The organism is Demequina lignilytica (assembly GCF_030418375.1).
Classification (GTDB): domain Bacteria; phylum Actinomycetota; class Actinomycetes; order Actinomycetales; family Demequinaceae; genus Demequina; species Demequina lignilytica.
In genome coordinates, this window is sequence record NZ_JAUHPZ010000001.1 from 399,087 (window position 1) to 456,757 (window position 57,671).

45 protein-coding genes (2 of these 45 cut by a window edge) are annotated in these 57,671 nt (G+C 72.3%); 20 read left to right on the forward strand and 25 right to left on the reverse strand.

Annotated elements, in window-relative coordinates; all coding sequences use genetic code 11:
- A protein-coding gene (locus QQX13_RS01830) for a branched-chain amino acid ABC transporter permease (protein ID WP_301152267.1) crosses the window boundary here: on the forward strand, positions 1-713 show its 3' portion. 343 nt of this gene lie to the left of the window's left edge; only the last 713 of its 1,056 coding nucleotides appear in the window; the start codon falls outside the window, past its left edge; it ends in the stop codon at positions 711-713.
- Positions 714-739: 26 nt separating this feature from the next.
- Here the strand turns inward: QQX13_RS01830 and QQX13_RS01835 are convergent, their stop codons facing one another.
- Complete coding sequence (locus QQX13_RS01835; RefSeq protein WP_301152269.1) at positions 740-1,360, reverse strand: TetR/AcrR family transcriptional regulator; 621 nt, start codon at positions 1,358-1,360, stop codon at positions 740-742.
- Positions 1,361-1,489: 129 nt separating this feature from the next.
- Here QQX13_RS01835 and QQX13_RS01840 point away from each other — a divergent pair, with 129 nt between their 5' ends.
- Entirely contained in the window at positions 1,490-2,989 is a 1,500-nt protein-coding gene (locus QQX13_RS01840; protein ID WP_301152271.1) for an aldehyde dehydrogenase family protein, read from the forward strand.
- 27 nt (positions 2,990-3,016) lie between these two features.
- Here QQX13_RS01840 and QQX13_RS01845 read toward each other — a convergent pair whose 3' ends face one another.
- Positions 3,017-4,219, reverse strand: coding sequence for a TetR/AcrR family transcriptional regulator (locus QQX13_RS01845; RefSeq protein ID WP_301152273.1), 1,203 nt, complete (start codon positions 4,217-4,219; stop codon positions 3,017-3,019).
- Positions 4,220-4,392: 173 nt separating this feature from the next.
- Between QQX13_RS01845 and QQX13_RS01850 the strand changes: the two genes are divergently transcribed.
- Both QQX13_RS01850 and QQX13_RS01855 read left to right on the forward strand, forming a co-directional pair.
- On the forward strand, positions 4,393-5,967 hold the full coding sequence (locus QQX13_RS01850; protein ID WP_301152274.1) for an AMP-binding protein: 1,575 nt from the start codon (positions 4,393-4,395) through the stop codon (positions 5,965-5,967).
- Between the two features lie 11 nt (positions 5,968-5,978).
- On the forward strand, positions 5,979-6,443 hold the full coding sequence (locus QQX13_RS01855) for an acyl-CoA thioesterase (RefSeq protein WP_301152275.1): 465 nt from the start codon (positions 5,979-5,981) through the stop codon (positions 6,441-6,443).
- Between the two features lie 8 nt (positions 6,444-6,451).
- Here QQX13_RS01855 and QQX13_RS01860 read toward each other — a convergent pair whose 3' ends face one another.
- The 3 genes from QQX13_RS01860 to QQX13_RS01870 form a co-directional block, all read right to left on the reverse strand.
- A complete protein-coding gene (locus QQX13_RS01860) occupies positions 6,452-7,531 on the reverse strand; it encodes a T6SS phospholipase effector Tle1-like catalytic domain-containing protein (RefSeq protein ID WP_301152277.1) in 1,080 nt (359 codons plus the stop codon).
- Positions 7,532-7,592: 61 nt separating this feature from the next.
- Positions 7,593-8,579: a zinc-binding dehydrogenase gene (locus tag QQX13_RS01865; protein WP_301152279.1), complete on the reverse strand. Its 987-nt coding sequence runs from the start codon at positions 8,577-8,579 to the stop codon at positions 7,593-7,595.
- Between the two features lie 67 nt (positions 8,580-8,646).
- A complete protein-coding gene (locus tag QQX13_RS01870) occupies positions 8,647-9,255 on the reverse strand; it encodes a GTP cyclohydrolase II (protein ID WP_436968550.1) in 609 nt (202 codons plus the stop codon).
- Between the two features lie 389 nt (positions 9,256-9,644).
- Here QQX13_RS01870 and QQX13_RS01875 point away from each other — a divergent pair, with 389 nt between their 5' ends.
- The 3 genes from QQX13_RS01875 to QQX13_RS01885 are packed head-to-tail and all read left to right on the forward strand — an operon-like array spanning position 9,645 to position 13,273.
- On the forward strand, positions 9,645-11,309 hold the full coding sequence (locus QQX13_RS01875) for a glycoside hydrolase family 13 protein (RefSeq protein ID WP_301152281.1): 1,665 nt from the start codon (positions 9,645-9,647) through the stop codon (positions 11,307-11,309).
- Positions 11,310-11,349: 40 nt separating this feature from the next.
- Complete coding sequence (locus QQX13_RS01880) at positions 11,350-12,381, forward strand: LacI family DNA-binding transcriptional regulator (protein ID WP_301152282.1); 1,032 nt, start codon at positions 11,350-11,352, stop codon at positions 12,379-12,381.
- Positions 12,374-13,273, forward strand: a complete 900-nt coding sequence (locus tag QQX13_RS01885; protein WP_301144470.1) for a carbohydrate kinase family protein — start codon at positions 12,374-12,376, stop codon at positions 13,271-13,273. Before QQX13_RS01880 ends, QQX13_RS01885 begins: the two co-directional genes overlap by 8 nt.
- Positions 13,274-13,301: 28 nt before the next feature.
- On the opposite strand, the gene QQX13_RS01890 is transcribed toward QQX13_RS01885, so the two are convergent.
- From QQX13_RS01890 to glnA, 3 genes are read right to left on the reverse strand one after another with little or no spacing between them, the layout of a single operon-like run.
- Complete coding sequence (locus QQX13_RS01890) at positions 13,302-14,189, reverse strand: hypothetical protein (RefSeq protein ID WP_301152283.1); 888 nt, start codon at positions 14,187-14,189, stop codon at positions 13,302-13,304.
- A complete protein-coding gene (locus tag QQX13_RS01895) occupies positions 14,186-17,185 on the reverse strand; it encodes a bifunctional [glutamine synthetase] adenylyltransferase/[glutamine synthetase]-adenylyl-L-tyrosine phosphorylase (RefSeq protein WP_301152284.1) in 3,000 nt (999 codons plus the stop codon). The genes QQX13_RS01890 and QQX13_RS01895 overlap by 4 nt, the downstream gene beginning before the upstream one ends.
- Before the next feature lie 31 nt (positions 17,186-17,216).
- Complete coding sequence (gene glnA, locus QQX13_RS01900; protein ID WP_301144473.1) at positions 17,217-18,551, reverse strand: type I glutamate--ammonia ligase; 1,335 nt, start codon at positions 18,549-18,551, stop codon at positions 17,217-17,219.
- Between the two features lie 74 nt (positions 18,552-18,625).
- Here glnA and QQX13_RS01905 point away from each other — a divergent pair, with 74 nt between their 5' ends.
- The 3 genes from QQX13_RS01905 to QQX13_RS01915 all read left to right on the forward strand — a co-directional run bounded on the left by QQX13_RS01905 (position 18,626) and on the right by QQX13_RS01915 (position 22,172).
- Entirely contained in the window at positions 18,626-20,272 is a 1,647-nt protein-coding gene (locus tag QQX13_RS01905) for an NAD+ synthase (protein ID WP_301152285.1), read from the forward strand.
- Between the two features lie 236 nt (positions 20,273-20,508).
- Positions 20,509-21,318 (forward strand): 3-methyl-2-oxobutanoate hydroxymethyltransferase, encoded by an 810-nt coding sequence (panB, locus tag QQX13_RS01910; RefSeq protein WP_301152286.1) that lies wholly within the window; start codon positions 20,509-20,511, stop codon positions 21,316-21,318.
- A 2-nt stretch (positions 21,319-21,320) separates the two neighbouring features.
- Positions 21,321-22,172: an NAD-dependent epimerase/dehydratase family protein gene (locus tag QQX13_RS01915; RefSeq protein WP_301152287.1), complete on the forward strand. Its 852-nt coding sequence runs from the start codon at positions 21,321-21,323 to the stop codon at positions 22,170-22,172.
- 27 nt (positions 22,173-22,199) lie between these two features.
- Here QQX13_RS01915 and QQX13_RS01920 read toward each other — a convergent pair whose 3' ends face one another.
- Together QQX13_RS01920 and QQX13_RS01925 are read right to left on the reverse strand one after the other, a co-directional pair.
- A complete protein-coding gene (locus QQX13_RS01920) occupies positions 22,200-22,523 on the reverse strand; it encodes a hypothetical protein (protein ID WP_301152288.1) in 324 nt (107 codons plus the stop codon).
- A gap of 169 nt (positions 22,524-22,692) precedes the next feature.
- The gene (locus QQX13_RS01925) at positions 22,693-22,896 is read right to left on the reverse strand and encodes a hypothetical protein (protein ID WP_301144478.1); all 204 of its coding nucleotides are present in this window, start codon (positions 22,894-22,896) and stop codon (positions 22,693-22,695) included.
- Between the two features lie 31 nt (positions 22,897-22,927).
- On the opposite strand from QQX13_RS01925, the gene map reads away from it, so the two are divergent.
- From map to QQX13_RS01945, 4 genes are read left to right on the forward strand one after another with little or no spacing between them, the layout of a single operon-like run.
- On the forward strand, positions 22,928-23,809 hold the full coding sequence (map, locus tag QQX13_RS01930; RefSeq protein WP_301144479.1) for a type I methionyl aminopeptidase: 882 nt from the start codon (positions 22,928-22,930) through the stop codon (positions 23,807-23,809).
- Positions 23,806-24,645 carry a polyphosphate--glucose phosphotransferase gene (gene ppgK / locus QQX13_RS01935; protein ID WP_301152290.1) on the forward strand — a complete coding sequence of 280 codons (840 nt, stop codon included), beginning with the start codon at positions 23,806-23,808 and terminating at the stop codon, positions 24,643-24,645. The genes map and ppgK overlap by 4 nt, the downstream gene beginning before the upstream one ends.
- A complete protein-coding gene (locus tag QQX13_RS01940; RefSeq protein ID WP_301144481.1) occupies positions 24,642-25,226 on the forward strand; it encodes a GNAT family N-acetyltransferase in 585 nt (194 codons plus the stop codon). Before ppgK ends, QQX13_RS01940 begins: the two co-directional genes overlap by 4 nt.
- Before the next feature lie 51 nt (positions 25,227-25,277).
- On the forward strand, positions 25,278-26,492 hold the full coding sequence (locus tag QQX13_RS01945; protein WP_301152291.1) for an ROK family protein: 1,215 nt from the start codon (positions 25,278-25,280) through the stop codon (positions 26,490-26,492).
- Positions 26,493-26,586: 94 nt separating this feature from the next.
- Here QQX13_RS01945 and QQX13_RS01950 read toward each other — a convergent pair whose 3' ends face one another.
- The 4 genes from QQX13_RS01950 to QQX13_RS01965 all read right to left on the reverse strand — a co-directional run bounded on the left by QQX13_RS01950 (position 26,587) and on the right by QQX13_RS01965 (position 32,217).
- Positions 26,587-28,737, reverse strand: coding sequence for a hypothetical protein (locus tag QQX13_RS01950; protein WP_301152293.1), 2,151 nt, complete (start codon positions 28,735-28,737; stop codon positions 26,587-26,589).
- A gap of 314 nt (positions 28,738-29,051) precedes the next feature.
- Positions 29,052-30,032: a GmrSD restriction endonuclease domain-containing protein gene (locus QQX13_RS01955; protein WP_301152294.1), complete on the reverse strand. Its 981-nt coding sequence runs from the start codon at positions 30,030-30,032 to the stop codon at positions 29,052-29,054.
- An 88-nt stretch (positions 30,033-30,120) separates the two neighbouring features.
- Positions 30,121-30,729, reverse strand: a complete 609-nt coding sequence (locus tag QQX13_RS01960; RefSeq protein ID WP_301152295.1) for a PadR family transcriptional regulator — start codon at positions 30,727-30,729, stop codon at positions 30,121-30,123.
- Positions 30,730-30,831: 102 nt separating this feature from the next.
- Positions 30,832-32,217 carry an O-antigen ligase family protein gene (locus tag QQX13_RS01965; protein WP_301152296.1) on the reverse strand — a complete coding sequence of 462 codons (1,386 nt, stop codon included), beginning with the start codon at positions 32,215-32,217 and terminating at the stop codon, positions 30,832-30,834.
- Between the two features lie 198 nt (positions 32,218-32,415).
- On the opposite strand from QQX13_RS01965, the gene QQX13_RS01970 reads away from it, so the two are divergent.
- Together QQX13_RS01970 and QQX13_RS01975 are read left to right on the forward strand one after the other, a co-directional pair.
- A complete protein-coding gene (locus QQX13_RS01970) occupies positions 32,416-33,291 on the forward strand; it encodes an oxygenase MpaB family protein (protein WP_301152297.1) in 876 nt (291 codons plus the stop codon).
- 28 nt (positions 33,292-33,319) lie between these two features.
- Complete coding sequence (locus QQX13_RS01975) at positions 33,320-33,583, forward strand: hypothetical protein (RefSeq protein WP_301152299.1); 264 nt, start codon at positions 33,320-33,322, stop codon at positions 33,581-33,583.
- 13 nt (positions 33,584-33,596) lie between these two features.
- Here the strand turns inward: QQX13_RS01975 and QQX13_RS01980 are convergent, their stop codons facing one another.
- Positions 33,597-34,598 (reverse strand): bile acid:sodium symporter family protein, encoded by a 1,002-nt coding sequence (locus QQX13_RS01980; RefSeq protein ID WP_301152300.1) that lies wholly within the window; start codon positions 34,596-34,598, stop codon positions 33,597-33,599.
- A gap of 54 nt (positions 34,599-34,652) precedes the next feature.
- Complete coding sequence (locus QQX13_RS01985) at positions 34,653-35,930, reverse strand: LCP family protein (protein WP_301144489.1); 1,278 nt, start codon at positions 35,928-35,930, stop codon at positions 34,653-34,655.
- A 123-nt stretch (positions 35,931-36,053) separates the two neighbouring features.
- Between QQX13_RS01985 and QQX13_RS01990 the strand changes: the two genes are divergently transcribed.
- Together QQX13_RS01990 and QQX13_RS01995 are read left to right on the forward strand one after the other, a co-directional pair.
- Positions 36,054-36,743, forward strand: a complete 690-nt coding sequence (locus QQX13_RS01990; RefSeq protein ID WP_436968542.1) for a GTP pyrophosphokinase — start codon at positions 36,054-36,056, stop codon at positions 36,741-36,743.
- Positions 36,744-36,916: 173 nt separating this feature from the next.
- Positions 36,917-38,422, forward strand: a complete 1,506-nt coding sequence (locus QQX13_RS01995; RefSeq protein WP_301152301.1) for an FAD-dependent oxidoreductase — start codon at positions 36,917-36,919, stop codon at positions 38,420-38,422.
- Between the two features lies 1 nt (position 38,423).
- Here QQX13_RS01995 and QQX13_RS02000 read toward each other — a convergent pair whose 3' ends face one another.
- The 5 genes from QQX13_RS02000 to QQX13_RS02020 all read right to left on the reverse strand — a co-directional run bounded on the left by QQX13_RS02000 (position 38,424) and on the right by QQX13_RS02020 (position 51,062).
- Positions 38,424-39,221 (reverse strand): LLM class F420-dependent oxidoreductase, encoded by a 798-nt coding sequence (locus tag QQX13_RS02000; protein WP_301152302.1) that lies wholly within the window; start codon positions 39,219-39,221, stop codon positions 38,424-38,426.
- Between the two features lie 28 nt (positions 39,222-39,249).
- Positions 39,250-40,302 (reverse strand): magnesium and cobalt transport protein CorA, encoded by a 1,053-nt coding sequence (locus QQX13_RS02005; protein WP_301152303.1) that lies wholly within the window; start codon positions 40,300-40,302, stop codon positions 39,250-39,252.
- Positions 40,303-40,436: 134 nt separating this feature from the next.
- Positions 40,437-48,314 (reverse strand): Ig-like domain-containing protein, encoded by a 7,878-nt coding sequence (locus QQX13_RS02010; RefSeq protein WP_301152304.1) that lies wholly within the window; start codon positions 48,312-48,314, stop codon positions 40,437-40,439.
- A 193-nt stretch (positions 48,315-48,507) separates the two neighbouring features.
- Positions 48,508-49,548 (reverse strand): LacI family DNA-binding transcriptional regulator, encoded by a 1,041-nt coding sequence (locus QQX13_RS02015; RefSeq protein ID WP_301152306.1) that lies wholly within the window; start codon positions 49,546-49,548, stop codon positions 48,508-48,510.
- Between the two features lie 71 nt (positions 49,549-49,619).
- The gene (locus QQX13_RS02020) at positions 49,620-51,062 is read right to left on the reverse strand and encodes a Gfo/Idh/MocA family oxidoreductase (RefSeq protein WP_436968551.1); all 1,443 of its coding nucleotides are present in this window, start codon (positions 51,060-51,062) and stop codon (positions 49,620-49,622) included.
- A gap of 250 nt (positions 51,063-51,312) precedes the next feature.
- Here QQX13_RS02020 and QQX13_RS02025 point away from each other — a divergent pair, with 250 nt between their 5' ends.
- Both QQX13_RS02025 and QQX13_RS02030 read left to right on the forward strand, forming a co-directional pair.
- Positions 51,313-52,290, forward strand: coding sequence for a LacI family DNA-binding transcriptional regulator (locus QQX13_RS02025; RefSeq protein WP_301120533.1), 978 nt, complete (start codon positions 51,313-51,315; stop codon positions 52,288-52,290).
- Between the two features lie 16 nt (positions 52,291-52,306).
- The gene (locus tag QQX13_RS02030; protein WP_301120531.1) at positions 52,307-53,890 is read left to right on the forward strand and encodes a UxaA family hydrolase; all 1,584 of its coding nucleotides are present in this window, start codon (positions 52,307-52,309) and stop codon (positions 53,888-53,890) included.
- A 117-nt stretch (positions 53,891-54,007) separates the two neighbouring features.
- Here QQX13_RS02030 and QQX13_RS02035 read toward each other — a convergent pair whose 3' ends face one another.
- The 4 genes in view from QQX13_RS02035 to manD are tightly spaced (at most 25 nt apart) and all read right to left on the reverse strand, a layout consistent with a single transcriptional unit that may run on beyond the window.
- Entirely contained in the window at positions 54,008-55,111 is a 1,104-nt protein-coding gene (locus QQX13_RS02035; protein WP_301120529.1) for a sugar kinase, read from the reverse strand.
- A 25-nt stretch (positions 55,112-55,136) separates the two neighbouring features.
- Positions 55,137-55,808 (reverse strand): bifunctional 4-hydroxy-2-oxoglutarate aldolase/2-dehydro-3-deoxy-phosphogluconate aldolase, encoded by a 672-nt coding sequence (eda, locus tag QQX13_RS02040; RefSeq protein ID WP_301152308.1) that lies wholly within the window; start codon positions 55,806-55,808, stop codon positions 55,137-55,139.
- The gene (locus QQX13_RS02045) at positions 55,805-57,172 is read right to left on the reverse strand and encodes a mannitol dehydrogenase family protein (RefSeq protein ID WP_301152309.1); all 1,368 of its coding nucleotides are present in this window, start codon (positions 57,170-57,172) and stop codon (positions 55,805-55,807) included. The genes eda and QQX13_RS02045 overlap by 4 nt, the downstream gene beginning before the upstream one ends.
- 14 nt (positions 57,173-57,186) lie before the next feature.
- Positions 57,187-57,671 carry the 3' portion of a D-mannonate dehydratase ManD gene (manD, locus tag QQX13_RS02050; RefSeq protein ID WP_436968552.1) on the reverse strand. 727 nt of this gene lie beyond the right edge of the window, so the window shows 485 of its 1,212 coding nt (coding positions 728-1,212); its start codon lies off the right edge, out of view; its stop codon occupies positions 57,187-57,189.

Below are 57,671 nucleotides of genomic sequence, written 5' to 3' on the forward strand. Positions count from 1 at the left end.
CCCTCGCGATCGCCGCCGCGCTGCCCTTCCTCGTGGGGTACGTGCTGGGCCTGCCGGCGCTGAGGCTGCACGGGCTCCAGCTCGGCCTGGTCACGTTGGCGATGGCCATGGCCACGCCCGCGGCGATCCGCGCGCTCGAGCCCCTCACGCACGGCAGCCGCGGCATCGCGATCGACGGCGACCCGCCCGCCTGGATCCCGCTCGCCCACGACCAGTGGGTGTACTACCTCGCGCTCGCGGCGGCCACGATCGGCTACGTGGTGACGCGAAGGCTCGCGCGCGGGCGGCTGGGCCGGTCCTTCGTGGCGGTCCGCGACGCCGAGATCGTGGCCGAGACCCTCGGCGTGGACGTCTGGCGGACCAAGACCCGCCTGTTCGCGGCGTCGGCCGCCTATGCCGGGGTGGCCGGAGGGCTCTACGCCATGCTTCTCGAGTTCGTCGGCCCGGAGAACTTCAACCTCACCCTGTCGATCTCGTTCATCACGCTGATCGTCGTCGGCGGGCTTGCGACCGTGCCGGGCGCCGTGCTCGGGGCGCTGTTCGTGCAGTACGTCCCCACCCTCACGTCGAGCATCAGCCCGGCGGCCACGGGAGCGGCCTACGGCGCGGTGCTGATCGCGTTCGCCTTCTTCCTGCCCTACGGCCTGGTGGGCCTGGTCCGCGCGGCGCTCGGCCGGCTCGTGGCCCGTCTGCCCGGGCGTCGCGGCACGTAGCGGGGTCGCGCCGCGTCCGGACGGCTTCAGGCGACGCCGGCGCCGGTGCGCACCATCGCCTGCGCGGTCGCGACCAGCTCGTCGAGCGAGCGGGTCCGCGGGTTCCACCACTCGACCACCCAGTTCATCGCGCCCAGCAGCAGGAGCCGGAACATGTTGATGTCGAGGTCCGCCCGCACCTCCCCCGCCTGCTGCGCCTCGGCGAAGAGCTCGCGCCACAGCCGGCTGTAGAGGGCCTCCTCGGCCGCGGGCCGGATGCGCAGCTGCTCCGGCACGTGGCCGGCGTTGCGGATGGAGGCGGTCGCGTAGTGCGAGAGCTGCAGCTCGAACCGCAGGTGCGCGTCGACGGCCACCATGAGCCGGTCCATGCACGACGTGTCCTCGGGAAGCGCCGCGAGCACCTCCGCGAGGTGGAGGCGGACGCGGTTCGCACCGACCCACATGACCTCCTCGACCAGCTCGTCGCGGGAGGAGAAGTAGTAGTAGATCGCGGGCGCCTGGACCCCGGCCACCTGCGCGACGTCGGACAGCCGGGTGCCCGCGTAGCCCTTCCGGGAGAGCACCTCGGCGGCGGCGTCGAGGATGCGCTGGCGCGTCTGCGCCGACTTCGACGTCGCGGAGGACGCCACGGCCTCGGTGCTGTTCATACCTGGGATTCTAACCCATATTAGATTCCAGGTTGCGGAACGACGCGGCCCGTCCTAGCATGTGAAGCGCGATTCACTTAATCGTGCCACCTGCAGGTTGCTGCTCAATGGAGAGTAGGAGATCCGGCGATGACCCTGATGGACCAGCCCATCCGAAGCGCCCAGCTGACCACCCGCAACCCGATCGACGGCGAGGCCGTCGCCACCTATCCGGTCGCCGGCCCACCCGAGGTGGCCGCCGCGATCGCCCGCGCGCGCTCGGGCGCCGACTGGTGGCGAGACCTCGGGTTCGGCGCCAGGCGCGCGCACCTGCTGGCCTGGAAGTCGGCGATCGCGCTCCGGGCGGACGAGCTCGCGGACGTGATCTCGGCGGAGACCGGCAAGCCCCATGGCGACGCCGTGCTCGAGGTGATGCTCACGCTCGGCCACCTGGACTGGGCCGCCAAGAACGCCGAGCACGTGCTCCGGCGCCGCAAGGTCAAGTCGGGCCTGGTGAACTACAACCAGCACGCGACGGTCGGCTACGAGCCCTACGGGGTCGTGGGCGTGATCGGACCGTGGAACTACCCGTTCTACACGCCGATGGGCTCCATCTCGTATGCGCTGGCGGCGGGCAACGCCGTGGTGTTCAAGCCCAGCGAGCTCACGCCGGGCGCCGCCGTGTGGATCGCCGAGCGCTGGGACGAGGCGGTCGGGCACGACGTCCTCATCGCCGTGACCGGCGACCGCGAGACCGGCGCGGCGCTGGTGGCCGCCGACATCGACAAGATCGCCTTCACCGGGTCGACCGCGACCGCCAAGAAGGTGATGGCGGCCGCCGCCGAGCGGCTGGTGCCGATCGTCGCGGAATGCGGCGGCAAGGACGCCGTGCTCGTGGCCGCCGACGCGGACCTCGACGCCGCGGCCGACTTCGTCGTGTTCGGAGGCATGGGCAACGCCGGCCAGACGTGCGCCGGCGTGGAGCGCGTGTACGCGGTCGACTCCATCAAGGACGCGCTGGTCGCCAAGGTGGTCGAGCGAGCGCAGCGACTGCGCACCGGCGGCGACGACGCCCAGTACGGACCCATGACCCTGCCGGCCCAGGCGGACGTGGTCCGCGCCCACGTCGACGATGCGCTGCGGACAGGCACCGCCGCGCTCGGCGGCCCGGAGAGCATCCAGGGCCGGACGATCGCGCCGATCGTCATCACGGACGTGGACGAGTCCTCGGACGCCGTGCAGCACGAGACTTTCGGGCCGCTCGTGGTCATCAACCCCGTGGCGTCGCTCGACGAGGCCGTCGCTCGCGCGAACGCGACCTCGTACGGCCTCACCGCCGCGATCTTCACGCGCGACACCCGCGCCGCCGACCGGGCCGCGGGCCGCCTGCGCACCGGGGTGGTGTCGATCAACTCCGTGCTCGGCTTCGCGGGCGTCGCGGCGCTCCCGTTCGGCGGCGTGAAGGACTCCGGCTTCGGCCGCATCCACGGCGCCGACGGGCTGCGGGAGTTCTGCACGGTCAAGTCGATCGCACGCCAGACCCGCAAGCCGATGCTGAACCTCCTCACCATGGATCGCACCGAGAAGGACATGCATACCGCCGCGAAGATGATCCCGATGCTCCACGGGAGGTCCAAGCCGCAGCGCTGATCGCCGACCGCGGGGACGGTCCTGGCGTCACACGCCCAGGACCGCCTCCAGCATCGGCTGGATCCACGCCTTGGCGTCCGCGGCGGGGCGATGCCGCAGGGCGACGGCGAGGTCGGCGACCACGTTGAGCCCGGCGTGCACCCGGGTGCGGGCCTCGCGAGGCTCCAGGTCGGGGCGCACGGCGCCGAGCAGCTCCACCCAGTCGTCGACGTGCTCGCGCTGAAGCCGTCGCAGGCGCCGCTGGTCCTCCGCATCGAGGGCGCCGACATCAGCCGTGTACACGTCCATGAGGTCGCGGTCGTCGACCGCGAAGGCGATGTACGCGCGCTCGAGCACCCGCAGCGACTCCAACGGCTCGTCCCCGCCCAGCGCCTCCTCCGCAGCGGCGTCCAGCACCGCGGCGGCCCGCTCGCAGGCGGTGCGCAGGATCTCGGCCTTGCCGGCGAAGTGGCGGTAGACGCCGGACGGCGTCAGTCCGACCACACCGGCGATGTCCTCGATGGTCACGTCGTGGTACCCGTGCTCGCCGAACAGCGCGATGCCCGCCTGCGCGAGCTGGTCGCGCCGACGGCGAGGCTGGGCGGACGGCTCCGCCGACCGGGAGGCGACCGCGGGCACCGGTTCGACCGCGCAGGTGAGCGCGTCGCCGGCCGCGTGCTCGAGCAGCGCGCGCAGAGCGGCGCCGGGCATCGCCGTGCGGTGCATCGTCACCGAGGCGATGGCGCTCAGGGCTGCGCGGCACACCAGGTCCAGCGTCTCAGCGTCGAGCTCGGGGCGCAGCACCCCCACGGGGCCCCCGAGCCGCGTGCGCAGGGCGGCGAACTCGTCGCGCAGCGCGCGGCGGTCGTCGTCGTGCAGGTAGCGGCTCTCCCACCGGTAGATCCCGCCGGTGGTGCGCATGCCCAGCGTCGCGACGGTCCACGCCTCGAGAAGCGCGTCGACCTCCCGTCGCGCGTCGTCGGGCGTGCGCTCCGCCGGCGTCGGCACCTCGTCGGCCGCCTCGTGGAGGCCCTGGACCAGGCCCATCGCCACGGAGCTGAAGAGGTCGTACTTGTTCGCGAAGTGCCGGTAGAGCGCCGCCGCGGTGATGCCCACGGCGTCGGCCACGTCCTGCATCGCGACGCGATGGTAGCCGCGCTCCGCGAAGGCCGCGGCGGCGGCCGCCTCGATGGACTGCCGCCGGTCCCGCGGCCGGCGCCGTGGGGGCGCCGCAGCCTCGGCGCCGCTCACGATCGCGCCTCGTCGCGGCGGCGCGCCGCGCAACACGCCGGGCGCCCTAGCCAGGAAATGTGAATCATGAGTAACATGATGCCAGTCGGGCAGCCAGATGTCCGGCAGGGAGGGACGAGTCGCGGCAAGGGCGCCGCCGCTCGCAGGGCTCGACGTACAACGAGGTGCAACTCATGAGCGAATCCACCACCGGCATCCCCGCGGCGATCCGCCGCAACCACTGGATGAACCAGGTCCTCAGCCACGCGGAGATGAGGCCCGACGGTCCCGCGTTCAAGTTCCGCGGCGAGGTGACCACCTGGGCGGACACCGCACGCCACATGGACACCATCGCCGCCGCGCTGCGGAGGCGCGGCGTGGGCTTCGGCGACCGCGTGCTCATGCTCACACTCAACCATCCTTTGGTGGTGGAGTCGGTATTCGCGATCAACAGATTGGGCGCGATCGCGGTCCCGATGAACATCAGGCTGTCACCCGCCGAGCTCGCGTACATCGTCGACGACGCGGACGCGGACGTGATCATGGTCGACCAGCCGCTGGCCCCGCTGGTGGCGGCAGTGGGCCAGCTGACCGGCCGCATCCGGAAGGTGATCGTCTTCGGCGAGGCAGCCGAGGGCCAGGAGCCCATCTCCGCGCTGCTCGCCGAGCCGATCGGCGACTTCGAGGCGCCCGACGTCCCCGAGGACACGACCTGCCTCATCATGTACACCTCCGGCACCACGGGACGCCCGAAGGGCGCGATGCTCGATCACGCCAACATGACGTCGCAGGCGATCACCGTGATCCGGGTGAACAACATCTTCAACGAGCGCGACGTGTCCTTCCTCACGGCTCCGCTGTTCCACATCGCGGGCCTGGGCTCGATCGGCGCGAACTTCATCGTCGGCATCCCCACCGTGCTGCACCCTCTGGGCGCGTTCGATCCCGTCGAGATGGTCGACGCGTGGGAGCGCGAGGGCGCGACCATCGTGTTCAACGTCCCGCAGCAGTGGCAGGCCATCTGCGCGGTGCCGGGGATCCGGGAGCGCGATCTCAAGCTGCGCGTCATCAGCTGGGGCGCGGCACCGGCCTCCGACACCCTGCTGCGGACCATGTCCGACACCTTCCCGAACGCCCTCAACGTCGCCGTGTTCGGCCAGACCGAGCTGTCCCCGATCACCTGTGCGCTCCGCGGCGAGGACGCGATCCACAAGCTCGGATCCGTGGGCCGTCCGCTGGTCACGCAGCAGTACCGGATCGTCGACGGCGCGATGAACGACGTGGCCGTCGGCGACGTCGGCGAGATCATCTACCGCGGTCCCAACCTGATGAAGGGCTACTGGCGCAAGCCGGCCGAGACCGCGGAGGCCTTCGCCGGCGGCTGGTTCCACTCCGGCGACCTGGTGCGCCAGGACCAGGACGGATTCGTCTGGGTGGTCGACCGCCTCAAGGACATGATCATCTCGGGCGGCGAGAACGTGTACTGCGCGGAGGTCGAGAACGCGCTCTTCGCCCATCCCGACATCGTCGAGGCGGCCGTCTACGGTCGCGCGGACGAGCGCTGGGGCGAGGTGCCCGTGGCCGCCGTGGCGCTGCGCCCCGGCGCGAGCCTCGACATCGAGGGGCTCCAGGATTGGCTCGGCGACAAGCTGGCCCGCTTCAAGCAGCCGAAGGCGCTGGTCGAGGTCGAGGCGCTCCCCCGCAACGCCGCCGGGAAGGTCAACAAGGTCGCGCTGCGGCAGGCCGACCCCGTGCCGGTCGCGCCGTAGGGCGGGCGCCGATGACCCGGATCACCGTCCCGGTGGAGGTGCGCTGGTCCGACCTCGACGCCAACGGCCACGTCAACAACGTCGCCTTCCTCACGATCCTGGAGGAGGTGCGGATCCGCCACCTCCACGTGTTCCGCTCCCGGGCCGACCAGGCCCGGGGGCGGGCCTCCGCGGTGGTCGCACGGCACGAGGTCGAGTACCTGGCGCCGATGCCGTGGTCCGAGCGGCCCGTCCGCGTCGACCTGTGGGTCTCCCGCGTCGGCGGCGCGAGCATCGAGGTGTGCCATCAGATCCGCTCGCCCGAGGGTGACCCGGAGACCACCTATGCGCGAGCCGTCTCGGTCATCGTCTATCTGGACCCGGCCACCCAGCGGCCGCGCGGGATCCGGGCCGACGAGCGCGCCGCCTTCGCGGAGCTCGCCGACGAGCCCCTGGCCCTCCGCGGTCCCGTCGCGCCCGCCGCCCTCGCGCGCTGACGCGCGCGTCACACGTCGCTGACGGGTCCGCCGTCCTCGAGGAAGCCCTCGAGGTTGCGCGGCCGGTAGGCCGGATCGACCGCGAGGCGATCGACGGCCGTCGCGGCCACCGACTCCCGCCCGCCCTCGGCCGCGCCCAGGGGGCGGACATGCGGCGGCCACAGGCGGAACAGCCCGGTGCGCGCGTCGCCCACCTCGCCCAGCGGGTCCGGCGCGAACGGGACCAGCTCGTCGTCGCCCGGCACCGCATCGTCCCCCACCGCGAAGGACCCGGGCCGGAGGGTGAGCCCGTGCTCGACCGCCCGATCGGCCATCCACCGCAGGGTGATGTCCGACAGGCCGTGCGCGAGGACCCCGCCGCCGACCTTCGAGTGGTCGCCCGCGAACCAGACCTGCTCGACGATCTGCCCGCCCTCGGGATCGGGGAGCTCCCACACGGCGGGCGCGTAGGGCTTGCGCTGCTCGTCGATCGACAGCGCGTGGAAGGCCGCCTGGACGGTGCCCGACAGCCGGGTGTCGTGGAAGCTCCACCGGCGGTTGAGGCGGCGCACGCCGGGGATGCCGCTCCACGGCAGGCCGAGCGCGCCCACGGTGTCCCACACGCCGATGAACCTGACCCCGACGTCCGGGTGCGAGTAGGAGCGCCGGAACAGCTCGGACTCGACCGCGTGCGGCCCGTACGCGCGGGAGCGGTACAGGCGGTAGGCGTCGTCGAGCCGGTCCCGGTGCTCCGGGCGCAGGATCCCGCAGTTGCGGATCAGTCCCGCGACGGATCGTGCCGTGTAGGCGCCGCGGGAGAAGCCGATGAGGTACAGCTCGTCGCCCGGCGTGTACTCGGCGACGATGTCGCGGTACGCGTCCCGGACGATGCGCGACAGGCCCACGCCGAACGCGGCCCCGAGGAGGCGTTCGCCGGCGTCGGTGCCCACACCGCGGTGGTAGAGCACGGCCTGGCGTGCTCCGTCGTCCCCGGTCGGAGCGATCGCGGCCGCGAGCTTCGTGACGTTGGTCGGCGTCGGCGTGCCGTCCGCGGCCTGATCGGGACGGCTCCAGGTCCCGTCGCAGCACAGGACGATGCGTGAGACCACCGTGCCCCCTCCCCTGGCGTCCTCCCATGACAGCGCCCGTCCCGGGCGCTGTCAACGCGCCTCAGTGCTCGGTGAGCACCGCGACCACCTTGCCCCGCGTATGCCGCTCGCCGACCCGGGCGAGCGCGGCGGGCGCCTCGGCCAGCGTGACGGTCGCGGTCACGAGCGGGTCGAGCTCCTCCGCCACGACCAGGTCCATCAGCAGCTCGAGCCCTTCGGCGAGCCACGCGACCGACCGCTCGTCGTCCGCGGCATGGGCCGCGCCGAGCGCGATCTCGTGCACCGACGGCGCTGTCGTGAACGGCGGCACCGCGGAGAGGTCCGCGCGACCGGCGACGCAGGCGATGCCGCCGCCATGAGCGAGCAGGGACAGGTTCTCGGTCGCCGAGCTTGCGCTCACGGTGTCGACCACCGCGTCCACCCCGCGGCCGCCGGTCAGCTCGCGCACCCGTGCGGCCACGTCCTCGGAGCGGTAGTCGATCACGTCGTGCGCGCCGAGCTCGCGGACCGCCTCGTGATGCGCCGCCGACGCCGTCGCGATCACGCGCGCGCCGGCCAGCACCGCGAGCTGAACCGCGAAGCCGCCCACACCGCCGGAGCCGCCCGTCACGAGCACCGTGTCGCCGGGCTCGACGTCGAGCCTCCGCGCGACGGCCTGCAGCGCCGTGAGGCCCGCGCACGGGAGCGCGGCCGCCTCCACGGGGCCGAGACCCGCGGGGACCAGCGCCACGGCGCGCGCGTCGACCGCCGCGAGCTCCCCGAGGCCACCCCCGCGGCGCAGGTCCGTGTGCACGGCGACCCTGTCGCCCGCCCCGAGGTGTCCGACGGCCTCGCCCACCGCCTCGACCCGTCCGACGATGTCGAGCCCCGGCACGTGCGGGTAGGTCCACGCCGGATGTCCCGAGCGCGCGGTCGAGGCGTCGACGGGGTTGAGCCCGCAGGCCTCGACCGCGATCAGCACCGCGCCCGGGTCGAGCGCGGGCGGCTCGATCTCCCCGAGACGCAGGCCCGACGGATCTCCCGGTGCCTCCAGCAGCAGCGCGCGCATCTGGGTCCCTCCTCGACCGATGCGCCCACCGTAGCGCGCCGGTCCGACGGGCGGCGCGGCCCAGCGCTCACACGGGGTCGGGCAGCGCGATGGTGTGCGCGGTGTGCCGCACCTTGGTCTCGAGGTAGCGGGCGTTCGCGCCCGAGAGGTGCACGCCCGTGGGCACGCGCTCGTCCACGTCGACGCCGAGCAGCTCGAGCTGCGCCGCCTTGTCCGGGTTGTTGCTCAGCAGCCGGATCCGGTCGACCCCGAGGGCGCGGAGCATCTGGGCGGCGGGCGCATAGTCGCGCTCGTCCTCGCCGCGGCCGAGCGCCACGTTGGCCTCGTAGGTGTCGAGGCCGGCGTCCTGAAGCGCGTACGCGTCGAGCTTGGCGTAGAGGCCGATCCCGCGCCCCTCCTGGCGCAGGTACAGCAGGAATCCGCCCGACTCCGCGATGCGCTCGACGGCCTCGCGCAGCTGCGGGCCGCAGTCGCAGCGCTCCGAGCCCAGCACGTCGCCCGTGAGGCACTCGGAGTGAGGCCGCACCAGCGGGGCCGCGCCGCCGGCGGCGGCGCGCTCCAGGGCGCCGCGCCAGTCTCCCAACCCGATTGCGAGATGCTCCCGCCCGTCGACCAGGCCGTCGAACGTGACCACGTCCCCCGTGGCGGCAAGGCCGTCAGCGAACCGCAGCGGCACCCGCACCGAGGTGCGCACCGTGGCGGGCTCGGGCGTGAGGGCGGCGGGCTCGGCGATGGTGGCCTCGAGGTCGCGGGCACGCGATCGCAGCAGGGGGCAGGTGAGGGTCACGACCGCTCCTTCTGATCGGGCGACGCCCCGTCGGCGTCGGCTCGGGTCTGGTGAGGTGTCGAACGCCGCGGACGCGCCTCGTATTTCGCGGGCACGCGCACGGGTCGCACGGAACCTCCCGCGGCAGCCGCGCCCGGGGCCGACCGCGTGCGGCGGGGCCGGATTTGTGACACCGCCTGCAAACGCTTACATTGGTGTCCAGGACGCCGCGCGCTCATCGACGCGCGGGCGGTGTCCGACCAGCAGGATCGCAGCACCGCACCCCTCGAGAGGACGACGTGGCCCCCACCGACGCAACCGCGCCCACCGCAGGAACCGAGTGGTGGAGGTCGTCGGTCATCTATCAGATCTATCCCCGGTCGTTCGCGGACGCCTCGGGCGACGGCATCGGCGACCTGCCCGGCATCACCGCCCGCCTCGAGGAGCTGGCCGATCTCGCGATCGACGCGGTGTGGCTGTCGCCGTTCTACCGCTCCCCGCAGAAGGACGCCGGCTACGACGTGTCAGACTTCCGCGACGTGGACCCGATCTTCGGCTCCCTCGCGGACTTCGACGCCATGATCGAGCGCGCTCACTCGCTCGGCATCCGCGTGATCGTCGACATCGTCCCGAACCACAGCAGCGACCAGCACCCCTGGTTCCAGGCCGCGCTCGCCGCCGCGCCCGGATCGCCCGAGCGCGAGCGCTACGTGTTCCGCGACGGCACGGGCGAGAACGGCGAGCTGCCACCGAACAACTGGGAGTCCGTCTTCGGCGGGCCGATGTGGACGCGTGTGACCGAGCCGGACGGCACGCCCGGCCAGTGGTACCTCCACATCTTCGACACCGCCCAGCCCGACCTCAACTGGGAGCTCGAGGAGGTGCGCGCCGAGTTCGACGACGTGCTGCGCTTCTGGCTCGACCGCGGGGTCGACGGCTTCCGCGTCGACGTCGCGCACGGGCTGATCAAGGCGCCCGGACTGCCCGACTTCGTGCAGTCCCAGGAGGAGGCCTCCATGGGCGGCGGGGCGGCGACCCAGTCGCCCTACTGGGCCCAGGACGGCGTCCACGAGATCTGGCGCCGGTGGCGCCGGGTCACCGACGAGTACCCGGGCGACCGGATCCTCGCCGCCGAGGCGTGGGTGTACCCGCTCGAGTTCATGGCCCGTTGGGTGCGTCCCGACGAGATGCACCAGACCTTCAACTTCGGGTACATGGAGGCACCCTGGGACGGCGAGGCGCTGCGCCAGGTGATCGACGACTCGCTCGAGACGTTCGGCGCGGTCGGCGCTCCCTCCACCTGGGTGCTGTCGAACCACGACATGATCCGCCACGCGACCCGCCTGTCGCTGGGCGAGGACGCGCCGCAGGGCCACGGGGTCGGGCCCGAGACGCCCGGGCTCCCCGACATCGAGGAGGGCATCCGCCGTGCACGCGCCGCGACCCTGCTCATGCTCGCGCTGCCCGGCGGCGCCTACCTCTACCAGGGCGAGGAGCTGGGCCTTCCCGAGGCGATCGACATCCCGGGCGACGCGCGACAGGACCCGACGTGGCACCGGACCGAGGGAGAGCGCTACGGCCGCGACGGCTGCCGCGTCCCGCTGCCCTGGGAGGCGGACCGAGCGGCCTACGGGTTCTCTTCCACCGGGGAGACGTGGCTCCCCCAGCCCGGCCTGTACGGCGTGCTCGCCCGTGACCGCCAGCGCGGCACGGTGGGCTCGACGCTCGAGATGTACCGCGACGCCCTGCGGCTGCGGCGCGAACGCGGCCTCGGCGCCGGCGCGATCGCGTGGCGCGACGCCCCCGCCGGCGTGCTGTCGCTCGACAACGGCGGCGTCCGGGTGATCGCGAACATCGACGGCGCTCCCGTGAAGGTGCATGGCGAGGTCCTCGTGGCGTCGAGCCCGTTCGACGGCGACCTGCTGCCGCCCGACACGACCGTCTGGGTGCGCGCAGCCGAGTAGCATGCAGGTGCGGGCCGCACAGCGAGGGAAGGAGCCGGCGTTGGCGACGATCCAGCAGGTCGCGGACCTGGCACGCGTCTCCACCGCGACGGTCTCGCGGGCCCTCGCCGGCAAGCCGTCCGTCTCCGCCGCGACGCGCGAGCGCGTCGAGGAGGCCGCCCGGTCGCTCGGCTACGTCGCCTCCGCGACCGCATCGTCCCTCGCCTCGGGCAGGACGCGGAACATCGGCATGGTCATGCCCTACCTCGGCAGCTGGTTCTACGCCGCCGTGCTCAAGGGCGCCCACCGGGCGCTCGCCGACGGCGGCTACGACCTCACGCTCTACCACCTCGAGGACACGACCAGGCACGCCGAGCGCCGCCAACGGCTCTTCGACGAGTTCCTACGACGCAAGCGGGTCGACGCGTTCATCGCCGTCTCCCTCGAGCTGTCGGACGCCGAGCTGGAGAGGATCGCGCTGCTGGGCAAGCCGATCGTCGGGCTCGGCGGCCCCATCCCCGGCGTCACCACGCTCAGCCTGGACGATGCGGGCGTCGCCTCCCTGGCGACCGAGCACCTGCTGTCGCTCGGCCATCGCGAGATCGCCCACCTGGGCGGCGACGAGGCGTTCGAGCAGGACTTCCACGTGCCCGCGAAGCGCCGTGCCGCGTACGAGCAGGCGCTGCGCGCCGCCGGGGTCGAGCCGGATCCCCGGCTCATCAAGAACGCGGACTTCACCATCCAGGGCGGCTACCAGGCGACGCTGCAGATGCTCGGCGCGCCGCAGCGGCCCACCGCCCTGTTCGCCGCCTCCGACGAGATGGCGATCGGCGCCATCCTCGCCGCGCGCGACCTGGGGCTCCGGGTCCCCGAGGACCTGTCGGTGGTCGGCATCGACGGTCACGAGCTCGGCGAGTTCTTCGGCCTCACGACGGTCGACCAGTTCCCGGTCGTGCAGGGGCGGATGGCCGCGGAGACGCTCCTCGAGGAGCTGTCCCCCGACGCGTCCGGCGACCACGTCAACCGTGACCTCCCGTACGAGCTCGTGGTGCGCAAGAGCACCGCGGTGCCCTCCGGCAGGCCGCGTGAGTGACCGCGTGCTCGTGGTGGGGCCCACGAGCGAGAACCAGCTGGTCGCGCTCGACGCGCTGCCCCGCCCCGAGCCCCATACGGTGTTCGCGCTCGGGCACCGCACCGTGCTGGGCGGGACCTCCGCGGGCAAGGCCCTCCACCTGGTGGACGCCGGCCTGTCCCCCACGCTGCTGACCACGCGGGGGGACGATGCCGCGGGCGACGCGCTCATGGCGCAGCTGCGGGCGTGCGGGGTGGACGTGCGCGAGGTCCGTGCCGAGGGCCCGACCGAGCGCCACCTCAACCTCATGGCGGCCGACGGCGGGCGCGTCTCGATCTATCTGCAGCCGTCCGGGCCGCTCCCCGCCGAGGAGCTGCGCCGCGCACGCTCGGTCGCGCTGGCGGCCATGACCGATGCCGCCGCCGTGTTCCTCGACCTCTCGGACGTGGGCCGCGCGCTCATCCCGGAGGCGACGGCGCTCGCCCACGAGGTGTGGTGCGACGTCCACGACTACGACGGCATGGACGGATTCCACCGGCCGTTCGTCGACGCGGCCGACGTCCTCATCATGAACCGGGACCGGATCCGCAATCCCGGGTCCTACCTGCGCGATCGGATCGCCGCCGGCACCACCCTCGCCGTCTGCACGCTGGGCGCCGACGGCGCGCTCGGCGCGACCGCCGACGGCGCGATGGTGCGGATCGCCGCGCCCGAGGTCGCAGTGGTGGACGCGAACGGCGCCGGCGACGCCTTCGCGGCCGGGCTGATGGCGTTCGCGGTCGAGGTCGGCGGGGCGTCGCGCATCACCGGCGAGCTGCTGGGACAGGCGCTGGAGGCCGGGGCCGCGCAGAGCGCCCGCGCCGTCGGCTCCGCTCAGATCTCCCCGCTGCTCGAGCGGCACGGCGCCGGCTGAGGGCGTGCCCCGGGGCACGCCGAGCTGTTCAGCGGTACTGCGGCTTGGGGCGCGGGTACGTGAGCACCCCGATGAGGAAGAACACCAGCCCGATGATCAGCGCCCACGCGGCGAGCTCGAGCAGGCGGAGCTCGACCGCGGGCACCGCGGCCTCGGTGACCACCTCGAGGATCAGCCGTCCGATCGAGCCGTCCTTGCCGCCGGGCAGCAGCGCCACGACCGCCTCGACGCCCCAGAAGTGGGTGCCGACGAACAGCGCCCCCGCGATCGCGGCGGTGGCCGCTCCGACCTTCGGCAGGAACCAGCGGAGTCGGAGCGTCACGAACATGCCGACGACGACCACGCCGATGCCGGTCCACAGCGCCCAGTCCTGCGCGATCCGGAGCCACTGGTAGGCGCTGCGCACGTCGTCGAACGTCTCCGCGTCGAGCGCCTCGACCTCGATGGGGTCCACCTGGATGTCGGGGATCTGCACGCCGACGAGCGGGATCGTGTCGATCTGCGCGTTGACGTAGCCGGACACGTCGATCTCGAGCGTCAGCGGCGCCGGGGTCGTGAGCGTGCTGCCGAGCTGGGCCGCGAGCTGCTCGTGCGCCGCATCCACCTGCTCCAGCAGGGACTCCTTGAACGTGTCGGTGTCGACCGCGTCGGTGATGAGGGTCCGGAGCGCATCCTCGAGGCCCAGGCGCGCCGGGTCGATGCCTCTCGCCTGCAGGCCGGCGACCGCGGAGTCGGCGACGGCATCGCCCAACGCCGCCACGACCTCGGGGTCGTCGAGCGCGTCCTCCGCGATCCCGTGGACGGCGGTGCCGTCCTCGATCGCGCGGACCGCGACGGCACTGACCGCCCATGCGGAGAACAGAGACGCGGCCACCAGGATGATCAGCGCCGATACCACCGTGCGGGCCCAGTTCACGTGCGCCCCACCTCCCAGCCGAAGAACACGCGCTCCGTCACTGCCCTCGCTCGTCGGGAGGCCCGCGTGAATCGTTCGTCCAGCTCAGCACCGGACATCTGTGTACCAAGAATCTCAGCAAGTACGCCCAACTCGCGGATATCCGCCGGAAGGACGTCCGTGTCGCGCGCCGCGCCCCTCAACGCCATCGCCCCTCGCAGATCCGTCGCGAGCACCCACGCCTCGCGGAGCTTGGCCGCGTCTCCACGCCCGATGAGGCCCAGGTCGGCGCAGGCCGCGAGCGCCTCGAGGGTGCGCGTCGTGCGCAGCTCGGCGTGTGCGCGCCCGTGCCGCAGCTGCTGGAGCTGCACGCACCACTCGACATCGGACAGCCCGCCGGGGCCGAGCTTGAGGTGCCGGCGCGGGTCGACGCCGCGCGGCAGCCGCTCGGCCTCCATCCGCGCCTTGAGGGTGCGCATCTGCCGGAGCGCGCCGTCCGGCAGCTCCGCCGGGTAGCGGACCTCGTCGATCATCGCGACGAAAGCGTCGCGCAGGCCCTGGTCGCCCGCCACCGGCTGCGCGCGGAGCAGCGCCTGCGCCTCCCACGGGTCCGACCACCGGCCGTAGTACGTCGAGCACGACTCGAGCGATCGCGCGAGCGGGCCGTTGCGCCCCTCCGGGCGGAGGTCCGCGTCGATCTCCAGCGGCGGCTGGGGCCCGACCCTCTGCAGGATGCTCCGGATCTCCTGCGCCATCTGCACCGCGATGGCCTGGCCGTCCGGCGCCTGGCCGTCCCAGACGAACTGCACGTCCGCGTCCGACGCGTAGCTCATCTCGAGGCCGCCGTAGCGGCCCATCGCGATCACCGCGAACCGGATCGGCAGCTCCTCGAGCCCCCGCGCCGTCGCCACGTTGTGCCGCGCGATGCGCAGCGCGCCCTCGATCAGCATGTCGGCGGCGTGGGACACGGCCTCGGCGGCGTCCGAGGCGTTGATCAGGCCGAGCGCGTCGGCCGAGGCGACGCGTGCGAGCTCGCGCCGGCGCAGCCCTCGCATCGCGGTCGCCGCCTGCTCCGGGTCGTTGGAGCGCCGCAGGATCGCGTCGGCCTCCGTCCACATCCGCTCGTAGGAGCGGGGCACCAGGTCCTCGTCGCGGTCGAGCCACGTGACGCCCTCGGAGGAGGCCAGCAGGGCCCGCGCGACGTAGCGGGAGGTCGACAGGAGGCGGGCGAGCCGTTGAGCGGCCGTCCCCGAGTCGCGCAGCAGCTTGAGGAACCACTGCTGGTCGCCCATCTGCTCCGACAGCTGCCGGAAGGCGAGCAGCCCCGCGTCGGGATCCGCCCCCTGCGCGAACCACCCGATCATGGCGGGCAGCAGCTGGCGGCGGATCGATGCGGAGCGGCTGGTGCCCTCCGTCAGCGACTGGATGTGCCGGTAGGCACCCGCCGGATCCACGAAGCCCACGGCCGCCAGGCGCTCCTTCGCCGCCGCATCGTCCAGCCGCGCCTCGTCCTCGCTGAGGCGCGCGACCACCGGGAGGATCGGCCGGTAGAACATCTCGAGGTGCATCGCGCGCACGTCGCGCCGGATGTCCGTCCACACCTCCTCCATGTACTCGACCGTGGCGAAGCCCGACGCGCGCGCGAGGATCCGACGGTCCTGATCCGAGTCGGGCATCAGGTGCGTCCGCGTGAGCTTCCGGAGCTGCAGGCGGTGCTCCCAGACGCGCAGCTGACGGTAGGAGCGGTCCATCGCCGCCGCCTGCGGTCGTCCGACGTAGCCCGCGGCGCGCAGCTCGCCGAGCGCGTCGAGGGTGCCCCGCACGCGCAACGACTCGTCGGCGCGGCCGTGGACCAGCTGAAGCAGCTGGATGGTGAACTCCACGTCGCGCAGGCCCCCGGGACCGAGCTTGATCTGACGTCCCGACTCGGCCGCCGGCACGTGCTCCTCGACCCGGCGACGCATGGCCTGAGCCGACTCGACGAAGCCCTCGCGCTCGACGGCCTTCCACACCATCGGGTGCAGGCGCTCCACGTACGCCGCCCCCACCTCGGGGTCGCCGGCGACCGGCCGGGCCTTGAGCAGGGCCTGGAACTCCCAGGTCTGTGCCCAGCGCTCGTAGTAGGCCTGATGCGACGCGAGGTTGCGGACCAGCGGCCCGTCGCGGCCCTCGGGACGCAGGTTCGGGTCGACCTCCCAGAGGGCGGGCTCGACCCCCATGCCGCCGCAGGCCTTGGCCGCAGCGATCGCGAGCCTCGTCGCGACCCGCAGCGAGACGTCGTCCGAGACCCCCTCGGCGGGCTCCGCGACGTAGATCACGTCGACGTCCGACACGTAGTTCAGCTCGCGCGCGCCGCACTTGCCCATCGCGATGACCGCGAGCCGGGTGGCCGCATGCTCCGGATCGTCGGCGCGGGCGATCGCGAGCCCGGCCTCGAGGGCGGCGCCGGCGAGGTCGGCGAGCGCGGCGGCGACGGCGGGGAAGATCGTGGCGGGCACGTGCTCGAACAGGTCCTCGGCGGCGATCCGGGTGAGCGCCCGCCGGTAGGCGACCCGCATCGCGGCGACGCCCTCACGGCCCCCGAGCGTCGCGACCGGGGCGGCGTCGGAGGGGTCCGCCCCGACGGCCTCGAGCAGTCGCGCACGGAAGTCCATGCGGGTGAACGAGGCGGCGGAGTCCCAGTCGAGGAAGTCGCGCAGCATCTCCGGGTGCCGGATCAGGAAGTCCCCGAGCGCGAGCGAGCCCCCGAGCAGCACGCCCAGACGCATGCCGCCCGGCGAGGACGACAGCGCGGCGAACTCCGCGCTCAGGCTCGCGTCCCGCGCCGACTCCGCGAGCCGCAGCAGCTGCAGCAGACCCGCGTCGGGATCCGCCAGGTACGAGACGGCGTGCGCCGGGTCCTCGAGCGTGACGCCGGAGACCTCCTCGATCTCCCGGATCAGCCTCTCGGCGCGCGCCGGCTCAGAGGCCCCGGCGCGCCTGAGCAGCGTGGTGAAGGAGACCTCCCGCGCGCTCATGCGGGCCACCCTATCGGGGGACGACGACCGTCTAGAGGACCGAGAGGTAGGTCTCGAGCTCGAACGGCGTGACCTGGGCCCGGTAGGACTCCCACTCCGCCCGCTTGTTGCGCAGGACGAAGTCGAAGACGCGCTCGCCCAGGGTCTCGGCCACCAGCTCCGACCGCTCCATCACCTGGATCGCCTCGTTGAGGGACGTCGGGAGCGGCTCGTAGCCCAGCGCGCGACGCTCGGCGCTCGACAGCTCCCACACGTCGTCCTCGGCGCCGTCGGGGAGCTCGAGGCCCTCCTCGATGCCCTTGAGCCCCGCCGCGAGCAGGACCGAGAACGCGAGGTACGGGTTGGCTGCGGAGTCCATCGCCCGGTACTCGACGCGGGCCGACTGGCTCTTGTCGGGCTTGTGCGCGGGCACGCGCACCAGCGCAGACCGGTTGTTGACGCCCCAGCACACGTACGACGGCGCCTCGGCCCCGCCCCACAGGCGCTTGTACGAGTTTACGTACTGGTTGGTGATCGCGGTGATCTCGGGGGCGTGACGCAGCAGGCCCGCCATGAACTGGCGCGCCACGAGCGACAGCCCGAGCTCCGCGCCGGCCTCGTGGAAGGCGTTCCGGTCGCCCTCGAACAGGCTCATGTGCGTGTGCATCCCGGAGCCCGGCGCCTCGAACAGCGGCTTGGGCATGAAGGAGGCGAACACGCCCTGCTCCAGCGCGACCTCCTTGATCACGGTGCGGAACGTCATGATGTTGTCCGCGGTGGTCAGCGCGTCGGCGTAGCGCAGATCGATCTCGTTCTGGCCCGGGCCCGCCTCGTGGTGGCTGAACTCGACGGAGATGCCCATGTTCTCGAGCATCGTGATCGCCTCACGGCGGAAGTTGTGGGCCGTGCCACGGGGAACGTTGTCGAAGTAGCCGGCGCGGTCGACCGGGACCGGCTGCTGGCCCGGCTCGAACTGCTTGAACAGGTAGAACTCGATCTCGGGGTGCGTGTAGAAGCTGAACCCCTGCTGCGAGGCCTTGTCGAGCGTGCGCTTGAGAACCTGGCGCGGGTCGGACAGCGCGGGCTCGCCGTCGGGCGTGAAGATGTCGCAGAACATGCGGGCCGCGCCCTGACGCTCGCCGCGCCACGGGAGGATCTGGAACGTGGCGGGGTCGGGCTTGGCGATCATGTCCGCCTCGTACACGCGCGTCAGCCCCTCGACGGCCGAGCCGTCGAAGCCGATGCCCTCGTTGAAGGCGTTCTCGAGCTCCGCGGGCGCGATCGCGACCGACTTGAGGATGCCCAGCACATCCGTGAACCACAGACGGATGAACCGGATGTCGCGCTCCTCGACGCTGCGGAGCACATATTCCTGCTGCTTGTCCATGCGGCCCATCCTGCACCATTTGTGTGACGAACATGTGTCCGCGGCCCGCGTGCCGCGACGCGTAGGCTTCCTCCATGTCGACGCTCCGCCTCGCGCTCGCCCAGGTCAACCCCTGCGTGGGTGACATCGCTGGTAACACGGCACTCGTGCTTGACCGGTGCCGCGCCGCCCATGAGGCTGGCGCCACCGTGGTCGCCTTCCCCGAGATGGTGGTGACGGGCTACCCGATCGAGGACCTGGCCCTGCGGGAGAGCTTCCAGCGCGCCGCGGCCCGCGCGACCGAGGAGATCGCCGCGACCCTCGACGCGGAGGGCATGGGCGGCCTGATGGTCGTGCTCGGCACGCTCGGGGTGTCGCGCGCCGGTCTGCCGTTCAACCAGGCGGTGGTCATCACCGGCGGCGAGGTCGCCGCCCGCTACAACAAGCACCACCTGCCCAACTACGGCGTGTTCGACGAGCGGCGGATCTTCGCCGCCGGCGAGGACGCCTGCGTCATCACCGCCGCGTCGTCCCGCATCGGGATCGTCATCTGCGAGGACATCTGGCAGGACGGTGGCCCGGTCGCGCAGCTCGCGGCCCTCGACGTCGACCTGCTGCTGGTGCTCAACGGGTCGCCGTTCGAGGAGGGCAAGGGCCGGGTCCGGACCGATCTCGCGCGCCGCCGGGCCGCCGAGGTGGGCGCGCCCCTCGCCTACGTGAACCTGTGGGGAGGGCAGGACGACCTGGTGTTCGACGGTCACTCGTTCATCGTCGCGGCCGACGGGGCCTGGATGGCGAACGCGCCGGGCTTCGAGGACGCGCTGCTGGTGTGGGACGCGCCGGAGCCGGGCGCGGTCCCCGTCCAGGGGCCGGTGGTCGACTTCGCCTCCGACGCCGAGCAGGTCTACCGCGCCTGCGTGACGGGGCTGCGCGACTACGTGGAGAAGAACGGGTTCCGCTCGATCGTCCTGGGGGTGTCCGGAGGCATCGACTCCGCGCTGACCGCCGCGATGGCGGCGGACGCGATCGGCGGCGAGCGCGTGGTCGGCGTGTCGATGCCGTCGTCGTTCTCCTCGCAGCACTCGCGCGACGATGCGGCGGACCTGTGCGCGCGCATCGGCGCCGACTACCGGGTGCAGCCCATCGCACCTCTGGTCGACGCCTTCCAGGGAGAGCTCGCGCTCGAGGGGGTGGCCGAGGAGAACCTGCAGGCGCGGCTGCGCGGCGTGATCCTCATGGCGCTGTCCAACAAGGAGGGGCACCTGGTGATCGCGCCGGGCAACAAGTCCGAGCTGGCCACCGGCTACGCGACCATCTACGACGCGGGCTCGATCGGAGGCTTCGCTCCCCTGAAGGACGTCGACAAGTCGCGGGTCTGGGAGCTGGCGCGCTGGCGCAACGCCCATGCGGCGGCGAACGGAGAGACCCCGCCCATCCCCGTCTCGTCGATCGAGAAGCCTCCGTCGGCCGAGCTCCGCCCCGGGCAGACCGATCAGGACTCGCTGCCGCCGTACGAGCTGCTCGACGAGGTGCTCGACGCCTACGTCGAGCACGCCGAGGGCCGCGCCGAGCTGCTGGCCCGCGGCTTCGACGAGGCCGTGGTCGAGCGGGTGCTGCAGCTGGTCGACCGCGCGGAGTGGAAGCGGCGCCAGTACCCCCTCGGACCGAAGGTGACGGCGCTGGCGTTCGGCCGCGACCGCCGGCTCCCCATCACCAACCGCTGGCGGGAGCTCGCCGAGTAGCCCGGCCCGGACGACCCGCGGCCCCGCGCCGCCCCCCTCCGCGACGGGTGCGGGGGTGCCTGCGGCCACGCTCCCGATTTCATGCACGAACGAACGGGCTCCTCCGCGTCCGGCGGCCCGGCCCGCGCCGGTGCGTTCGCGCATGAATACGGGAGCGCCGGCGCAGCGGTACCGGAGGCCTGCGCGAAGGCCCGCATCTGCGGCCGCACCTGCGCCCTCGTGAGAGGCTGGACACCATGACGAGTCCGAAGAAGGTCCGTATCCATCATTTCCGCGAGATGAAGCAGCGTGGCGAGAAGATCACGATGCTCACCGCGTACGACTTCCCCACCGCGAAGGCCTTCGATGCGGCCGGCGTCGACATGCTCCTGGTCGGCGACTCCATGGGCGACAACGTCATGGGCTACGACTCGACCGTACCGCTGACGATCGACGAGATGATCCCCTACACCCGCTCCGTCGCGCGGGCCGCCGAGCGCGCGTTCGTGGTCGCGGACCTCCCGTTCGGGACCTACGAGGTCTCCCCCGAGCAGGCGGTGGAGTCCTCGATCCGCATGATCAAGGCCACCGGCGCGAGCGCGGTGAAGTTCGAGGGCGGCCGCCGCATCGCCCGCCAGGTCAAGGCCGTCACCGACGCGGGCATCCCCTTCTGCGGCCACCTCGGGTTCACCCCGCAGAGCGAGACCGCCCTCGGCGGTCGCCGCATCCAGGGGCGCGGCGAGCACGGCGTCGAGGAGCTGGTCGCCGACGCGCTCGCGCTCCAGGAGGCAGGAGCCTTCGCCGTGGTGCTCGAGATGGTGATCGCCCCCGCCGCGCGCGCGGTGACCCAGGCGCTCGACATCCCGACCATCGGGATCGGCGCCGGGCCGGACACCGACGGTCAGGTGCTCGTCTGGCTCGACGCCGCGGGCGTGGGCGACTGGCACCCCCGCTTCTCGAAGCAGTTCGGAGCGGTCGGGCAGGCGCTGCACGATGCGGCGGCCGGCTACGTCGCCGAGGTCAAGTCCGTCGCGTTCCCCGCGCCCGAGCACACGTTCGAGAGCTGATCATGAGCACCATCCTCGTCACCGGGTCCGAAGGAAAGCTGGGCCGCCACGTGGTCGCGCGCCTGCGCGCCGAGGGTCACGACGTCCACCGCCTCGACGCCAAGCCCATCGCGCCCGCGAGGGACTACGTCCGCATCGACCTCACCGACGCGGGCCAGACCCTCGACGCGATGTTCGGGGTCCAGGACGCCTACGGCGCGGTCGACGCGGTGGTCCACCTGGCCGCCATCCCCGCGCCGGGCCAGATGACCGACACCGCGACCTTCCAGAACAACATGCTCGCGACCTTCAACGTGTTCCAGGGCGCGCGCCGGGCGGGCATCACGAACGTCGTCTACGCGTCCTCCGAGACCGTGCTGGGTCTCCCCTTCGACACTCCCCCGCCCTACATCCCTGTCAACGAGGACTACGAGGCGCGGCCGGAGTCCAACTACTCGTTGGTGAAGCACCTCGAGGAGACCATGGCGATCCAGCTGTGCCGCTGGGATCCTTCCCTCAAGATCATCGCGCTGCGCTTCTCGAACGTCATGGACGTCGACGACTACGCGGAGTTCCCGGGCTTCGACGCGGACCCGGCGCTGCGGCGATGGAACCTGTGGGGCTACATCGACGGCCGCGACGGCGCGCAGGCGGTGTCACGGGCTCTCGACTACGAGCCCCGCGGCTTCGAGCGCTTCGTGATCGCCAACGCCGACACCGTGATGTCGCGCGCGTCCGCGGACCTGGCGGCCGCCGAGTTCCCCGGCGTCCCCGTGGTCAAAGAGCTCGACGAGCACGAGACGATGCTGTCGATCGACAAGGCGCGGCGCCTGCTGGGCTACGAGCCCGAGCACTCCTGGCGCGACCACGTCTAGCGCGGCGGATGGCGACGGCGGTCGCGTTCACGCCCGCAGAGTCATCGGCGCCCCGTCCCACCTGCGTCGTCGCGCGTAGTACACGAGCACCCAGACGTTCGACGCGAGCGTGACGACGTCGAGCCAGGACCTCGCGCGCCCGGCGACGTCCTCGGCGTGGAGCGCGTCCGCGACCAGCAGCGCGATGCCCGCGAGGTTGACGACGAGCAGCAGCACGATCGCGAGGAGCCACCCGCCGCCGCCGTGAGAGGCGACCGTCGCATCGTCCCCCCGCCGAGCCCGCCACCACCCGACGACGCACCTGACGAGCCAGTAGGAGAGCACGCCCGTCATCGGGATCAGGCCGGTCATCGCGAGGTACCAGGCGAGCAGCGCGAGGCCGTCGACAGCCCCGGCATCGCACGGCGCGGCGCACAGCGTCAGGTCGCCCGACCACAGCCGCGCGGCGATGTCGACGGTGCCGACGATCAGCAGGACGAAGAGCGCGACGAGGAGCCAGAAGCCGAGCTCGGCGCGCAGACTACGAGTCGTCGTCGCCCCAGGAGTCCTCGTCGGAGTCCCACAGCTCGTTGCGCGCCTGAGCGATCTCGAGAGCGTGGCGGGCCTCCTCCGGGCTCGCGTAGGGACCCATGAGGTGCTCCCACGAGCTCTGGCGCCCCTTCTCCACCATGCGGGTGCGGGTGTTGAACCAGTACTCGACGGGCTGCTCGGCTTCGGTGGACATCGGCATCGCCTCCGTGAATAGACTGCCAGGTATGAGCCCCGTACGCGAGAGCATCTCCAAGGGCACCGTCACCCCCGTGCGGGATGTCCCGTCATCGATCCCCCGCCCCGAGTACGTCGGCAAGACGCGGGCGGCGCTATGGACGGGCGGCGACGTGCACTCCCCCGAGACCATCGAGAGGATCCGCGTCAGCGCGCGCATCGCGGCGCAGGCGCTCGCCGAGGTGGGCCGCCACGTGGTGCCCGGCGTGACCACGGACGAGCTCGACCGGATCGGCCACGAGTTCGTGCTCGACCACGGCGCGTACCCCTCGACCCTGGGCTACCCGGGGGCCGCCGGGCGGCCGGCCTTCCCCAAGGCGCTGTGCACCTCCGTCAACGAGGTGATCTGCCACGGCATCCCGGACTCGACCGTGATCGAGGAGGGCGACATCGTCAAGGTCGACATCACGGCGTTCACGGGCGGAGTGCACGGCGACAACTGCGGCTCGTTCATCGCGGGCGAGGGCACCCCGGAGGCGCAGGAGCTCGTGCAGGTCACGTACGACGCCATGATGCGCGGCATCAAGGCGGCGCAGCCGGGCCGGGAGGTCAACATCATCGGCCGCGTGATCGAGAAGTACGCCTCGCGCTTCGGCTTCGAGTCGGTGCGCAGCTACACCGGGCACGGGGTGGGACCCGCGTTCCACACGGGCCTGGTGATCCCGCACTACGACGCCGCCCCTCATCACGCCGACGTGATCGAGCCGGGCATGGTCTTCACCGTCGAGCCGATGCTGTGCATGGGCTCGGAGGAGAACCACGAATGGGACGACGGCTGGACGGTGGTCACGGACGACCACTCCTGGGTCGCCCAGTTCGAGCACACGATCGTCATCACCGAGACCGGACCGGAGATCCTGACACTGCCATGAGCAAGCACATCGCCCTCGGCGTCGACATCGGCGGCACCGGCATCAAGGCCGCGCCCGTCAACCTGAAGACCGGCAAGTTCGCGGACGACCGGTACCGCATCCCCACGCCGCAGCCCGCGACCCCGGACGCCGTCGCCAAGACCGTGGCGCGCGTCATCGCGAAGTTCTCCCCCGGCAAGCACACCCCGATCGGGGTGGCCTTCCCCGGCGTGGTCCAGCACGGGATCGTCAAGACCGCCGCCAACGTCGACGACTCGTGGATCGGCACCGACCTGCGCGCGATCATCCGCGACTACGCCGGGCACGACGTCCACGTGCTCAACGACGCGGACGCCGCCGGCTACGGCGAGTACAAGTTCGGCGCCGCTCACGGCCAGAACGGCTCGATCCTCATGACCACGCTCGGCACCGGGATCGGCACCGCCATGATCGTCGACGGCACACTGGTGCCGAACCTCGAGCTCGGGCACATCATGATCGACGGCCACGACGCGGAGGAGCGAGCCGCGGAGTCCGCGCGCGACCGCTACGGCTACGACTGGGACCAGTGGATCGCGGAGCTCCAGAAGTACTACTCGGAGATCGAGCGGCTGCTGTGGCCCGACCTCATCATCGTCGGCGGCGGCATCTCGAAGTCGCACCACATGTTCCTGCCGAAGCTGCGCCTGCGAGCCCCGATCGTGCCCGCCGAGCTGCTCAACGGCGCGGGCATCGTGGGCGCAGCGGCCGCCGCGGCCGCGGCCGACAAGGTCGAGAAGGCCGAGCAGAAGGCCGCCGCCAAGAAGGAGGCGAAGGCCGAGGCGAAGAGGTCGAAGAAGGCCGCGAAGGCGTCGTGACCTTCTCGGCCGCCCCGGTCCTGTCCCATCGCCTCGCGCGGCTCGAGCCGCTGGCCCACGCTCACCACGACGACCTGTGCGCGGCCGTCGGCGACCTGCACACGCTCTGGTACACGTCGATCCCCTCGCCGGACACCATGACCGCCGAGATCGACAGGCGCCTCGCGCAGCAGCGGGACGATGCGGTCGCGCCGTGGGCGATCGTCGACGCCCGGACCGGGCGCGCGGTCGGGATGACGACCTACCTCAACCTCGACCCGGAGAACCGCCGGCTGGAGATCGGCTCGACCTGGCTGGGCCGCGAGGCTCAGGGCACCGGGGTCAACCCGGCGGTCAAGCTGCTGCTGCTCGCGCGCGCGTTCGACGCGCTCGGCTGCATGGCCGTCGAGTTCCGCACGCACTGGCACAACCACCAGTCGCGCACGGCGATCGCCCGGCTCGGCGCCCACCAGGACGGCGTGCTGCGCCAGCACAAGGTCTGGACCGACGGCTCGATCCGCGACACGGTCGTGTTCTCGATCCTCGATCGCGAGTGGCCCTCGGTGCGGCTCGGCCTCGAGTCCCGGGTGGCATCGCGGTGACCACCGTGCGCCGTCGGGCGCGCGCGACCCCAGGTGCGCGAGGATGAGGCCATGAACGGGCCGGCCGATACCGCGGAGGTGCGCCGCACCAACCTCTCGCTCGTGATGCGCGCCCTCGACGCCCAGAGCCCCGCCTCGCGCACGGACCTGCGCGCGGCGACGGGCCTGGTGAGCGGCACGGTGTCCAGCATCGTCGACGAGCTGATCGGGCGCGGGATCCTCATCGAGTCGGGCGAGACCACCTCGACCGGCGGCCGCGGCCGCCCCCGCAAGGTGCTCCACCTCAACCACTCCCGCGTGGTGGTGAGCGTGGTCCAGCTCACGGCGGAGGACACGATCGCGGAGATCCGTGACTTCGGCGGCGAGCTGATCTGGGAGCTGCGCCGACGCCACGGGGTGCGGACCGGCGAGCCGGGCGACGTCGTGCGCGCGCTCGCTGAGGCGGTCAACGCGTCGCAGGGTTTCCTGGCGCAGCACGAGGACTCGTGGCAGGCGGCGATCGTGATCGCGGTGCCCGCACCCGTGGTCGCGGGCACCACCATCGGATCCGCGATCGACTTCGGCATCGGGCGCACCGAGATCCTCGAGCCCGTGCGCGCCCTGCTGGAGAGGCCGGCCACGCCGATCATCATGAACGACGGCCGCCTGGGCGCGCTGGCCGAGCATGCCGACCGCGGCCCCGGCGCGGCCCGGGCGATGGCCTACGTCAAGGGCGACGGAGGCATCGGCGGCGGGCTCGTGATCGACGGCGAGGTCTATCTGGGGTCGCACCTGATGGCGGGCGAGTGCGGGCACATCTGCGTCGATCTCGCCGGTCCCGCGTGCGAGTGCGGCGCTCGCGGCTGCCTCACGCAGTTCCTCGGGCTGCACGCGATCGCGAGGGCCGCGGGCCTCGAGGACCTGGCGGCCCGGGCCGACCAGGACCAGGTGCTCGACGAGCTGGTCCGGCGCCTCGACGCGGGCGAGCAGCGCGCCGTCCAGGCGATCGACGTCGCGGGCCGGGCGCTCGCGGCCGCGATCGGCACCATGAGCAACTACACGGACCTGGACCTGGTGGTGCTGGGCGGGTTCCTGCCGCGGCTCGAGCCCTGGCTGCGCCCGCCGGTCCAGCAACTCATCGAGACCCGGGCCCGCCACATCGCGGAGTTCAACCCCCGCCTCGAACGTGCGATCCACGGAGAGGACGCCACGCGCATCGGCGCCTGGAAGCTCGGGCGTCAGGTGGTGCTCCGCGCCCCCGACGAGGTGCCGCTGGTCGGCTCCTGACCGGGCGCGGCGACGCCCGGCCGGGGTCCGGTGATCTCGTCGTGAGCCGTGATCACCGACTCGCCCGACCGGGCGCGCCCTGGTCAATTCCCGGTCAGCGCACCGAGATCGCCACCGCACCGACCCCGTAGATCGAGGAGTCGGTGGTCGACGTCGCGTACACCGCGAAGTAGGTCGACTCCTCGTCCTCCGCGACGGTCAGCAGGCCGTCCTGGTCGACGAAGGTGCCGGGGCTCACCGGGCCCGCGATCGCCCAGGTGACGTCCGGGTCGCCGGCCAGCGTGAACTGCTGGCTGGTCCCCCGCACGACCGGCTGCGTGAAGCGCGCACCGTGCGGGAGCGGCTCGAGCCCACGCCAGCCGCTCATGTCGGTGCCGCGGAAGACCTCCATCCACGACCACTTCTCGTGCGTGAGCCAGTTCGCGGCGCCCGCGTCGATGACGTAGCCCGGGAGCGCCTCGAGGCCCACCGTGTCGGCAGGAGCCTTGGCCCGACCCCCCGCGTAGACCTTGGTGAACGTGATCGTCTGCCCACCGACCTCGAGGTCGACGGTCTGGTCGACGCGCGACGTGTTGTAGCCCGTGTTGCCGATCAGCTGAACGTTGCGGTCCTCGACCCCGTTGCCGTCGAACACCTGGGCGGACGCGGCAGCATCCGTCAGCGTCCCGCCCGCGGCGTAGTACAGGGTCGCGCCGTCGACGGTCGCACGCAGCGTGTACGTGACGTCGTTCAGCACCTGGCTCGCCTCCTCGAGGTTCGCCACGCCGTAGAAGCTGTACGCCGTGACCGTGCCGTCGACGGTGGTGCCGCCGCCGCCCTGCTGGGCCATGTACGCGTAGACGCTCGCGATGTCGTAGGTCGCGATCTGGTGGGCGCCGGAGGGCACCGCTCCACGCAGCGCCGCCGGGTCGACCTCGACCGTCATGGTCGTGTAGACCGGGACGAACGCCCAGTTCACGTAGGTCAGCGCGACCTGCGTCTCGCCTTCCGAGGAGTCCACCAGGAAGTCGTCACCCGGGACGAGCACCCGCTCGTCACCATGCTCGCTGCGCAGCGTCACCGTCACGTCCTCGGCCCCGACGGCGGAGGCGTCGACGTCCGTCGGCCACGTCACGTACACATCGTCGGCGAGGTGGTCGACCAGGTTCGGCTTCTCGCCCGCGCCGACCCAGGTCCAGACGGGCGCGTTCCCGGCCGCCGGAGCGTCGTCGACCTTGTCGGCGAGAGGCGCGATGTCCGCCACCACCGGCAGGCCCGCCGCGACCTTCTCGGCGTCCGCGCCCGAGTAGTCCTGGCCGTAGATGTAGACGTGGAGACGGAACGTCTGGGCGGCGACCGGCAGGCCGTTGTAGGTGATGCCGCTCACCTCGAGGTTGAAGTAGTAGTTGCCACGGCCGTCCCCGCCCAGGCAGCTCCACTCGCGCGCGCTGTCCGTGTCGGTGATCAGGTAGTCGCCCGTGTCGATCATGAGGTCGCCCTGATCGAGGACGTAGGTCAGCTCGCCGTCCGCGCCCGACGTCTCCAGCTCGGTAGCGCTGAGTGTGTACTCCGAGGTGAAGTAGCCGTCGCCGTCGACCAGCGCGACGGTGGCGCCGCTGGTGTCGAGGTGGCTCGCCTTGAAGCCGTCGAGGTCGACGGTGACGGTCGCCTCGCTGTCGGCGGCGTAGGTCACCGCTCCCCCGAGCCGCTCCTTGAGCGTGCTCTTGCTGTGGGTGAACGCGCTGCCGTAGAGGCTGCTCTCGACCGTGATGGACGGGAGCGCGAACTCGCCGACCTCGACCGCGACCGGCACGTAGGCACCGGAGACGAGCGCGAGCGCCCCCTCGGGCGGCAGCACGGCGAGCGTGCCCGAGCCGTTGGCGGTGAACCCGTCGATCTGCGACGCGTCGACCTTCACGGTGATCTGACGCCCGTCGCCGGAGACGGAGGCGCGAGCGATGCCGTCGACGTCTGTGAACGCGGGCGTCCCGTCCGGGTTCACGAACCATGAGGTCACGTCGGTGCCAGACGCGATGGTCCACCGCGCGGACCCCGTCGCACGCAGCACCACCGTCGACGCTCCCGCATTGGTGATGCTGATGCCCGAGCCCTGGACGGCGAACGGCGCCGTCCCGCTCTGCTGCACCGCCCCGGCCGGCTCCGCATCGGCGGGTGCGGCCACGGCCGCACTCTGCATCGAGGCTGCCGCGGCCAGGGCCAGCACGCCGGCGATCGACCTCATCCTGAGGCCGCCCATTCTTGTCATCTTCAGTCCTCCTTGACTGGATCCCGCCCGGCGATCGCCGGGAGGCTGCGGGGCACGTTGGAGCGAGAGCGCGAGGGTCCGCTCAGGGCTGGTCCCGGCGGTGCGGGCAGGTGCGCGGCAGGGCCGTCAGGCGACCGTCCGGACCGCGGAAGGCCCCCTCGCGCGCGGATCGCCGCGGGACCGTTCGAGGTCCGGCGGCACCTGTCCAGGTCGCGCTCACGTCATCGTGCACATGACCCATATGACCGGCTCGACCGAAATTTGTCAATAGTCGGCATTAATCTGGCGACGCACGCGCGAGCACCGCCCCGCAGCTATCGCTCGCACACCGTCCCGTCGCGGTCACCGTCCCGGTACCACCCGTACTCGGCGTCGACACCGTCGACGTAGGGGCCGTATCCCGCGGCCGCGGCCTCCTGGCAGGTGTCGTATCGCGGGTCGACCGCCACGTCCCCCTCACCCGTCGGCGCGAGCGCGTCATCCGAGGTCGAGACCGGCGGCGCAGGCGTCGGCGCCGGCCCGCCCGTGTTCTGCGCGAGCACCGGCTGGTCGCCCGGCGCCGGCAGCGGGTGGCCGGGGCACGCGTCGAGCACCCGCAGCATCGCGTCGAGCTCGGCCCGGGTGACCCACACCTCGTACTTGGCCTTCACTGCGACCTGGCGGGCGACGTAGGCGCAGCGGAAGCCCGTCGCGGGCGGCAGCCACGTCGCGGCGTCGCCGTCGCCCTTCGCGCGGTTCTCCCCCGCGTCCACGGGCTCGAGGTTGAGCGGATCGTTCGCGAACGCCACGCGCTTGGCGAACGGCCACTGCGCGGCACCCTTCTGCCACGCGTCGGACAGGGCCACCAGGTGGTCGATGTCCACCTCGCTCGCCCCACCCTTCTCGAAGCGGATCAGCGTCCCGGTGAACGGGTCCTCGAGCACGCCCGCGAGCACGGTGCACGGGCCCGACGTCTCGAGCCCGGTCAACCTCAGCCGGAGCATGTCGTTCCTGGTGTCGCACCCGTTGCGGTCGACGTCCACCCAGCCCGACCCGAACTGGTCCCGCGAGTACCCGGTCTGCGGCGCGCGACCCTTCACCGTCAGGTCGAGCGCCGCCGCATACGCCGTGCCGCGGGTCGTCGCCGGCGAGGCCGACGATGCGGGGGCGGCGGACGCTCCGCCCGTCGCCGCGGGCGACGGAGGAGCCGACGGGACGTCGGCGCCCTGCGCGGTCGTCAGGGGCGCGGCCGCCGATGCGCACCCGGCCAGCAGACCCGCACCCAGCATGGCCCCCAGCAGCCCCGCCCACCGCATCGTCGCCCCCTCGGCATCCGTTCCGAACGCCGCGACACTATGCGGATCACCCCGTTATCGGAGCGCGGCGCGGCGGGGCGCCGCGGGATCACCCCTGGTCGTCGACGAGCAGCCGGTACAGGTCCTTGCGCGCGGCGGCGAGGATCTCGACGGCGCGGGCCGCGAGCTCTGGACGGCCGGGCTGGCGCGCGACATGGACGGCGGCCTCGCGCAGCGCGCCCAGCTCCTGGCGCAGCGCGGCGGCGGACTCGTGCCCCTCGGGCGAGGAGAACAGGGCCTCCATCTCGGCGGCGTGCTCGGCCGCCCATTCACGGCCCGCCGCGGTCAGCGAGGCCGTCTTGCGCCCCTCGACGGTCTCGATGCCCACCAGGCCCTCGTCCTCCAGCGCCTGCAGCGTCGGGTAGATCGAGCCGGGGCTGGGCACCCACGCGCCGGAGCTGCGCTCCTCGATCGCGCGGATGAGCTCGTACCCGTGCCGCGGCTGCTCCGCGAGGAGCAGGAGGATCGCGCTGCGCACGTCCCCGCGGGGCCTGCCGCCGCGGCGTCCGCCGGGCCCGCCGTGGCCGCCACGACCGCCGGAGCCGCCGCGCCGCCCGCGGCCACCCTCGCCCCCGTCGCCCGGTCCGAATCCGCCGTGGCGGCCGCGACCCCACGCCTCGTCGTCCCCCGCGCGCCAGGCTTCGTGCTGATGCTTCATGTGGTTCTTCATGCCCACTCTCTCATTCTCTATCGTGTTTCAGTCACGATATATCGCGATAGTGACCAAGTCAAGGGTGCCGCGAGCACGGTCTCGATCGCCTCAGGTGCGGCGGGACAGCACCAGCACGGGGTCCTCCCCCGTGTCGCGCTCGGCGGCCGGGGCGCCGGTGCGCACCAGCTCGGGATCGACCACCGTGAGCGTGAACGCCTGCGGCCCGGAGCAGTACAGCACCACCAGCAGGAACCAGCCCCAGTCGACCAGCATGCGCGACTCCGCGAGCGCCTCGAGCGCGATCGCGGCGGTGAGCAGGGCCCAGCCGAGCGGGATGTACGTGTCCCCCGCGGACGCGCGCTCGACCAGCCGCCAGGCGCTCCCGAACGTGAGCACCACGATCACCAGCAGCAGCGCCAGCCCGATCAGGCCCATCTGCATCCACGCGTCCAGGAACGCGTTGTGGCCGTGCGGGACCACCACGCCGACGTGGTCGACCACCGACCGGTACGGCTCGTGCCAGATCGGCCAGTAGCCGACGTAGCCCCAGCCCTCGGGCCTCGCCATCGCGAGGCGCATCGTCTCATCCCAGATGAACACCCGGTTGGTGGCGTCGGCGCTGCGGTCGAACATCTCGAAGATCTCGGCGCGGAACTTGATGGTCGCCACCGCGACCACCGCCGAGCATGCGAGCACCAGGTACGACAGCACCCGCTTGCGCCGCACCGGCGCCCGCCGGATGAGCAGCGCGGCGGCCGCGAGCACCGAGACGTACAGCATCGCGATCGACACCGTCGCGGACATGGTGAGCAGGTGCACCAGCGCGACCGCCGCCAGCGTGAGGAAGCCGTCGAGCCGCCGCACCCGACGCTCGAGCAGCAGCACCACCGCGATGATCCCGGCGAGCAGCGCGAGCGAGTCGAACACGTTGCGGTTGCCCACGAAGCCCTGGATGGGGCCGCCCGCGAGCAGGAGGTTCTCCGACCACGGCGGCAGCGCGCCGGGGTCGACGCTCGACAGCCTCGCGAGATCGCCCGCGCGCCGCTCCAACGGCTCGCGGAGCACCACCGCGACGTAGAGCTCGAACAGCAGCCCCAACCCGATCGAGACCTGGAGCCCGCGGTAGAGGTAGGCCATCACCTGGGTGCGTCCGGTGGTGGAGACGATGGTCGCCGCCACCAGCGTCACCACGGCGAGCGCGACGGTGGCGAGCGCCGTGACCGCGCGCGTCTCCGACCACAGCAGGGTGATCGCGGCGAGCGCGACGAAGTTCACGATCAGCCAGGGCACGCGCACCCGGTCGAGGTGATGGCGGAACGCGACGACGATCGCGGCGACGGTCGCCGCGCACATCATCAGGTACAGGGGGATGCCGAGCAGGTAGCGGAAGCCCTGGCCCGAGCTCAGCACCACGACGGCGCCGACGGCGGCGTAGGCGCGCCCCCAGCGGGAGGCGGTCCACCGCCAGCATCGCGCCACACGCCCGTTCCGCATCCTGCTCGCTTCCGTCCGAGGGGTCGGCCCCCTGTTCTCGCCGGCGAGTCCGGCCACGCGCCCGGTCTCCTCGGCTCGACGACGAGTCCGGCGCCTCACATGGTAGGGCCGCGCCGTCGCCGTCCCACCGGACAAGGCCTCACCGCGACCGAATCGTGACCGTCGCATCGTCCCTCCTGAGCGGGCGATACTGAGGGCATGGCCACCTCCGCGAGCCCCGTCACGCGCGCCCGGCGCCGCGTGGGCGAGGCGCTGTTCCTCCGCGTGGCGGGCCCCGATGGACCCGCGGCGCGCGACCGCGTCCACCTCACGCCCGGTCCCCGCTGGTTCCCCGCGGGCAGCGCGATCCGGCGGGTGCATGCGGACTCGTCGATGTACATCGGCGGCCTCCGCGCGCTGCTGCTCCAGTCGTTGCACCCGCTCGCGATGGCCGGCGTCGCCGGTCACTCCGGCTACCGTGGCGACCCCTGGGGGCGCCTCGCACGGACGTCGACGTTCCTGGCGTTCACCACGTTCGGCACCGCGGACGATGCGCAGGCGACGGTCGATCACATCCGCGCGATCCACGAGCGGGTGCGCGGCAAGGCCCGCGACGGCCGCACGTACCGCGCCAGCGACCCGCACCTGCTCACCTGGGTCCACATCGCGGAGGCCGACTCGTTCCTCGCCGCGCACCAGCGCTACGGGCGACGCCCGCTCGACGCCGCAGGCTGCGACGAGTACGTCGCCCAGGGGGCCCGGGTCGCGCGCGCGCTCGGCGCGGTCGAGGTCCCCGAGACCGTCGCCGAGCTGGAGGCCGCGATCGCCTCCTACCGGGCCGAGCTCGAGGCCACCCCGGCCGCCCTCGACGCCGCCGACTTCCTGCTCAGCGAGCCGCCGCTCGGACGCGCCGCCCGCGCGCCGTACGCGCTGCTGGCGGCGGGCGCCGTCGCGCTCCTGCCGGACTGGGCACGGACGATGCTCGGCCGTGACTCCTGGGGCGTCCGCACCTTCGGCCCCGCGAGCGGCGGCGTCGCGACCCGCGCGATCCGGTGGGGCACCAGCGCGAACCGGCCCAGTCGCAACGTCGAGTGACCCGGTCGCTCTCGCTAGGGTGACGATCATGACGTCCGCCGCTCACGACCCCGCGAAGGCCATCGCGGGGATGTGCGACTGCGCCGACTGCACCGCGGCGCGCGCCTCCGGCGGCACCGAGCACGCCGTCCAACGCTACGAGCGGCTCGCCGGCGCCCTGAGCGAGCGGCGGCTCGACCAGGAGATCGTCAAGGAGCCGCGCATCCGGCGGCTGTCCAGCGCCGTCGCGATCGGGAGCATCGGCCTGGTGGTGCTGATGGTCGCCGCGGGGATCTGGGCGACCCAGGCGTGACGCCGACCGGGCCCTAACCCACGCGGGCGGGCTCCTCCTCGGCCGCCGCGAGCCGGCGTGCGAGCACAGCGCAGGTGAACAGCTGGATCTGGTGGAACAGGATCACGGGCAGGGCGACGGACGCCGCCACCGCCGGGGCGAACAGCACCGACGCCATCGGCAGGCCGGTCGCCAGCGACTTCTTCGACCCGCACATCAGCAGCGCGATGCGGTCCGGCCGGTCCAGACCGATGCGCGCGCCGGCCCACCAGTTGAGGCTCAGCATCACGGCGAGCAGGGCCGCGCACACCGCGAAGAGGATCACCAGCGCGACGGGGGTGATGTGGTCCCAGGTGCCCGACACCTGCGCCTCCGAGACCGCCCCGTAGGCGACGAGCAGGATGGTGCCGCGGTCCGTGACCTTCGTGAGGTTCTTGTGCGCGCGGATCCACGGCCCGATCCACCGCTCCGCGATCTGGCCGAGCACGAACGGCACCAGCAGCATCAGCAGGGTGCCCGCGACGCCCCCGCCGCCGTCGCCCTGCTGGCCCGTGCCCACGATCAGCACGCCCACCAGCAGCGGCGTGAGCACGATCCCGAGCACGTTGGACACGGTCGCTCCGCAGATGGCGCCCGCGACGTTGCCGCGCGCGATCGAGGTGAACACCACCGAGGACTGGACCGTGGAGGGCAGCAGGCTCAGGTACAGCAGCCCCGTCTGGAGATCGGGGGCGAGGACCGCGTCGGGGATGAAGGTGATGGCGAGCCCGAGCAGCGGGAACACCAGGTAGGTCGAGGCCAGCATCGAGCCCTGCAGGCGGATGTTCTTGAGACCCGCCCACACCTCGGACGTGGACATGCGGGCGCCGTACAGGAAGAACAGCAGGATGATCGCGCCGTCGGTGATCCGCTCGAGGACGTCCGCGACCCCGCCGTCGGCGGGCAGCACCAGGCCCAGGATCAGGACGCCGATGATCATCGCGACCAGCGGGTCGATCCAGGACACGGCCGAGCGGAGGCGGGGACGGAGAGCCATGCGCCTATCGTGCCCTAGCCAGGTGACGCGGCTGTTTCGCCCGCGCCCGCGCCGCTACTCGAGACCGCCGATCTCCGATCCGGGCTCGAAGGTGCCCTCGGCGACGGCCTCCCAGAAGGCGGGGCTGGTGTCGGGGTCGAGCAGGACCGTCGACCCGACTCCGGCCACCGAGTAGCCCATGTTCCTGATCGGCGGAGTGCCGGTGACGGCGTCGCCGGCCAGGCCCCCCCGGATGTCGAACGCGGCGCGCGCCAGGTCGACCACCCCGGACCCCTCGCTCACCGCGAAGGCGTCCAGCCCCGCGGACGTCAGCGCGACCATCCGGAACGGGTTGAGGAGCGTGCCCGGCGCGAGCGCCTCCGACGCCACGGCGCTCACCACCTGTCGCTGACGCTGCGTGCGGCCGATGTCGCCGAGCGGATCGGAGTAGCGCATCCGCGAGAACGCGAGCGCCGTCTCGCCGTCGGCCTCGTGGCAGCCCGCGGTCCACTCCATCTGGCTCTTCGGGTCGTCGACGTCGCGGTCGTAGCAGAGCTCGACCCCGCCGACCGCGTCGACCATGTCCGCGACCCCGGTGAACCCGATCTCGAGATAGAGGTCGACCGTCAGCCCGCTGAGGTCCTCCACGGTCTCGACCAGCAGCGGCGCGCCGCCGAGGCTGAACGCGGCGTTGATCTTGTTGTCCTGGTGGTCGGGGATCGGGACGTACGAGTCGCGCGGGATCGAGACGAGCGCCGTCGGGCCGGACTCGGGCACGTGCAGCAGCATGATCGTGTCGGTGCGGGCGCCCTCGACCGTGCTCTCCGCCCATCCCTCGCGCGAGTCCGAGCCCACGATGAGGTAGGTCCGCCCAGGCGTGTCCGGCGCACCCGAGAGCGCCTCGACGTGCTGGATGCGGCCGGAGGCCCAGGCGGCGAACCACACGAGCGACCCGACCACGAGCAGGAGCACCACGAGCACGACGGTCCGGAGACGGTGCCGGCGACGACGGCGCGGCGCGGCGGCGGGAGGCGCGGTGCGGGACGGCGGCGCGCCGGGCGGAGGCGCGTCGTAGGCGCCGGGCGGCGCCACCCGGGTCGCCGCGACCGGGGTCTGCGCGGGCGGGTTCCGGCGAGGGGACGATGCGGGGTCGGCCGGCCGTCGGCCCGCGGGCGCCGCCCCGCGCTGGGACGTGTCGAAGGCCCCGGTGGAACGGCGCGTGGGCGCCCCGGCGGGGGGCGGCGCGGGCCGCGCCGATGCCGCTGGGCGCTGCGGCGCCGGCGGACGCTGGGCCCCGCGCGGCTGGATCGACGGGGGCATCCGCCGCGGCTCGTCGTCTCCCGGTGTGGTCACGGGGTGAGGGTAACCCGGGACCCCGCGAGAACCACGGAGCGCGGCGCCGAGACCAGGAACCTGGCGGGTGCCCCGGGAGTTGGCGGAGGGGACGCCGCCGTGGCGCCCGACGGAAGGACACCGATGACCGACGCACCGCCGACCACCGCGCTGACCCTGATGAGCGGAGGCATCGGCGCCCCCGTCACCGCGGATCAGATCCGCGTCGCGCGGCACGAGATCCAGGGCTTCCTGCTCCAGTACGAGTTCGGACTGCGGGAGATCGAGACCAAGCTGTCGATCCTCAGCGACGAGTTCCAGGCGCTGCACGACTACAACCCGATCGAGCACGTCGACAGCCGCGTCAAGACTCCGGAGAGCCTGATCGAGAAGGTCGGCCGCAAGGGAGTGGCGGCGGACCTCGCGAGCGTCCGCGAGGCCATCACGGACATCGCGGGTGTGCGCGTCACGTGTGCCTTCGTCACCGACGTGTACCGGCTGTTCGACCTGCTCACGCGCCAGGACGACGTCGAGGTGCGGCAGGTGAAGGACTACATCGCTCACCCGAAGGCCAACGGCTACCAGAGCCTCCACGCGATCGTCGAGGTGCCGGTGTTCCTCTCCTCCGGTCCGGTGTCCGTGCCGGTCGAGGTGCAGTTCCGCACCATCGCCATGGACTTCTGGGCCAGCCTCGAGCACAAGATCTACTACAAGTATTCGGCCGAGGTGCCGGCGCAGCTGCTCGACGAGCTCAAGGAGGCCGCGGGCACCGCCGCCGAGCTCGACGCCCGCATGGAGCGCCTGCACACCGAGATCCACGGCGCCCGCCCCTGACCGCGCTCCTCCCGAGGCCTCCGCACCTGCGCGCAACCGCATCGTCACGCCCCCGAAACGCGCGCCCGCTACGGTGCGGAGCACGCTCCGGGTAATGCGGTGACATGAGGGTTCTCCCCGGCGCGCACGCCGGCGCGCCCGCGTCGGCGCCCCGCTGGACGCGAAGGAGAACCATGCCCCTCATCGACCGTGACGCCCGCCTCGCCGCCCTCCAGGTGCGGATCCGCGACGAGCTGGACCTCCTCGACTACGGCGGCCGCGACTGGGTCCCCTCCCCCGGCGACGGGGTGCTCGACGTGCTGATCGTCGGCGGCGGCCACGCCGGTCAGGCGCTCGCCTTCGCCCTCGCCCGCAAGGACGTGCGCCGGGTGCTGGTGGTCGACGCCGCACCGGCCGGGCTCGAGGGGCCGTGGAGCACCTCGGCCCGCATGCGGACGCTGCGCACACCGAAGATGCTGAAGGGCCCCGACGACGACGTGCCGTCGCTCGCGCCCCGCTCCTGGTTCGTCGCGGCCTACGGACAGGAGCGGTGGGACGCGATCCGCTACATCCCGCGCGTGGACTGGCAGGAGTACCTGCAGTTCTACCGCGAGGTCACCGGGATCGACGTGGTCAACGAGACCACGGTGACCGCGGTCGCGCCGCCCGCGCACCCGGACGGACCGTTCACCGCGACCCTCGCGGGCCCCGACGGCGACCGCGAGGTCCTCGCGCAGCGGGTCATCTTCGCGACCGGCCTCGAGGGCGCGGGCGGGATCGCCGTGCCCCGCCACCTGTTCGGCCACCTCCCCGACAGCGCCTGGGCGCACACGTCGCACGCGATCGACTTCGACGCCTGGCGCGGGGTGCGCGTCGGCGTGCTCGGCGGCGGGGCGAGCGCGTTCGACGTCGCCGGCACCGCGCTCGAGCACGGCGCCGCATCCGTCGCCCACTTCATGCGACGCCCCGAGATGCCCGCCGTGAATCCTCTCCGATGGATGGAGTACGCGAGCTTCGTCGAGCACTTCTGCGACCTCGACGACGCGGACAAGTGGGACTTCATGCGGAAGGTCCTCGAGATCGACCAGCCGTCGACGCAGAGCTCGATCTGGCGCTGCTTCGAGCACGCGGACTACTCGTTCGCGCTCGGCTCGCCCTGGCTGTCGACCCGCATGGACGGCGACGAGGTCGTGGTCGACGTCGCGGGAGTCGAGCACCGCTTCGACGTGGTGGTCGCCGGCACCGGCGTCGCCGTCGACCTGCGGATGCGTCCCGAGCTCGCGGACGTGGTCGACCACATCGCGCTGTGGGGCGACCGGTACACGCCGCCCTCGGGCAAGGAGCACCTCGGCCTCGCCGCGTACCCCTACCTCACGGGATCGTTCCAGTTCACGGCGCGGGACGATGCGGCGGCCCCCTGGATGGGCCGGCTCTACCACTTCGCGCAGGGAGCGCGGGTGACGATGGGCATCACGGGCCATCAGCTCTCCGGCCTGCCGGCGGGCGTGCAGCGGCTGGTCTGGGGCCTCACGGGGGACCTCTTCCGGGAGCATCACGCCCACGTGCGCGCGGACTTCGACGCCTACGACGAGCGCGAGCTGATCTCCCTCGGGCCGCGCCCGGCGGACCAGCCGCCGATCCAGCGGTGGGCGTCGTCCTCGGCGGCCGAGCTCGCGGCTCCGGACGCGGTGGAGGTCTGACTCAGGACCCGTTGAGGCGGTCGCGCCACGCCAGCCACGGCTCCACGCGGGAGACGTCGTAGTCCGGGCCGCTGAGGCCGATCGTGAAGAGCGTCGCGCCGAGCGCGTGCAGCTCGCCCGCCTGCGCCTCCGTCATGCGGCTCACCTCGGTCGAGATCTCGATCTCGCTCACGTCGCGGCCGACCGCGCGGCCGTGCTCCGCGAGGATCCCGAGCTTGCGCTCGAGCGTGGCGGCGTCGGAGAAGGAGTGCCAGATGTCGGCGTGCCGGGCGACGATGCGGAGGGTCTTCCTCTCGCCGCCGCCACCGATGAGCACCGGGATCTTCCGGGTGGGCGCGGGGTTGAGCCGCTCCCAGCGCGCCTCGATACGGGGCAGCGCGTCGGCGAGCGCGTCGAGGCGTCCACCCACCGTGCCGAAGTCGTAGCCGTACTCGTCGTAGTCGCGCTCGAACCAGCCGGAGCCCGTGCCGAAGATGAAGCGCCCGGTGCCGCCCTTGGCGCTGATGTGGTCGATGGTGCGCGCCATGTCCGCCTGCAGATCGGCGTTCCGATAGCTGTTGCAGTTGACCAGCGCACCGATCTCGACGCGGCTGGTCTGCTCGGCGAGCGCCGCGAGCATGGTCCAGGACTCGAAGTGCAGGCCGTCGGGCTCGCCGCGCAGCGGGAAGAAGTGGTCCCAGTTGAACAGCACGTCGACGCCCATCCCCTCGAGCGTCGCCGCGGCGGCGCGGATGGTCTCGTAGGTGGCGTGCTGGGGCTGGATCTGGACGGCGATGCGGACGGGCCGGTCGACGGTCATGTGGCTTCCCTTCGTCGGGACGGCGCGGCTAGAACCATCCGCGCCGCTTGAACACGGTGTACAGGGCGACGCCGAACGCCACCATCGTGGCGAGGGCGAGCGGATAGCCGAACGCCCAGTGCAGCTCGGGCATGCGGTCGAAGTTCATGCCGTAGATCGCGGCCACCAGGGTGGGCGCGAACAGGATCGCGGCCCAGCCCGAGATCTTCTTCATGTCCTCGTTCTGGCGCTGCGCGACCAGGGTCGCGTTGACGTCGAGGATCTGGGCGAGCGAGGCGCGCAGCTCGGTGACCTCGGCGTCGACCCGCGTGAGGTGGTCGGCGACGTCGGCGACGTAGGCGGCCAGCGCATCGTCCTCGTCCTCGGCATGACGGCGCACGAGGGTCCCCACGGCGGCCGCCAGCGGCGCGCACGCGTGCTTGAGGTCCACCACCTCCTGGCTCAGGCGGTAGATCCGCTCGGTCACCGTCGCCTCGCCCGTGAAGACCTGACGCTCGATCTGCTCCTGGTCGAGCGCGAGCCCGTCGAGCACGGGACCGTAGCCGTCGACGATCCGGTCGAGGACCCGGTAAGCGAACGCCGCGGAACCGTGGTGGAGCAGCTCCGGGTCCTCGAGCAGCCCGCCGGGGCCGTCGGTCAGGTCCGGGGCCGCGCTGCCGTCGATCCAGCGCCAGTCCTGGCACAGGACCGCGACCGCGTCCGGGCGCACCAGCAGATGGACCTCGGCGAGCTCGACACGCTCGCTCGCGTCCACGTACCAGGCGGCGCGCGCGACGATGAAGGTGACGTCCCCGAAGCGCTCGAGCTTGGGCCGCTGGCCCGCGTGGTGGAGGTCCTCCGCCAGCAGCGGGTGCAGGCCCCAGTCGTCGGCGAGCGCGGTGATCGACTCCGCGGTCGGCTGCGCCTGGACGATCACGCGGTAGCCGCCGTCCGCATCGTCCCCGTCGACGCGCACGCCGTCCACCACCCGGATCGCGGCGGGGGCCTCCGTCACCACCGGCGGGATGTCCCCCGCCACCCCGCGGCGCCTGCCGATCGCGGCGCGCAGCGCGCGGCGGCGCCCGTGCGACGTCTGAGCCATGACCATCCCCTCCTCGGGTGTGGTCAGCGTCTCACGGCGCCGCGGCATTCCCGAGGAGCGCGAGCGCCCGTCGCGTCAGGACGCCGAGAGCACCGGACGGGGCGCGCCGCTCGGCCGGGTGATGGGCCGGCGGCTCAGCGGACGGTCACCGTGACGGGCTTGGTCGCGGTGGTGCCCGCGCTGTTGACCAGCTCCGCGACGTAGGTGTGCTTCCCGACCGCGGCGCCGGCGATGACGGTCGACGCGGTCTGCGCCCCCGGCGTGGCGGCGGTGAGCGACTGCTCGTCGATCAGCACGCCGTCCTCGTACAGACGGTACGCCGTGCCGTTGGTGCCCCACCCCAGGGTGAAGGTCACCGTGTAGTCCCCGTCCTTGTCCTGGTTGTCGTGGGTGAGCCTGCCGACCCCGGGCGTCGCATCGGTCACGGTGACCTCGAGCGGGGCGGACTCGGTCACACCCATCGCGTTCCGGGCGACCGCCACGTACTCGTACGTGCCGTTGGCCAGGCCCGCGATGGCGAACTCGGCGTGCTGCGCCGTCGGGGTGACGTCCTCGAGCGCCACGGCACCGACGAGCACGCCGTCCTGGTAGAGCGCGACCGAGGTCGCGTTCTGGCCCCACCACAGGTCCCAGGAGACGGTGAACTCGCCGTCCTCCAGGCCCGTGTCCCAGCCGTTGTCGTCGGCGAGCGTGCCCGCGCCGGGCGCCGCGGTCGCGGCGCCCGGAACGGGCGGCTCGGTCGTGTCGACGATCCCGATCCAGGAGAGGGACGATGCGCCGGTGGCCGCGGTCGCGGCGACGGAGACCACCCCGTCGCGGTACGTGGAGAAGGCGACGGTCGCCTGCCCGCTCGGGTCGTCCGCGTCCAGCTCGACCACGTCCGCCGCATCGGTGACGCCCTCGTGGGTCACGGCGGCGTTCAGAGCGGTCGCGCCGTCGACGATCCCGAAGCCGGCGGTGACCTCGTAACTTCCGGCGGGCAGCCAGAAGCGGTACTCGATCGACCCGTCGGGGTTCTCCCACGCGGTGAGGCTCTTGTCGAAGGACCCCTCCGCGACGGTGCGAACGACCGCGCCGCCGTCGCCGATCGCGGTCGCGAGGCCCCACGGCTCGTCCTGGTCCGCATCGACGACCCCATCGGCGACGGCGTTGCGGAGCGCGGCGAGCGGTGCGATCGCGTCGTAGACCGGCGACCCGGCCGTGCCGGCATCGACCAGGTAGGTCAGCCCGGCGGGGATCACCTCGACGTGGAGGACCACGTCGACAGCCCCGGCGGCGCCGTGGACGGCCACCACCGCGTACGGGGTGTCGAAGGCCTCGGCAGCGGGCTCCTCCCAGACCACGGCCTCGGCCATGACCTGGTCGGAGAGGCTGAGCAGGTCGAGGGTCTCCGGCAGCTCGGGCAGGTCGCCCGCGAGCACGGCGATCCGATAGTCGGCGAGCGGGAGGTACCCGATCTCGACGAGCGCGCCGATGGCCTGGTCGACCGCGGCAGCCGCCGCGTCGAGCTCCTCCTGCGTGGAGGAGACCTCGCCGACGACCTCGCGGGCGGTGTCGAGCGCCTCGTCGAGCGCGGCGATCGACGCCGGGCTGTAGGCCTCACGGATCACGGCGTCGCCGCGGTCGATCGCGTCCAGCGCGGTCGCGGGGTCGGGCGGTGCGACGCGGGTGAGGATGAGGTTGTCGACCACCGACCACTGGCCCGCTCCCTGGATGTACCGCAGCGCAGCCGTGATGGTGCCACCGTCGAGGTACACGGGCGACGTGACCGGATGCAGCCACACGTCCTTGCCCACGGTCTCGACCGAGACCGACGACGCCACCTCGCCCGACGCATCCGCCAGCGACAGCGTGATGTCCTGCGTGAGGTTCGCATCACCACGGAACGAGCCGCTCAACGTGTACCAGCCCGGCATGATCCGGACGTCCTGCTCCAGCAGGAAGTCCATCGAACCCGAGCTCCACACGTTGAGGTACGTCGGGCTCTCGAAGCCTCCCGCGGTCCGGATCGCGACCGAGCCCTGCGGCTTGTTCCACGTCACGTCCCACCCGGCGAGCCGGTCCTCGAAGCTGCCGTTGACCAGCAGGTTCCCGGTCGGCAGCGACTGGTCCACCACGGTCACGTCGAACGACGCCGTCAGCGACGGATCCGCGACCAGCGCGACCGTCACCTCCTGCGCGCCCACGGTCCAGGCGTCGAAGCCCACGACCTCGTACTCCGACGCGTCGAGCACCTGCGACGAGCCATCCGACATCGACGCCGTCACCTCGAGCCCCGTCAGATCCAGATCCCCACCGGCGACCACCTCGGCCGACACCGGCGGCGACGTCACCGCGATCGACTCCGCCTCGACCGGTGCGACGCGGGTGAGGATGAGGTTGTCGACCACCGACCACTGGCCCGCTCCCTGGATGTACCGCAGCGCAGCCGTGATGGTGCCACCGTCGAGGTACACGGGCGACGTGACCGGATGCAGCCACACGTCCTTGCCCACGGTCTCGACCGAGACCGACGACGCCACCTCGCCCGACGCATCCGCCAGCGACAGCGTGATGTCCTGCGTGAGGTTCGCATCACCACGGAACGAGCCGCTCAACGTGTACCAGCCCGGCATGATCCGGACGTCCTGCTCCAGCAGGAAGTCCATCGAACCCGAGCTCCACACGTTGAGGTACGTCGGGCTCTCGAAGCCTCCCGCGGTCCGGATCGCGACCGAGCCCTGCGGCTTGTTCCACGTCACGTCCCACCCGGCGAGCCGGTCCTCGAAGCTGCCGTTGACCAGCAGGTTCCCGGTCGGCAGCGACTGGTCCACCACGGTCACGTCGAACGACGCCGTCAGCGACGGATCCGCGACCAGCGCGACCGTCACCTCCTGCGCGCCCACGGTCCAGGCGTCGAAGCCCACGACCTCGTACTCCGACGCGTCGAGCACCTGCGACGAGCCATCCGACATCGACGCCGTCACCTCGAGCCCCGTCAGATCCAGATCCCCACCGGCGACCACCTCGGCCGACACCGGCGGCGACGTCACCGCGATCGACCGGGCCACCACGGCGTTGCCCGTGACCTCGACGGTGATGTCGGCGGTCTTCGGGTCGCCCGAGTACATGGTGACCACGACCGAGACGGTCGCCGTGCCCTCGGTCCAGCCGATCAGCTCGCCGGAGCCGGCGTCGATCGACGCGACGGAGGGATCCGAGGACGACCACGCGAACCCGGCCACGTCCGAGTCGCCGTCGCCGCCGGTCAGGCGCGCGATCAGCTGCTTCGGGTCGCCTGCGTCGACGGCGAGCGGCGCGCTGGCACCGCCCTCCTCGAAGACGGTCACGCCGTCCTCGTCCTCGACCCAGAAGAACTCCGACGCCCGGATCGTGTCGGTGACGGTGACGGGGATGTCGACGAAGAGGTCGGGGTCCGCGACCGACGCGATGCGCACGCTGGTGGTTCCCGACACCACGTCGGCCAGGGTCGGCACCAGGCGGGAGGCGGTCACCAGCCCGTCCTGGGTGACGGTCGCCACCGTGGTGTCGGCCGACGACCACACCACGCCCTGCGACGCGCCGGCGGGGAGGACGCTCGCGCCGAGCTGGACGCTCGCCCCGAGCGTGCCGGCCACCGGTATGAGGCGCACGGCCTCCGCGGTCGGGACGATGCTGCGCGGCGCCGGCGCAGCCGCGTAGACGTTGACGTCGTCGAGCATGGTGGTCCAGGTCATGGCCCCCACCCGGGTGGTCCAGGTCTGGAGCGTGGCCACGTCACCGGTGTAGTCCATGTCCGCGAACGGCACCGTGTGGGTCGCCGTCAACGTCGGATCCTCGACGCTCGTGATCGTGAGCACGGTGTGCTCGGCCCGGAAGTCGAGCTCCGCGTGGACGTGGTACCAGGTGTGGTTCACGTCGAAGCCGTCTCCGACCGGCGTGGTGTCGGTGAGCGGCTCGTTCGAGGTCGACGAGGAGGACCGGCCGCCGCTGCTGAACACGAGCTCGGTACTCCAGTTGGTCTGGATGCTCAGGTAGCGCTGCTGCGAGCTGTCCGTGATGGTGACGTACGCGCCCTTGGAGCCTTCGGGGGCGCCCACGTTCCAGTCGAAGTCGATCGCGACGCGGTCGTTGACCATCGGCTCGCTGAACGCCTTCTGAAGTCCGCGTCCACCCGAGCCGGAGCCCGTGGCGACCAGCACCTGATCGCCGTCGACGGACTGCACCGAGGCGGTCATGTAGCCGCCGTAGCCGGGGATGGCGCCGGTCCCCCACGCATCGCCGATCGCGATGTTCTCGAAGCTGTCGCTCGAGGTCGGGACGTAGACGGGCACGGTCACGGCGTGCTCCCCGCCGGCTGTGGTCGCGGTGATGCGCGCGACGCCGGGCGAGACGGGCGTGACGATGCCGAACGAGTTGACCCTCGCGACCGTCACGTCGTCGGAGGTCCACGACACGGCGTCGTCGGTCGCATCCGCGGGAGAGACGGTGGCGTGCAGCGTCACCGTGGCGATCGGCCCGTCGGGGGCGTAGGTCGAGAATGCGTCGGAGTGGAACCAGTGCTCGTCGACGTCGAGGGCGAGGCCCGTGACGGGCACGGCATCCGCCTGCACGGTGACGACGGCGCTGGCCGTGAACGCGCCGTCGTCGGTCGTGACGGTCACCGTCGCCTTCCCGAGCGCGACGCCGGTCACCGCGCCGGTGGTGTCGACCGTCGCGACGGAGTCGTCCGACGTGGTCCAGGTCACCACGGTGTTCGCGGTGTCCTCCGGCAGCACCAGGGCACGGAGGTCCTTGGTGGTGCCGAGCTGCAGCGTCATGGCCTCGCGGTCGAGGATGACCCCGGTCGCGCGGACCGGGACCACGTGGATCAGCGCCTCCGCGAAGACCATCGGGTCGTCCTCGGCGTAGGCACGGATCAGCACGTCGCCCTCGGCGAGCGCCGTGACCAGGCCGTCGCTGTCGACGGTCGCGATGGACTCGTCGGCGCTGGACCAGCCCAGGTGGTAGAAGCTCGCGTCCGAGGGCAGCACGGTGGCGGCGAGCTGGAGCTCGCGTCCGGTGTCCAGGGTCGCCTCGGTCGTGTCGAGCTCGACCGCCGCGACGGCGACCTTGGTCGCGTCGACGGTGAAGGAGAGCGTGGCCGCTCCGTCGAGGGAGGTCGCCGTGACGGTGGTGCTGCCCGCCGCGTGGATGTCGAGCTGCACCAGCGAGCCGTCGTCGGTGCGCTGGGCCATGCGGCCGGGCTCGGTCTGATGGGTCTCGCCGAAGAACGAGGCGACGGCCGGGTCGGACGACGTGTAGACCACGCCCTGACGTGAGGCGTCCCCGAGCGTCGCCGCGAGGTCGAGGGACGACTTCACCGTGGCCTCGAGGGTGGCACCGTCGGCGACGGTCGAGCCGTCCACGGACACCGTGAGCCCGCTCGCCGTCACCGGGCTCGGAACCGTCACGACGGCGGTGGCGCTGTGGCCGGCCGCGTCGGTCGCCGTCACCGTCGCGGTGCCGGGTGCGACGCCCACCACGAATCCCTCATGCGTGACGGTGGCGACGGACGGGTCGTCCGTGGCGTAGGCCACCACGCTGTCGATGAGCACCGCATCGGTCGGGGTGACCACGGGCGTGAGGCGCTGCTTGGCGCCCTGCTCGACCGTCACGGCCGTCTCGACGAGCGAGATGCCGGTGGGCTCGACCGGGTCGACCGCGTAGGCGCCGTCGGCGTAGCCGTTGTCGTAGCCGAGCGGGGTGGAGACGTCCGCATCCTTCTGCTTGGGCACGCCGCGGATCAGATACGCGTAGAGGCTGTCCATGGCGTCGCCGGACTTGCCGGGCTGGGCGCTGCCCATCTCCTTGATCGAGACGTCTCCGTTGTTGAACAGGATGCGGTTGTTCACGTCGGCGGTGCCGCCGTCGCTGGACCCGACGCCCGGCGTCGGGATCCACACCGCCTCCCAGTAGTAGAAGCCGCGCTTCTGACCGTACGGGTTCGGGTAGTCGAGCGGCGCCTGCATGTAGTCGAGCAGCCAGTTGTACTGGCCGTTCGGGCTGTTGCGGTAGTACGTCGACTGGCCCAGCTGGGTGGTCTGCTGGTCGTGGGTCGGCTTGTAGCGGGTGAAGCTGAAGCCCGCCTCGACGTCGATGTACTCACGGTAGCGGCGGTCGGGGTCCGCGTTGATCGCCTCGCCCAGCTCGATGATGTTGCCGCTGGAGCGCCCTCCGTAGAGGGAGTACGCCTCGCCGTCGTACTGCGCACCCGCCGCGGTGAGCCCGTCGAAGAAGTTGGCGCTCGCGCCCGTGTCGTAGCCGTTGTTGGTGTGGATCGACGTCGCGACCTCCGGGGCGACGTCCTGGATCGCCTGGTGAGCGGCGGTGATGATCGCCGCGTGGCCCGTCGACGTCGCACCGCGCCCGGCGGGCCAGAGCAGGCCGCCGTTCTGCTCGTTGCCGATCTTCACCCCGGCGATCTCGACGTCGTGAGCGACCAGGTCCGTCATGAAGTCGTGGACGTAGTGGTAGACGACGGCCTTCAGGTGGTCCAGGTCGCTGTCCGTTCGGGTGCCGTCGTAGTCGACGTTGGTCCAGATCGCCGGCGTGTACGCCTTCGCGGCGCTCACCCACGCATCGCTGAAGTGGAAGCTCGGGTGGATGCTCATGCCGAGCGCGGCCGCGCGCACCGCGAGCTCCTGGGTGTGCTCCTCGTCCCAGTAGCCCCCCTGGATCATGCGCTTGGGGTAGGGCTGCCCGTCGGGTCCCGTCCAGCTCTGGAACACCGGGAGCAGGGTGTCGTAGCTCACGATCTGCTCGCCCGCCTGGACGAACACCATGCTGGTGATCGAGTTCACGCCGCGGTTCGCCATGATGCGCAGCGCATCCTGCTGGACTCCGTTGGCGAAGTACTTGCCTCCCAGGTCCTCCTCGGCCTGGAGGAACGAGGTGTCGGCGCCCTTGACCTCGTTCTCGTCGTCGAGCTCGAAGAGGTCGAAGGAGTCGACGTACGCGGAGTCCGCGCCGTTGCCGGTCCAGGCGTCCGCGGGGACCAGTCCATCGGCCGTGTGCACGGTGACCGAGTCGACGTAGGCGGCGTCGTACACCGTGTTGGCGTACAGCTCGACCTCGTGGTCGTCGGGGCCCGTGACGAACGTCGCGGTCACGAGCCCGTAGCCGACGGTTCCGGACGGCGCCTGCCGCAGCACCGTGCCGTCGGAGCTGCGCACGCCGAGGTTCACACGGTCGCCCAGGGAGGTGCGGTCCACGTACTCGCCGTCGCGGCCGCGCCAGCTCTCGTGTCCGGTGGTCTCGAAGGTGTCCTCGACATCGACCTTCGCGCGCATGGTCACCGCGTAGCGCGTGCTCGGCTCCACCGCGACCGTCTGCGTGATCTCGGCGCCGTCCTCGAGGCGGACGGCGGCGTCGCCCGTGTCCGCCCCGGTGGTGACCACCGAGGCCGGGCCCGAGACGGCCCATCCCGCCAGACCGTCCTCGAAGCCCCAGTTGGAGAGGGACGCGTCCGCGGAGTCGAGCCGCAGCACCAGGTCGTCGACGTCGATCGCCCCGGCACCCGCGGTGACCGTGACGGTCGCCTCGCCGTTGTACACGAGCACGTTGCGATGAGCCGCGCGGGCCCATGCGGAGCCGCTGCCCGCCACCGCGCCGTCGATCAGGAGCACCGCGTCCGGCCCGCCCGTGCCCGACACCGTGATCTTCGCGTTGTTGTCGCTCGTCGCACCGCGCAGGTGGGCGTCGAGCGTGTAGCTGCCCTGGCTCAGGCCCGTGAACGTCGCCGTGATGGTCGAGCCGGCGGGAAGCGCCGCGTAGGCTCCCCCATCCTGGCCGCCCGCGGAAGCGGCCGCGGCACCTCCGGTGGCGTCCCAACCCGACAGGCCTGCCTCGAAGTCGGTGCTGACCGTCGGCGAGCCCCCCGTGGGCACCTCCGCCGCGTGCGCCGCCGGGGCCACGGCCACCGATGCGAGGGCGACCGCCGCGAAGGCGACCGCGCCGATGAACCTGTGTCGGAGGTCTCCGTCGACCCGCATGTTCCACCTCATCGTGTTGCCGAGAACGACGTCGCGCGCGACGCGTCGCCCGTGACTGCGGCCAGCATCCCTGACGCGCGCGACGATGTCAAGAAACCGGTTACTCAGCACGCACGCGCACGCACAGGTGGCCGCACCGCGGGGCGACCCAGGGGCCCGCGGGGGCGTGTTCGCGGACGAGCGAGGCGACGGGTCAGGCCACGGGATCGACGCTCGCCCGAGGCACGAGCACGGGGGCGAAGACGCGCGGCCCGTCCTCCTCCTCGCCCTTCATCCGCGCCTCGAGGGCCCGCCAGGCGGTCTCCCCGACATCCTCCAGATCGACGCTCATGGTGGTGAGCGCCGGCGAGGACAGACGCGCGAACGGGATGTCGTCGAAGCCCACCACCGAGAGGTCGCGCGGCACCCGCACCCCGCGGTCCCGCGCCGCCTCGAGCACCCCCAGCGCGACCAGGTCGTTGAAGCCGATGATCGCCGTGGATCCTGTCGCGCGCGCCTGGTCGAAGACGGCGTGGCCCTCGTCGATCGTCGATCCGCACGGGAGCCGCACCAGCTCGACCTCCGGGTGCTCCTCCCCGATCGCCGTCAGGCCCCTCAGCCGCGCCGCCTGGGCGTTGGATCCGACGGGGCCGTCGAGATGGACGATGCGGCGGTGGCCGAGGCCGATCAGGTGCCGGCACATCTCGGCGACACCGGCGCCCGAGTCCACGACGACGCGCGGGGCGTCCACCGGCTCGTCACGGTTGACGAGCGCGATGGGCTGCACCCGGGGCAGCAGCGCCGCGAGGGTGTCCGCATTCATGCGCGGCGAGCAGACGATCACCGCGTCCGTGCGCCGTCGCACGTCCTCGATGAGCGCGGGCTCGTCATCGGGCGTCTCGGCCGAGTCCGCGACCAGCACCCGGTATCCCGCCGCGGCGGCGGACCGGTTCACGCCGTGGAGGATCTGCTGGAAGCTCGGGTTCCCCAGATCCGGGACGATCACTCCGACGGTCGAGGTCCTGCCGAGCGACAACGACTGCGCGACGCGGCTCGGCTTGTATCCGAGCTCGTCGACCACGCGGCGCACACGCTCGGCGATCGCCGCGTCGACGGTGGGCCGGCCGTTCATGACGCGCGACACCGTCGCCCGCGAGACGCCCGCGGCCTGCGCGACGTCGGTGATCGTCGCGCCGCTGCTCGGGCGCATCCGCCCGGGCCGTCGTGTCATGCGCTCCGCGGCTCCCCCGGTCATGGGACGCGCGTCGGCGCCCCGCTGCTCGGACTATACCGGTGCCCTCCGGAGGTCCGACCGGAGCGCTCGCCCTACAGCGCCTCGCCCAGGTCCAGACCCGAGATGTCGACCGCCTGCCCCGTCTCGAGCGAGATGTTGCCGGCGATGCCGACCGCCACCGCACGAAGGCCGTCGCGGTATCCGGCGGCCCGGCCGAGCGGGTCCTCGCCCACCCGCAGGTGACGCCGGAAGACTTCCGTCAGCAGGATGGCGTCGCCGCCTCCGTGTCCGCCCTGGCCCTCGGGGATCGGGACCTCCTCGGCGGCCTCCCAGTGGCGCTGGACCAGCAGACGCTCACCCTCGGGCCGCAGCTCGGACGCACCGAGCGCGTCGGGCGTGGCGGAGGGGTCGAGCACCGCACGGCCGCTCTCATCGCGGACCACGGCGCCACGCTCGGTCACCTCGAGCTCCGCACGGCCCTCGGTGCCGTTCACGGTGACGCGATAGCCCTCCCACGGGCTGTGGGCGTTGAGCGAGTACGTCATGACCGCGCCGCCGCGGTAGTCGACCACGACCGCGAGGTTGTCCTCGATCGTGATGCCCTCCGCGAACGGGTCGCCGTCCCGGCGGTAGCCGTCGTACCGCTCCGGCTCGAGGTAGAGGGCCGCCAGCCGGGGGTCGTCGTGCAGGTCGAGCGAGAACGGGTCGTCACCCGCGCCGGTCCCGCGCTCCGGACGCGGCCACAGCCCGCGGGCGCGGGCGTTCTCGGCGCCGTAGAACTTCAGGCCACCGCGCGCATAGACGCGCGTCGGGACGTCGCCGAGCCAGTAGTTGACCAGGTCGAAGTGGTGGCTCGACTTGTGGATGAGCAGCCCTCCCGAGTTCTCCTTCTGGCGATGCCAGCGCCGGAAGTAGTCCGCGCCGTGAACGGTGTCGAGCGCCCACTCGAAGTGCACCGAGGTGACCGTGCCGATCCTCCCGGAGCGGATCACCTCCCGCAGCGACGAGTTGCGGGGCGCGTACCGGTAGTTGAAGGTCATGACGATGTCGCGACCGGTGTCCGCGATCGCGCTCGTGATGACGCGGCACCCCTCCTCGGTGGTGGTGAGCGGCTTCTCGACCACCACGTCGGCGCCGGCGCGCAGCGCCCGATCGATCAGCTCCGCGTGGGTCGAGTCGATGGTGGTCACGATGACGACGTCGACGGCGCATTCGGCGATCATCCGCTCGAGCCCGTCCGCGTCGTAGCGAGGCAGGCCGGCGGTGCCGTCGAGGTCGCGCGCCCGGCCCACGTAGCCGTCGTAGTAGTCGATGCGGCCGGGATTGCGATCGAGCCAGGCCACGATCTCCCCGACGTCGCCGTGGGGTCCGTTGAGCGCGTCGACATACATGCCGGCGCGATGACCGGTGCCCACCACCGCGTACCGCACCCGGGGCGCGCCGGGCTCGGGGTCGACCAGCTGGGGCATGACGAGCGGGCTCGGCCCGCCGGCGCCCGCCCGGCTCGGGGGTGCGGTGGGGTTCTGATCGATCACATCGGTCACTGCGTGCGTCCGTTCTCCGCGAGGTCCGCGCAGCGTCCTCGCTGCGAGACGTGAGGCCTGTCATGAATGCGCTTTCACGCGACGATCCCACTATGCCACGCCGCCCTCACAAGGGCAAGTGATCGGTCACTACTGCGGAACGAAACGCTGTCCCGCCACCGCTGCCCCACTGGCGACATCCGGACTTCTCATGCCACAATGAAACCGCATTCATTCCTTTCCCCGACGTTGAGGAGCTTCCATGGCGACGCTGAGAGACGTGGCCCAGGCCGCGGGCGTGTCCCCCGCCACGGCATCGCGCGCCCTGAGCGCGCCTGACTCCGTGTCGAGCGGGCGACGCTTCAAGGTGCTCGAGGCCGCGCAGAGGCTCGGCTACCAGCCCAACCGCTCCGCGCAGGCGCTCGCGTCGGGACGGAACCGACACCTCGGCCTGGTCCTCCCGGACCTCGCCAACCCGTACTTCGCCACCATCGCCAAGGGGGTCCAGCTCGAGGCGCGCGAGTCGTCGAACGCGGTGCTGGTCGCGGACACCGACGAGGATCCTCGTCGCGAGCACGACGTGGTCAGGGAGCTGCAGACCCGCGTCGACGGTGTGGTGCTCTGCTCCCCGCGCATGCCCGAGGAGCAGATCCTCGAGTGCGCCGCCCGCGGCCCGCTGGTCCTGGTGAACCGCGAGATCGAGGGCATCCCCTCCGTCACCTTCGACGTCGCGAGCGGAATGCGGCAGACGCTGCTCCACCTGCGCGCGCTCGACCACCGCACCATCGCCTACGTGGGCGGCCCGGAGACCTCCTGGTCCGACCGGCATCGCCGCCGGGGCCTCGACTCGGTCGCCGGCATCACGGTGATCGACCTGGGACCGCATCGTCCCGTGCACGCCGGGGGCTTCGCCGCCGCCGATCTCGCGCTCGAGACGGGCGCCACCGCGGTCGTGTGCTTCAACGATCTCGTCGCGCTCGGGGTCGTGAGCCGGCTCCAGTCGCGGGGCGTGGCCATCCCGTCGGGGATGAACGTGGTCGGCTTCGACAACATCCCCGGCTCGACCTACGTGACACCCGCGCTCACCACCGTCGCCGTGCCCCTGCAGCGCGCCGGCCGCGAGGCCGCCATGCTCCTCGACCCGTCGCTCAGCCCCGCGGACGCGGCCCCCGCCCAGCTGCGGCTGGACGTCGAGCTGATCATCCGCGAGTCGACCGCCCCGCTCACCCCCGCCCCCTGAAATCACAAGGACGCTCATGGCCACCGTCTCCCCCACCCCGACACCCGCCTGCACGGATGACGCATCCGCGCCGGCCGACCTCGCCGACGTTGCCGTCGTGCTCGCTCCCGAGGACGACGTCGCGGTGGCCACGCGGGACCTCGCGGGTGGCACCGTGCTGCGATCGGGTGGCGCCACGCTGACGGTGCGGACCACCGTCGCGCGTGGGCACAAGCTCGCGATCCGCGCTCTCGAGGCGGGTGCCCCGGTCCGCAAGTACGGCCAGGTGATCGGCCGTGCCACGGCCGACATCGCGGCCGGATCCCACGTCCACGCGCACAACCTGGGCATGGACGACGGCGCCCGCGACCTCCAGGTGGGGGTCGACCGCCGCGACACCGTGCCCGCCCCTGAGAGGCTGACCTTCCAGGGCTATCGCCGCTCGGACGGCTCGTGGGGCACCCGCAACTACATCGGCATCGTCACCTCGGTCAACTGCTCGGCGTCCACGGCCCGCATGATCGCGGACCAGTTCCGCGGCCCGGTGCTGGACGCCTACCCGCACGTCGACGGGGTGGTCGCGCTCACCCACGACACCGGATGCGGGCTGGTGCCGACGAGCGAGGGCGCGCAGATCACCCTCCGGACGCTGCGCGGCTACGCGACCCACCCGAACATGGCCGGGCTGCTCGTGCTGGGCCTCGGGTGCGAGATGCTCCCCGCCCAGGGGCTTCTCGACGGCACCGGCGTGCGCGAGGACGTGCCCGTGCGCACGCTGATCATCCAGGAGAACGGCGGGATCCGGGCTACCGTCCGCGCGGGCGTCGCCGCGATCGAGGAGATGCTCCCCGAGGTCGACGCGCTGCGCCGCCAGGAGGCTCCCGCCTCGGCGCTCGTCCTCGGGCTCAACTGCGGCGGCTCCGACGGCTACTCCGGCATCACGGCGAACCCCGCTCTCGGCTTTGCGAGCGACCTGCTGGTCGCCCAGGGCGGCACGTCGATCCTCGCCGAGACGCCCGAGGTCTACGGCGCCGAGCACCTGCTGCTGCGCCGCGCGGTCTCGCAGGATGTCGCCGACCGGCTCATGGATCGCCTCCGTTGGTGGGAGCGCTACGCCGAGGCCGGCGGGGGCACGCTCGACAACAACCCGTCGCCCGGCAACAAGGCGGGCGGGCTCACCACGATCCTCGAGAAGTCGCTCGGCGCGATCGCCAAGTCGGGCTCGTCCGAGCTGGTCGCGGTCCACGAGTACGCGGAGAAGGTGACGGAGAAGGGCCTCACCTTCATGGACACGCCCGGCTACGACCCGGTCTCCGTCACAGGGATCGTCGCGGGCGGCGCCACCGTGGTGGTGTTCACCACGGGGCGGGGATCCGTGCTCGGCTGCAAGCCGTCACCCTCCATCAAGGTGGCGACCAACACACCCATGTACGAGCGCATGTCCGAGGACATGGATCTCAACGCCGGGCGGATCGTCGACGGCACCGCCACCGTCGAGCAGGTCGGCGAGGAGATCCTCGCGCAGATCCTCGCGGTGGCCTCCGGCGAGGCCACGGTCTCCGAGGAACTCGACCTGGGCACCGACGAGTTCGTCCCGTGGCAGCTGGGCGCGGTGACCTGAGCGTTCGCCGAGACGCCGAGGGGCCCCTGGCATCGCCAGGGGCCCCTCGCCCTCTCTCAGGGCGGACGATGCCGGGGCGCGGGAGGCAACGGTCCACGCCGCGGCATCGTCACGACTTCATCGGTCGACGCGCGCTCCGCCGCCCGCCGCGAGCTTGAGCACCTCGGCCTTGGTGGCCATGGTCGTGTCGCCCGGCGTGGTCATGGCGAGGGCGCCGTGGGCGGCGCCGTAGTTCACCGCGGTCTGGAGGTCCTGACCGTCGATGAGCCCGTAGATCAGGCCCGAGGCGAACGAGTCGCCGCCGCCCACGCGGTCGAGGATCTCGAGGCCCGGACGATGCGTCGCCTGCACGAGCCCCGTCGAGGGCGACCACGCGATGGCCCCCCAGTCGTTGACCGTCGCCGTGCGGACGGTGCGCAGCGTGGTGGCGACCACCTGGAAGTTCGGGTAGGCGGCGACCACGCGGTCGATCATGGCGCCGAACTTGTCGACCTCGATGGCCGAGATGTTCTCGTCGACGCCCTCGACCTCGAATCCGAGGGAGGCGGTGAAGTCCTCCTCGTTGCCGATCATGACGTCGATGTGGCGGGCGATCTCGCGGTTGACCTCCTGCGCGCGGGCCTTGCCGCCGATGGACCTCCACAGGCTCGGCCGGTAGTTGAGGTCGTAGGACACGAGCGTGCCGTGCCTCTTGGCGACCGTGACGGCCTCGATGACGGTCTCCGCGGCGCCGTCCGACAGCGCCGCGAAGATGCCACCGGTGTGGAACCATCGCACGCCCAGGTCGCCGAACAGGTGCTCCCAGTCGACGTCGCCCGGCCTCAGCTGGCTCGCCGCCGTGAGGCCCCGGTCCGACACGCCGACCGCGCCGCGCACGCCGAACCCGCGCTCGGTGAAGTTGAGGCCGTTGCGCACCTCGCGTCCGATGCCGTCGTAGTCGCGCCACTGGATGAACGAGGTGTCGAGGCCACCCTGGAGGATCAGGTCCTCGACCAGGCGTCCCACCTCGTTGTCGGCGAGCGCGGTGACGATCGCACCGCGCAGCCCGAAGCAGCGACGGAGGCCGCGCGCGACGTTGTACTCGCCGCCCCCCTCCCACGCACGGAAGGAGCGTGCGGTGCGGATCCGTCCCTCGCCGGGGTCGAGGCGCAGCATCACCTCGCCCAGCGACAGCGCGTCGTAACGGGTCTCGGAGGCGGGGCGGACGGTGAGGTCGTTCATGGGAGGTGCCTTACGGGTCGACGGGTCAGGGACGGAGCTCGGCGGCGCGAGCCGAGGCCTGCGAGATCAGGGTGGTGAGGTGCGCGACCTCGCCCGCGGCCACGGCGGCACGAGGGACCATCCACGAGCCGCCCACGGCCGCCACGGACGGAAGCGCGAGGTAGTCGCCGAGGTTGTCGAGCGAGACTCCCCCGGTCGGCACGAAGCTGACGTCCACGAAGGCGGCCGAGAGCCCCGCGATCGCCTTCGGTCCGCCTGAGGTGCCCGCGGGGAAGAACTTCACGGTGGTGACGCCGAGCTCGAGCGCGGCCTGGATCTCGGTCGCCGTGATCGCACCGGGCAGCGCGAGCACGCCGCGCTCCGCGGCACGCTCCACGACCGCACGGCTGGTGCCGGGCGACACGACGTACGTGGCACCGGCGTCGACGGCGGCGTCGACCTGGGCCGGCGTCAGCACGGTGCCGGCGCCGACCAGGATGTCGCCGCGATCGGCGAGGCGCCGGATCGCCTCCGGCGCGGCGGCCGTGCGGAAGGTCACCTCGGCCACGGGCAGCCCGCCCGCGGCCAGGGCGCCGCCGAGCGCATCGGCGGCCGAGGCATCGTCGATCACGACCACCGGCACCAGCCGGTGCGCCGCGAGGCTGGCAAGGGTGGAATCGGGCATGGTCGCCTCCTGGGTGTCGGTGCGGGTCGTCATCGCGCGGCCCCCTCGCGGGCGGCGAGCAGGGCGTCGGCCGCGGCGACGATGCCGTCGAGGGCCTGGTCGTCCGAGGCCAGGTCGGCATCGAGCACGGCGACGAGCGCACGCGCCGCGTCGCCGAGGTCCGGCAGCGCGGCGAGCTCGCAGAGCTCGTCGGCGCGCGGATCGCGGACCGGCACCGGGCGGGCGCGGAGGAAGGCGACCCAGGCGCCGAGGACCATGAGCGCGGCCTCGGGGACCCGCCCGGCCTCCCGCTCCGCGAGGACCACCGGCAGCACGCGCCCGAGCAGCTTCTCCGAGCCATCCATGGAGATCTGCGCCAGCTCGTGGCGGATGCTGGGGTTCTCATACCGCTCGATCAGGTGCCCGCGATAGGCGGCGTTGGAGTCCGCGTCGAGCACGATGTGCCGCTGCGCCTCGTCCCACCAGCGCTCGACCCAGCCGCGGCAGTCCGGGTCGAGGATCGCGTCACGGACCGTCACGTGCCCGAGGAGCAGGCCCCGGTACGCGAGCAGCGAGTGCGACCCGTTGAGCAGCCAGTGCTTGCGGTGCTCGTACGGCGTCACGTCGTCGACGAAGGTCGCGTCCCAGTCGGGCCGGCCCGCTGGGAAGTCGCACGCGATGACCCATTCGGTGAACGGCTCCGTCGGCACCGGCGCGGAGTCCGCGAACCCGCCCTGACGCTCGACCTCGGCGACGAGCGCCGGCGTGGTGGCGGGGGTGATGCGGTCGACCATCGTGGAGCCGAAGGTGACGTGCGCGTCGATCCAGGCGAGCAGCGTCGGGTCGACCCGATCCGCGTACCGCGTGACGGCCTCGCGCAGCCCTGGTCCGTTGTCCGGGAGGTTGTCGCACGGCAGCAGCACGATCCCGCCCGCCCCCGCGGCGCGGCGGGCGAGCAGCCCCGCGACCATTCGGCCCACGGCCGAGGCCACGGCGGCGCGCGGGTCCGACCGGAGCGCCGCCACCTCGTGGGCGTGCGCCCCGTCGGGGTCCACCCGATATCCCGCCTCCGTGATGGTGAGCGTCACGATCGCGACCTGCGGGTCCTCGAAGTAGCCGAGCCATGCCGCGGCCTCCGTGGCGGCATGCACGGCCGAGAGCGACTCGACCACGCGCAGCTCGTCGCCGCCCGGCGCCTGAGTGACCAGCGTGTAGGCCCCGCCCTGCGGTCGCAGCAGGGTCGACATGCGCGGCGAGCGACCGTCGAAAGCGGCGTAGCCCCACTCCGCGGCATCGGACGCGGTATCCGTGTACCAGGCCTGATGTGCACGGAAGAAGTTGCCCAGACCCAGATGGATCATCCGGATCGGCCGGATCGCGGTGCGGCGCGCGAGCGGTGCGAGGGTCGGCGAGTTCATGGTGGTTCTCCTGCTCACCAGTCGTGCACGCTGCCGTCGAGGCGGCGTGCCACAGGGAGGTACTTGGGGTTGTAGGGGAAGGCGGCGGCGGCCTCGTCGTCGTACTCGACCCCGAGGCCCGGCTCGTCGCTCACGTGCAGGTGTCCGTCGGCGTACGTCACTCCCGTGCGGAAGACCTCGGCCACCTGGTCGGGGTAGCCCATGTGCTCCTGGATGCCGAAGTTGGGGATCGCGGTGTCGAGGTGGATCGCGGCCGCCTGACACACCGGGGAGAGGTCCGAGGCACCGTGTGATCCCGAACGCACCTGGTAAAGCGCGGCGAGGTCGAAGATCCGACGCAGGTGCGTGATGCCGCCCGCGTGGACCACGGTGGTACGCACGTAGTCGATGAGCTGCTCGGTGATGAGGTGCTGGACGTCCCAGATGCTCGTCAGCGCCTCGCCGACCGCGACGGGGGTGGTCGTGTGCCGACGGATGAGGCGGAAGGCCTCCTGGTTCT

Excerpts from the sequence above, each read along its gene's own strand:
- QQX13_RS01835 (WP_301152269.1), bottom strand. The coding sequence starts at position 1,360 with ATGAACAGCACCGAGGCCGTGGCGTCCTCCGCGACGTCGAAGTCGGCG.
- QQX13_RS01840 (WP_301152271.1), top strand. The coding sequence starts at position 1,490 with ATGACCCTGATGGACCAGCCCATCCGAAGCGCCCAGCTGACCACCCGC.
- QQX13_RS01850 (WP_301152274.1), top strand. The coding sequence starts at position 4,393 with ATGAGCGAATCCACCACCGGCATCCCCGCGGCGATCCGCCGCAACCAC.
- QQX13_RS01855 (WP_301152275.1), top strand. The coding sequence starts at position 5,979 with ATGACCCGGATCACCGTCCCGGTGGAGGTGCGCTGGTCCGACCTCGAC.
- QQX13_RS01865 (WP_301152279.1), bottom strand. The coding sequence starts at position 8,579 with ATGCGCGCGCTGCTGCTGGAGGCACCGGGAGATCCGTCGGGCCTGCGT.
- QQX13_RS01895 (WP_301152284.1), bottom strand. The coding sequence starts at position 17,185 with ATGAGCGCGCGGGAGGTCTCCTTCACCACGCTGCTCAGGCGCGCCGGG.
- glnA (WP_301144473.1), bottom strand. The coding sequence starts at position 18,551 with ATGGACAAGCAGCAGGAATATGTGCTCCGCAGCGTCGAGGAGCGCGAC.
- QQX13_RS01905 (WP_301152285.1), top strand. The coding sequence starts at position 18,626 with ATGTCGACGCTCCGCCTCGCGCTCGCCCAGGTCAACCCCTGCGTGGGT.
- panB (WP_301152286.1), top strand. The coding sequence starts at position 20,509 with ATGACGAGTCCGAAGAAGGTCCGTATCCATCATTTCCGCGAGATGAAG.
- QQX13_RS01915 (WP_301152287.1), top strand. The coding sequence starts at position 21,321 with ATGAGCACCATCCTCGTCACCGGGTCCGAAGGAAAGCTGGGCCGCCAC.
- QQX13_RS01920 (WP_301152288.1), bottom strand. The coding sequence starts at position 22,523 with ATGACCGGCCTGATCCCGATGACGGGCGTGCTCTCCTACTGGCTCGTC.
- QQX13_RS01925 (WP_301144478.1), bottom strand. The coding sequence starts at position 22,896 with ATGTCCACCGAAGCCGAGCAGCCCGTCGAGTACTGGTTCAACACCCGC.
- map (WP_301144479.1), top strand. The coding sequence starts at position 22,928 with ATGAGCCCCGTACGCGAGAGCATCTCCAAGGGCACCGTCACCCCCGTG.
- ppgK (WP_301152290.1), top strand. The coding sequence starts at position 23,806 with ATGAGCAAGCACATCGCCCTCGGCGTCGACATCGGCGGCACCGGCATC.
- QQX13_RS01945 (WP_301152291.1), top strand. The coding sequence starts at position 25,278 with ATGAACGGGCCGGCCGATACCGCGGAGGTGCGCCGCACCAACCTCTCG.
- QQX13_RS01950 (WP_301152293.1), bottom strand. The coding sequence starts at position 28,737 with ATGACAAGAATGGGCGGCCTCAGGATGAGGTCGATCGCCGGCGTGCTG.
- QQX13_RS01955 (WP_301152294.1), bottom strand. The coding sequence starts at position 30,032 with ATGCGGTGGGCGGGGCTGCTGGGGGCCATGCTGGGTGCGGGTCTGCTG.
- QQX13_RS01960 (WP_301152295.1), bottom strand. The coding sequence starts at position 30,729 with ATGAAGCATCAGCACGAAGCCTGGCGCGCGGGGGACGACGAGGCGTGG.
- QQX13_RS01965 (WP_301152296.1), bottom strand. The coding sequence starts at position 32,217 with ATGCGGAACGGGCGTGTGGCGCGATGCTGGCGGTGGACCGCCTCCCGC.
- QQX13_RS01970 (WP_301152297.1), top strand. The coding sequence starts at position 32,416 with ATGGCCACCTCCGCGAGCCCCGTCACGCGCGCCCGGCGCCGCGTGGGC.
- QQX13_RS01975 (WP_301152299.1), top strand. The coding sequence starts at position 33,320 with ATGACGTCCGCCGCTCACGACCCCGCGAAGGCCATCGCGGGGATGTGC.
- QQX13_RS01980 (WP_301152300.1), bottom strand. The coding sequence starts at position 34,598 with ATGGCTCTCCGTCCCCGCCTCCGCTCGGCCGTGTCCTGGATCGACCCG.
- QQX13_RS01990 (WP_436968542.1), top strand. The coding sequence starts at position 36,054 with ATGACCGACGCACCGCCGACCACCGCGCTGACCCTGATGAGCGGAGGC.
- QQX13_RS01995 (WP_301152301.1), top strand. The coding sequence starts at position 36,917 with ATGCCCCTCATCGACCGTGACGCCCGCCTCGCCGCCCTCCAGGTGCGG.
- QQX13_RS02000 (WP_301152302.1), bottom strand. The coding sequence starts at position 39,221 with ATGACCGTCGACCGGCCCGTCCGCATCGCCGTCCAGATCCAGCCCCAG.
- QQX13_RS02005 (WP_301152303.1), bottom strand. The coding sequence starts at position 40,302 with ATGGCTCAGACGTCGCACGGGCGCCGCCGCGCGCTGCGCGCCGCGATC.
- QQX13_RS02010 (WP_301152304.1), bottom strand. The coding sequence starts at position 48,314 with ATGCGGGTCGACGGAGACCTCCGACACAGGTTCATCGGCGCGGTCGCC.
- QQX13_RS02015 (WP_301152306.1), bottom strand. The coding sequence starts at position 49,548 with ATGACCGGGGGAGCCGCGGAGCGCATGACACGACGGCCCGGGCGGATG.
- QQX13_RS02025 (WP_301120533.1), top strand. The coding sequence starts at position 51,313 with ATGGCGACGCTGAGAGACGTGGCCCAGGCCGCGGGCGTGTCCCCCGCC.
- QQX13_RS02030 (WP_301120531.1), top strand. The coding sequence starts at position 52,307 with ATGGCCACCGTCTCCCCCACCCCGACACCCGCCTGCACGGATGACGCA.
- QQX13_RS02035 (WP_301120529.1), bottom strand. The coding sequence starts at position 55,111 with ATGAACGACCTCACCGTCCGCCCCGCCTCCGAGACCCGTTACGACGCG.
- eda (WP_301152308.1), bottom strand. The coding sequence starts at position 55,808 with ATGACGACCCGCACCGACACCCAGGAGGCGACCATGCCCGATTCCACC.
- QQX13_RS02045 (WP_301152309.1), bottom strand. The coding sequence starts at position 57,172 with ATGAACTCGCCGACCCTCGCACCGCTCGCGCGCCGCACCGCGATCCGG.